A 57671-nucleotide genomic window follows, 5' to 3' on the forward strand; every position below is an offset into this window, starting at 1 on the left:
GCGTGACCCTGCCTAGAGCCGGATAGGACGGAACCCAGATAAAGCCTGCTTCAGCAAAGGAGCGGAACCACGGCGACGGATTATTCTGACCGAAATACAGCGGCGCATGGCAAGCTTCCGTAATTTTGAACATTACCTACGTTTCTGCCGTCGCGTTGCTCATGAGGTTGTTGTTGTTGCTGGTTCTGGCGTTAGGCTGGATTGAGCTGCATGCGCAGGACGCCTCGGAGCCCAACGTGTTTCGGGATGCGCAAGCCGGTTACCGACTGAGGTACCCCCGGGGTTGGCAGCTGGAGCGCAAGCCCGGCAATGCCACGGCCACCTTCTACACCGGTAATGCCGGGCGCGCGGCCGAGGTGCTGGCCTCGGTGCAAGCTGCCCCCCCTGCCTGTAAGCAGTTGCTCACCGACTCGGTGTGGTTAGGTATTCGGCAGCAGCCCCAGGCGCAGGTACTACGACTTTCCGAGCACGATAACGGAGCTTCTCACGAGGTGCGGTACGATTACACCTACTCGGCAGCCCCCGCGCCGGCTCTGCGCACTCACGTAGTAGGCCGCCGAATATGGCGCAACGGTTACGAGTACCGGCTCGAGTACCAGGCCGCCATCAGCGAAGACCACGACTACCTGCCCGAAGCCCGGCAGTTGCTCGAGTCGCTGGCGTTTGTGGCTCCGCTGCCATCGGCCCCACCGGCCGCGCCGAAGCCGCAAGTGGTGCAAAGCTGCGACGACAAAATGTATGGCATTGCCGCCCTCCGCAGCCGCAATGGCATTTGGGAGGATGACTGCCGTACCATCCACGAATTTTCGGTTTCTAACCCTTCGGCGCAGCCAACCATTCATAAGCTGGTGCTGCCGTTTCAGTCGTACGCCCTGGCCAAGGGCCTCGACAACTGCTTATACTCGGTAACCAAAGCTCCCACCGATGCGCCGGAGTTGGTGTATCGGTACAACCCGGCCACCCGCGAGGGAGCTTACACGCCTTGGCGGCTGCCGGCCCAGGGCGAGGAAAACGTGTGGATTTCGGCTGCCACCGATAAGCGTGGCGACTTGTACTTCATCACGTCCGATGGCAATAAGCTGGTGAAAGTGAGCCCCACCGACAGCACCGTAACGGTGGTGTGGGACAACGACCCCGTGCGCCGTGCGCCCTACTTCACGGCCATTGGGTTTTCGGGTGCCGGCACCCACGCCAACTTCTGCATCGATGACAACAACACCGTTTACCAGGTGTACAGTACCGATGGCTCGTTGCTGAAGATTGACCTGGGAACCCGGCAACCCTCCCCCGAGCTGATTCAGATAGATGGACTGCCCAAGCGCGGCGGCTACAGCGACGTATTGCTGCAGGAAGCAGCAAGTGGCAAGCGGGTGCTGTACCTAGCCGGCCCTAAAGCCCTGTACCGCGTCGATTTGGATAACCGGCAAGCTGAGTTGGTGCGCCGTGGCATTTACACCGATTTGGCGGGCTGCAACCTGTTTGATGTAGCAACGCCCCCGGTGCAAGCACCGCCCGCAATGGCCGCTGCTGCAGCTGCGCCGGCCCCGGCAACTCCCGAGGCACCTAGGGCTAACATGTGGCGCGGGCGCATACTCGATGCTGTTACGCTGCAGCCGCTGCCGCAAACCCAGTTTAAGTTGCGCAACAGCGTAGGCGAGGAAATCAATGTGCGCCTAGGTGCCGATGGCTCTTTTGCCATCGAAGTTGAGCCAGGACGCTCCTACGTGGGGCAGGCGAAACTAGATGGCTATGTAGCGGCAAACAGCTTCTACAGCGCCAATGCAGGCTCCTACGCCGAAGATATCTTGCTGCAGCCCCTGGCTGTGGGCGTGACCTTACCGCTCAACAACGTGCAGTTTCAGCAGGGCAAGGCCATCCTGCTGTCGTCTTCCCACTCTGCGCTCGATCAGCTCGTCGGCATTCTGAGCGCCAATCCGGGCGTCAGCATCGAGCTGCAGGGCCATACCGATAACGTAGGCGACCCGCAGAAGAACCTAGTGCTCAGTCAGAAGCGCGCCGCCGCCGTCAAAACGTACCTGGTTCATCATGGTATTGCTACGGAGCGCATCAGCAGTGTGGGCTTTGGGGGCACCAAGCCCAAGGCCAGCAACGCCCGTGAGTCCACGCGCAGGCTTAACCGGCGCGTCGAGTTCAAGATTCTGAGCGTGCAGTAGCAGCAGTGGCCTAATTGGGTGGTAGCTAGCCCAACCAAACAACCATAGCACCCCGCAAGCGCAGCGGAAAAGCGGACGCAAGCCGCGGACATTCGTAGTGCCTTAGCTAACATTACTGGCTCAGCGCACTTATTTCCCGTTTGCTTCTATGCCGCTTGCTTCCCTGCGTGTACCCGAACTCTCACTGATTTTGCTGGTAGGCACTACCGGCTCAGGCAAAAGCACCTTTGCCCGGCGGCTGTTCAAACCCACCGAAATCGTGTCGTCGGACCATTGCCGGGCGTTGGTGGCCGACGATGAGAACGACCAATCAGCAACGCCCGATGCCTTTGAACTGCTGCACTACTTGGTAGGTAAGCGGCTAAAGCGCGGTTTGCTGACGGTAGTAGATGCCACCAACGTGCAGCCCGAAGCGCGTAAATCGTTGGCAGAGCTGGCCCGGCAATACCACTGCCTGCCCGTAGCTGTGGTACTCGATGTGCCCGAAGCCGTAGCAGCCGAGCGAAACCGCCAACGCCCCGACCGCCAGCAAATGGGCGCGCACGTGCTGCCCATGCAGCGGCAGCAGCTGCGCAAAGGCCTGAAACGCTTACGCGAAGAAGGCTTTCGGCAGATTTACCACCTCAACGGGGTTGAGGAAATTGATGCGGTAGAGAACATCCGCCGCGACCCGCTCTACAGCAACCGCCGCGACGATCGTGGCCCATTCGATATTATCGGCGACGTGCACGGGTGCTACCTGGAGCTGGTGGAGCTGCTTGCCGAACTGGGCTACGCCGTTGAGGAAGAACCTCGCCTCGACGAGCGCGACCTAGGAGTGCGCGTAACCCCGCCTGCCGGTCGGCGGGCTTTGTTTTTGGGCGATTTAGTCGACCGCGGCACTGCCTCGCCGCAGGTGCTGCGGTTGGTCATGAGCATGGTGCAAAGCGGCGCGGCGCTGTGTGTGCCTGGCAACCACGACATAAAGTTGCTCCGCTACCTAGGAGGTAAAAACGTATCTGCCAAGCATGGCTTTGCCGAAACTCTCGAGCAGCTAGCGGCTGAGTCCGATACGTTCAAAAACCAAGTGCGTCAGTTTATCGACGGGCTTGTAAGCCATTACGTGCTCGACGACGGCCGCTTGGTGGTGGCCCATGCAGGCATGCGCGAAGAAATGCAGGGCCGGGGTTCGGGCGCAGTGCGCGCGTTTGCGTTGTTTGGCGAAACCACTGGCGAAATCGACGAGTTTGGCCTGCCGGTGCGCTACAACTGGGCCGCCGAGTACCGCGGCCGGGCCATGGTGGTGTATGGCCACACGCCAGTACCCCAGCCCGAGTGGCTCAACGGTACCATCGATATCGATACGGGTTGTGTTTTTGGCGGGCGGCTCACGGCCCTGCGCTACCCCGAGCGCGAACTCGTGAGCGTGGCGGCGCACCAGGTGTATAGCGAGCCAGTGCGACCCTTGCACCACGCCCAAATAGCTGCCGAAACTCAGCTTACCGCCCAGCAACGCCACGACGAAGTGCTCGACATTCGCGACGTTACGGGCAAGCAGCAGATCAGCACGCGGTTGGCGCACTCTGTCACCATCAGGGAAGAAAACGCTATAGCGGCACTTGAGGTAATGAGCCGCTTTGCCTTAAGCCCTAAGTGGTTGTTATACCTGCCGCCTACCATGTCGCCTTCCGAGACATCGGCCCTGCCTGGCTTGCTGGAGCACCCCGCCGAAGCGTTCGAATACTACAAGCGCCAGGGCGTAGAGCGCGTGGTGTGCGAAGAGAAGCACATGGGCTCACGCGCGGTGGTGGTGCTGGCCCGCGACGAGGAAGCGGTACGGCGGCACTTCGGAATTGTAGGCGAGGGGTTCGGCAAATGTTACACGCGTACCGGTCGCAATTTCTTCACCGATGCGAACCTAGAGCAAGCCTTTTTGGCGCGGCTGCGCGGTGCTTTCACGGCAGCAGGGTTTTGGGAGCAGTTCGGCACCGAGTGGGTTTGCCTCGATGCGGAGCTGTTGCCGTGGTCGGCGAAAGCGCAGGAGCTGATCAAAAACCAGTATGCCGCAGTGGCTGCAGCTGCAAATGGCGCTTTGCCGCAGGTGCAACACGTGCTGGAGCAAGCTACTACGCGCGGCCTCGATGGCTCCGAGGCGCTGCTAAGCCATTATACCGCCCGTCGCACCGCAGCCGAGCAATACACCGAGGCATACCGCCGCTACAGCTGGCCCGTGCACTCCATCGACGATTTGCGACTGGCTCCGTTTCATTTGCTGGCCACCGCGGGTCGTACTTACTTCGATAAGGACCATCAGTGGCACATGGAAACGCTCCGCACAATCTGCGCCGCCGACCCTAGCTTGTTACTGGCAACCAACTACCGGGTAGTAAGCCTGCAAGACCCTGCCGCGGTTGAGTCGGCTATTGCTTGGTGGAACAACCTAACCGAACAAGGCGGGGAGGGCATGGTCGTCAAGCCCTTCGACTACATCGCCCGCACCCGGCGCGGAGTAGTTCAGCCAGCGCTCAAGTGTCGCGGCCGCGAATATTTGCGCATCATCTACGGCCCCGACTATTTGTTGCCGCACAACCTCGAACGGCTGCGCGAACGGGGCATCAAAAGCAAACGTAGCCTTGCTTTGCGCGAGTTTGCCCTAGGTGTGGAGGGCTTGGAGCGCTTTGTGGCAGGTGCGCCGCTACGCGAGGTGCATCAATGCGTGTTTGGCGTGTTGGCGCTGGAGAGCGAAGCTGTCGATCCGCGTCTGTAGCCTCATGGTAATCAGGTTGTGGCATAATTTGCCACGACTGATGATTTGCTGCGTGAGGGCCACGAGTCAGTACATGCACTGAGCCGAAACCTTAAGCAAACAGCCTTTGAGCCGGAATAGGTATGCCAGGGCTAGATGAGCAGTTACAGGTAATTTGCTCCTCCGGCCCTGGCATACCTATTCCGGTTTATCCGTTACCCGCACCGCTTTAGGCCAAGCCATCCTAGGTGCTTGCAAGCGGTACAGAATATTGTAATCATGCTCCTAATTCCTGGTGCTTGCGTAGCGGCGGCTTAGCGAAACCACAGCAGGCGGGTGCAGTAAACGTTTCGGCCGTTGGCGGTGCAAGTTGGTCGTATCCGTCAGGGCATGCATAAAGGCGATTAGGTCGCGTTTGTCTCGGGCGCTGAGCGTAAGCTTATCGAACGGAAGGGTTTGGTTGGGTACCTCCAGGCCAAGCCCAGCGCCGCCGCCTCTTTCGTAAAACTCAACTACTTGCTCCAGCGTGCGATAGGCGCCGTTGTGCATGTAGGGGGCCGTAAGTGCCACATTGCGCAGCGTGGGCGTTTTAAAGGCGTGGCGTTGCCACTCGATGCCGAAAACCTGCTGCTTGCCGGGGTCGGCGTCGAGGGTGCGAGGGTGGAGGCTGGCTTGCGCCGGTACCCCTAGTACTTCGGTTTCGCTGCGCTCGAAAGCGGGGGGTACGGTGCCGTTGAATAAGGGCATAAAATGGCAGGTACCGCATTTGCCTTTGCCCATAAACACGTTGAAGCCACGTTTGGCGGAGGCCGAAAGCGCCGCAGTATCGCCGCGCACATACCGGTCGAAGGGGGCATTCAGGCGCACCAACGAGCGCACGTAGCCGGCCAATGCTGCCTTAATGTGCTGCTCACCTAGGGGCTCAGCGCGGCTATCGGGGAAGGCCGCGGCAAAAGCGCCCTGGTACGTAGGCTGGCTGTTCAGGAGTTTGGCTGCTTGCGCCAGGGAGCCGTGCAGCTCGTCGGGGTTGCTGATGACGGCCGCTGCTTGATCCTCTAAATACAGCACCCGTCCGTCGTAGAACTGGGTGCGTTGCAGGGCTGCATTTAGCAGGCTAGGCGAGTTGCGGGCTACCGTGCCCCGGCCATCAAACGTGGTGCTTTTCGCGAGGCCATCGGCAAAGGCACGCTCGGGTTGGTGGCAGGAGGCGCAGCTGCGTTGGCCGTTGCCCGAAAGCACCGGGTCGAAAAACAACTGCTGACCTAGGGCTACCTGCGCCGGAGTGGCTGCTTGGCCGGGCGTAGGGGCGTAGTAGCTGGCATCAAAGGCGGTGGCCTCGAAAAAAGTGGCCGCGTCCGGTCGCAAGGGCCGGGCTTCTTTGAAAAACGGAATTCCCAGTGCCAGTTGGGTCGCTTTCAATTCGCGCGTCAGCGGGTTGCCGTACTCCGTTATAAACGCAAGTCTATCGAAAGTAACAGCATTGGGGTCTTGCCTTAGGTACGCTTGGGCCGCTGCAAACCGCTGATTGAGAACGTGCAGTTTGGCTGGCTGCTTAGCTGCGTACAGGCGTACAACCGCTTGTACGGCTCTTAAACTAGCAGCCGCTTCGGTTACGGCATTGGGCGAGGCCGGCGTATCGAAACCCGATAGGCCTAGGGTGAGCACGCGGAACAATTGCAAGCGGGCCGCATCAAAGAGGTGTGCATCCGTAAGCTGGATGGTTGCGGCGGCTCGTTCCAAGCTCTTTACCGTGCTGCGCATCATGTCCAATTGGTCAAGAAGCTCTTGGCGCTGCGCCGTTGCGTAGGCTTGAGGATACAGGTAACTTTCTACCACCTGCAGGCCCTCCGGAGGGATTTGGCGTTGGGTTTGGTCGTATTCGGCTACCTCCATCAGGGCCGGCCCGTTCAGTAGCTTAGCTAACGAGGGACTGTAGTACTCGGCGAGGTACTCTAGCTTTTTGTATTGCAGCCGGGCCTGCGCAAACGCGGCTTGCTGTTGGGCTATGGGTTGGCCGGTGGCCACAGCCTTGCGCAGCTGCAGCAAGGCTGTATCGAATGCGGCAATGTGTCCTAGGTACTGCTGCAAGGCCTGCGTGGCCGGGGTTTGGGTGTGGGGGCGCAAGCTTGGGCGTTGGCAGGCGCTCCAGCCCACCACCAAGGCAAAAAACAGAGCTGCCACCGCCAGAGAAAATCGATGCATCGGGAGTCGGAAAAAAACGTGGGGCACTAAAAAGCCCCGGCCATTGCTGGTCGGGGCTAAGGGTAGGCAAAGGGATTAGCGGGCTAAGCCGCGCACCACCACGATTTGGCTGGCTTGGCTGTTGCCGTTGTTGGGGCGGGCGCCGCCGTTGCGGTACTTGGTGCCCGTCCAGGTATGGGGCTGAACGCACAGGGCAAAGGTGTTCGGCTCGCCAATCAGCTGCGAGATATCGAACATGGCCCCGTACTCCCACGAGCCGTTGGTGGAGGTGCGGCCCACGTTGTAGGTGGCCGCATCGGAGGCATTGCGGCGGTGGTCAAGCTCGAGCACGCGCTTCAGCTCGCCGGTGGCAATGTTGTATTGGTACACGTAGGCGTCGTGCGTTTCCTGGCCGTAGCCGTTGGAGTCTTCCTGGATATACACGTAGTTCTCCGTTGCGCAGAGGTTGTCGGGGTTCTGGAAATCGGCGGCTTTGTTGGCGACGGTGCGGTTGTCGCCGTCCAAAATCACCTCCAGGGTGCCGCGCAGCGGGTTTTGGGCATCGAGCACGAGGCGGTAGGTGCGCCCGAATTTGGTGCGCGAGCCATCGGCGTTGGCGCCGCTGCGGTCCTGGCCCGTTACGTTAAAGTAAAGTTCGCGGCTGCGGCCGCTGCCTTTGCGGTAGTCAATGTCCTCAACCCGGCCGAACTTAATGGCCTTCAGCGGATCGACTTGGGCTTGCAGCTGCGTGCCCGTGAGCGAACTGGCGTTCGGAATAGCCACAAATTCCACGTCGTAGCGTTGGCCCACCACCATGTCGGTTTCGCGCTGGTTCTGGTCGAGGCGGCGCATCAGGTACTGCTGGCCGCCATCCAGGTCGCCGGCCGCGTTGCTGCGGTACATCACCATTTGGCCGCCGGTGGCGTCGGAGGCGTCTTCGCCAATTAGTACCACTGTTTGGCCAGAATAGGCCGTTTTGGGCAGTGGCACGGCATTTTCGGCGCTCCAGTAACCTAGGCCCCTAATGCCGCGGGCAGTGCTTTGGCTGAGCGTATCCCCAAATGGGTTGATGAGGTGCGTTTGGGCATCTACGGAGCTTTCGCCAGCACTCAAAAAATACGGGCCAAATCCGTGCTCTTCGGGTGTAACCATGGTTGCCGAGCACAAGCGCCACCGGCCGCCATCGGAGTTGAGGAGGTACTCGCCGCGTACGGGCTTAAATTTTTCGTCGAGCCACACGCGCGAAATGCTCATGTTGTCTTCGTGGTTTGTAATCAGTACGTAGCCTTTGCCACCGGGAGCTTTTAGCAAACCCGCGCCATCGGCCGAGCCGCCGAACATAAACCGCGGGGAGGCGGGCAGAACGTCGTCGGAGCTAATGAGCGAGTAGATATTGAGATTTTCGAACCCGGGCAGGGCCTTTACCAAAGCCGGTGTTACCGAATGGTCTTTTAGCTCCACGGCCACGCTCTGCGGTTCCTCCTTGATGCGCTCTTTTTTGTCGCAGCTGATCAGCAGAGCCGGCGCCAGTAGGCAAGCGGCTACCCGAGCCGAAAGGGTATTGATGTTCATAACCCGTTGATTGGTTGGTTGAATTGGTGTCTTAGTTGGACGGGTCAAAACTATTTCGGCCTTGTTACGGGGGTGTAACCGGGCGTTTATCCTATCGTCATGGCTTGGTTAGGCCAACGTCAAGCCAGTATTAGCAAATGGTAAACCGGGGGCCTAGGTAACTTTGGCCCAATGCACAACCGAATTCAAGCTGAGCTCAGCCGCCTCGAGCAAAATCAGCACATCCGTATTCTGTACGCGTGCGAGTCGGGTAGCCGGGGCTGGGGCTTCGCGTCGTCCGACAGTGACTATGACGTGCGCTTTATCTACTGCCACCCTGCCTACTGGTACCTCCGCCTCGACGAAGAGCGCGACTCCCTGAACCTGCCCATCAGCGACGAGCTCGACCTAAGTGGGTGGGAGTTGCGCAAGGCCCTGAAATTGCTGCGTGGCTCAAATGCGGCGTTGCTGGAGTGGCTGCAGTCGCCGGTGATATACCAAGAAGCGCATGATTTTCGTACCCGGATCGAGGCCCTGCTGCCTGCTTGCTACAACCCGGCAGCTGCGCTGCACCATTACCTAGGGCTGGTGCGCCGCGGGGTGGAGGATGACCTCGTGGGCGAGCAGGTGCGGCTGAAGCGACTGTTTTATGCGCTGCGTTCGGCACTGGCGCTGCGTTGGGTGCGGCAGCAGCCCGGTCAAGTACCGCCCATGGCGTTTGGGCAGCTTCGGGCATTGCTGCCCCCCGAGCTTGCGCCGGAGGTAGATGAGCTGTTGCTCCGAAAAGCCGCGGCCAACGAGAAAACCACCGCTCCCACGCCCAAGTCGCTGGCCTACTTTATTGAGGGTGAGTATGAAGTTGCCCAAGCCGTGCGCACCACGCTGCGGCCTGAGCACCGCTCCGACGCCACTTCGCCGCTGAATGAGTTATTTCAGCACCTTATTCGTTCCGCGTTCTGATGCTACCTAGGGTGCGGGGAAGGTCAGCTGATGACCAACTATAACCACCCGTTCCGATTATGAATATCCCTGACCTGCGCCAGCACGGCCTTATTTTGTTTGAAGCTATCAGCGGTAGCCGGGCCTACGGTACCAACTTAGCTCACTCCGATACCGATCTGAAAGGTGTGTTTCTGCTGCCCGAGCGAGCCTTCCTAGGTCTGGACTACACCGCCCAGGTGGCCAACGCCTCCAACGACGAGGTGTTCTACGAGCTGCGCCGGTTTGTTGAACTCGCCCTCAAAAACAACCCCAACGTGCTGGAGCTGCTGGCCTCGCCGGCCGATTGCGTGGTAAGCCGTCATCCGCTGCTCGAGCCCTTGCTGCGCCCCGAGCTGTTCTTATCCAAGCTCTGCCGTCAAACCTTCGCCGATTACGCCGGGGCGCAGATTAAAAAGGCGAAGGGCCTCAACAAGAAGATCAACAACCCCGAGCCGCCCAGCCGCAAATCGGTGCTCGATTTCTGCTACGTTACGGCCGGGGCCGGCTCGGTGCCCGCCTTAAAGTGGCTGGAGCGCCAAGGCGTGCAAGCCAGCCAATGCGGTTTGGCCAACGTGCCGCATCTAAACGACTTGTACGCCCTCTTCGTCGACCGATCGGCCGACGGCCACCTAGGCTACCGCGGCCTCATTCGCGACGCCGAGCTCTCCAACGAGGTGCAGCTTTCGGCCGTGCCGAAAGGGGAGGTGCCGGTAGCGTATCTGTCGTTCAACCGCAACGGCTACAGCACCTACTGCCGCGTGTACCGCGAGTATTGGGAGTGGGTTGAAAAGCGCAACACCGAGCGCTACCAAAACACGGTGCAGCACGGCAAAAACTACGACGCCAAAAACATGCTGCACGTATTCCGGCTGCTGCAAATGGCCGAGGAAATTGCCATTGAGGGCCAACTGCAGGTACGCCGCCCCAACCGTGACTTCCTGCTTCAAATTCGCCGGGGCGAGTTCGAGTACACCGAGCTGGTGCAACGCGCCGAGGAGCTGGTAGCCCGCGTTGATGCCGCCTTTGCCGCCTCCGGCTTGCCCAACGAGCCCGACCGCAGCGCCGTAGAGCAGGCGCTAATAGATACTCGCCGTGCTTTATACGCTGCGGGGGTTGGCGCTTACCCGCGCACCTAGGGCAAACAAACCCCCCGCCAAGCACTAGGGCTTGGCGGGGGCGCATAAGTGCTCGTCACTTCACCTACTTGCACTTGTCGGCATACTGCCGGGAAAGGGTGTTAGCGGCGGGTGCTGTGGGTAGCGCGTACAAAGCGCGGAGCGGATTTGCTGGCCTTCAGCTTGCCGGCTTTGCTGCGGCGTTGGCGCTTCGAGAATTTCCAGCCTTTGTAACGTTTGTAGTTGGGGCGATGAACGTACACCCGGCCCTTCATTTTGGCCTTGGCATAAGCGCTGATGCGGCCGGCTTCGGCAGGTGCGGCGAGGCTGCTCACCAGCAGCGCAAAACACAATAGCAGGATCCTGATCATGGTACCGATGAAGGGGTTAGGTGTATCGTTCAAACTCGACTGCCCTACTGAAAAATGCGTGCCACAATCAGGCTCGCAAGCCTGCTGCTTTGTGCTGTTTAACCTGTATTTATAGAAGTACTTATATATAATATGTTGATTGTAAATAGTTTGACGATTGATAATGTGAGTTCAAAAAATGCGGAAAATATTTTTGAAGCCCAACCAAGCCTTGCTTTCGCGCTAGCCGCGCCATCGGTTTTTACCTTGCGCGCTACTATTTCAACCTATGCACGCAGCGCAATTTTCTACTGAAGCTCAAATCCGGGCCGCCTTGCTAGGCCTAGCCGTAGGCGACGCCCTAGGTGTACCCGTCGAATTTGAAAGCCGGGCCCACCGCAGGGTTGATCCGGTGGTTACAATGCGGGGCTTCGGCACGCACCACCAACCTGCCGGTACTTGGTCCGATGATGCCTCGCTAACCTTTTGCTTGGCCGAAGCCATAGTAGATGGTTTCACCGTAGGCCTGGTTGCTGAGTACAGCTGCCGATGGTACTTTGAAAACTTCTGGACGCCACATGGCTCGGTGTTCGATATCGGCATAACTACTCGCGAGGCCCTGCGGCGCCTCAAGGCAGACCCAGACCTCATCCTAGCCGGCGGCACCGACGAGTACAGCAATGGCAACGGTTCGTTGATGCGCATTTTGCCGCTGGTTTTCTACAAGCCAGAGAAATCGTTGCAATGTCGTTTTCAACTGATTGCCGATGTATCAGCCATTACGCACGGCCATATTCGCTCAGCGGTGGCGTGTTTTCTTTACTTGGAAATGGCTCACCACCTACGCGCGGGTTTAACACCACAGCAGGCTTATTCGCAACTCTGCGCTGCCGCTCCCGGTCAGCTAGCCCAACTCAATGTGCCTGCCAAAGAAGTAGCGCAGTTTGATTATCTGTTCACCGGGAACTTGGCTGATTTGCCCGAGTCAATAATCCGGAGTGGGGGCTACGTTATGCATACCCTTGAGGCGTCGCTTTGGTGCTTGTTGCGCTACAATACCTACGCCGAAACCGTGTTGGCTGCCGTGAACCTCGGCGACGATACCGACACCACTGGGGCCGTAACCGGTGGCCTAGCGGGCATTTACTACGGCGAAGCGGCCATTCCGCCCGAGTGGCTGCAAGTGCTGGCCCGCCGCTACAATATCGAAGATTTAGCTGCTCGTGTGGCCGCTGCCGTTGCCAGCTAACAACAAGGGGGCCGCACCTAGGTGCGGCCCCCTTGTTATATCACGCCTCAATCAGGCAGTAGTTCTTATTCTACCACCACACCCATGCGGCCGAACTTATCGATGCGCTGCGAAACGCGCTCATCGGAGGGAAGTGCCTCAAGTTCGTCAAGGGTTTTGACGAGGGTTTTCTTCAAGGTCTCAATCATGCGGGCCGTATCGGTGTGTGCACCACCTAGGGGCTCTTTCACAATACCATCTACCAATCCAGCCTTGAGCATGTCGGTAGCAGTTAGCTTAAGTGCTTCGGCCGCTTGCTCCTTGTAGTTCCAGGAGCGCCACAGAATGCTCGAGCAGGATTCCGGCGAAATCACCGAGTACCAGGTGTTTTCCAACATCAGTACCCGGTCGCCGATGGCAATGCCCAGCGCCCCGCCCGAAGCGCCCTCGCCGATGATGATGCAGATAACCGGCACCTTCAGCATGAACATCTCCTTCAGGTTGCGGGCAATAGCCTCGCCTTGGCCGCGCTCTTCGGCTTCGAGGCCGGGGAATGCGCCCGGCGTGTCGATCAGCGTGACGATGGGCTTACCAAACTTTTCGGCCAGTTTCATCAGGCGCAAGGCTTTGCGGTAGCCCTCGGGATTTGGCATACCGAAGTTGCGCAGCTGGCGCTGTTTGGTGTTGCGACCTTTCTGCTGCCCGATAAACATTACGGTGCGGCCCTCGAGCTCGGCAAAGCCGCCAACCATAGCTTTATCGTCGGCCACGGTACGGTCGCCGTGCAGCTCCACAAACTTCTGCGTCATGCCCTCGATGTAGTCGAGGGTGTAGGGGCGGTCGGGGTGGCGCGAAAGCTGTACCCGCTGCCAGCGCGTAAGGTTTGCGTAAGTCTCTTTCTTAAGGGCCTTGATCTTGGCCTCCAGCGCCTCTACGGCTTCCGATACATCAACCTGGCTTTCCTGGGCCAGTTTCTGCATTTCGCGGAGTTTGCCTTCGAGGGCGGCAATTGGTTGTTCGAAATCGAGCAGCATAGCCAAACGGGCGGAATGCGAACCGCCACGGAGGAAATCTTAAGGTGGAAAATGGGGGAGGGCAAAGGTAAGCGACGCGGCGCAAGCCTGCTGCGAACAAGGCCCGCAATCTGCGCTAAAAATTTTATGGCTCACAATCAGCTACAAAGCAACCCGAGGTAACATTTTCGTAAAAAACTTTGCACTAGGGCTTGCAATGAGGCAAAAACACCCCCTACCTTTGCAGCGCAATCGGGGGTAACGCCCCGGCCACTGCAAGTTGGTTCGGTAGTTCAGTCGGTTAGAATGCCGCCCTGTCACGGCGGAGGTCGCGGGTTCGAGTCCCGTCCGAACCGCACAACGCCCCGCAGCACCCCGCTGCGGGGCGTTTGCTTTTTGGCCGTATCATGGTTTGCCAATTTGCGCCCGCGCAACATCAAATGAGCACGCCCAAGTATAGATCTCGGGGAGAATGTGCCGAATGGGTTGAGCAATCAAGTTGCTAAATCCAGAGGCGAGCGTAGCCACCTGTACAGATAGCTGAGGAATAATGCCGGCCGATGAGCGGTAGCAAACGCCAATGGGGGAAGGGAGCCCGATTCCGAAGCAGGGCACTGAGGCTTGCCGAAGCAACCTACCTGCGTTGACCGTATTCAATTTGACCGCTATACACGTCTAAAACGATGAAATATCGAATGGTTGAGTATCGGTATTGTAAAATTTTCTTGTGCTGCTAATCAGGCTTTTGACGCTTGAAACGCATGATTTGAGCACATTCTTTTGCGGAGGGGTTGGCGTAATCCAAAATTGCCTCTACCTTTGCAACGCAATCGGGGGTAACGCCCCGGCCACTGCAAGTCGGTTCGGTAGTTCAGTCGGTTAGAATGCCGCCCTGTCACGGCGGAGGTCGCGGGTTCGAGTCCCGTCCGAACCGCACAACGCCCCGCAGCACCCGCTGCGGGGCGTTTGCTTTTTACCCCAGCTGCACCAGCGCCACCCAAAGCTTATACCCACTGCCTCTAAACGAGAAAGGCCTTAGCCAAAAGGCTAAGGCCCTCACCATTTGTTCCCTAGGTGCATAGGGCATGCACCAGTGCAAAAGTACCCAAGGCGACTGTTAGGGCGCTATCGCATGAAGATGTGATTGGCTCACACAACCAACTTCGACTGCTTGGCTGGTTGCTTGCTGTGTTTGCCTCCGTGTTTGCGGAAAAATAGGTCGATGGACGCTTGCAGGTTTTCCTGCTCGTTCGAGCTAAAGCCTGCTACTTGCCCACGCTTGGCGCGCGGAATGGAGATGTAGAGCCGAGCGCCGTCGCGGGCCGGCTCGGAGAAGACGTACATGGCTGTTTGCTGCGGGAAGTCACTTACCCACCGCTCAAAACCCAGCGCTAATAAATAAGAATCATCCATAACTGGCGCTGAAAATAGTAAGTACACGCCGCAGTGTAAAATAACGTAGCAGTTGAGCGGCTTGGTATCACATGATGATGTGATGCGGGAGAAGCGGCGGCTAAGCAGCCAAGCGCATGACTAGAGCTTTGAGCGGCGTTTGGGGTAGCTGCCGGGGTTTGCGCATCTTGCGACCATGAACGTCTACACCCTCGATACTGGCCTGTTTAAACTGGATGGCGGCGCCATGTTTGGCGTAGTGCCGAAATCTTTGTGGAGCCGGCAATACCCCGCCGACGAGAATAACATGTGCACTTGGGCCATGCGCTGCCTGCTGGTGCAGGATGATAACCGTTTGCTGCTCGTCGACAACGGAATCGGAAATAAGCAGGATGAGAAGTTCCGAGGACACTTCTACTTGCACGGCCACGCCACCCTGGAAGGTTCGTTACAGAAACTTGGGTTCACTTCCTCCGATATCACCGACGTGCTGCTCACGCACTTACACTTCGACCACTGCGGTGGCTCGGTGGTGCGCACTCCAGACGATAAGCTGGAGTTAGCCTTCCCAAATGCTACTTATTGGTCGAATGAGGGGCATTGGCAATGGGCTGTGCAACCGAATGCGCGCGAAAAGGCTTCTTTTTTAAAGGAAAACATCCTGCCCATTCAGGAAAGCGGGCACTTACGCTTTATTGATCCTGCTGTGGGAATACCGGATGAACTCTCGATGCTGCGGGAGATTGTATTCGCCGACGGCCACACCGAGAAGATGATGGTACCGGTGCTCGATTACAAAGGCCGCAAGCTGGCTTTTATGGCCGACCTGTTGCCCTCTACAGCACACCTGCCCATGCCGTGGGTAATGAGCTACGACGTGCGCCCGCTGCAAACGCTGGCGGAAAAAGAAACCACGTTGCAGCGCGCCGCCGACGAGCAATGGATACTGGTGCTCGAGCACGATGCCCACACCGAGGCCTGCACCGTACAACAAACCGACCGGGGCGTGCGCCTAAGCGAAACGCTGCGCATCGCCGATTTGTAACCAAACCCGCACGTACTTGGCGACGCGAAAAATAGGCCTGGCATTATCGGGCGGGGCAGCCCGCGGCATTGCGCACCTAGGTATGCTGCAGGCGCTGGCCGAAATGCAGCTGCCCATCGGGGCAATGTCGGGGGTGAGTTCGGGCGGGTTGGCAGCGGTGTTTTTTGCAGCTGGCATTCCGCCGCGGGAGGTGCTGCGCTTGCTCTCGGATACCCGTTTTCTGCGCCTGGTTCGGCCCGCCTACAAACGAGGTCTTGTAAGCTTAAACTTGCTCGAGATGCTGTTTGCAGCGCACTTGCCCGGCAACCAGACCTTTGCCGACCTAGGGCTACCCGTGACCCTTTCGGCCACCGATTTAGCCACTGGCAAAACAGTGTTCTTCAACGAAGGGCCGCTGATACCGCCGCTGTTGGCCACGGGGGCGGTGCCCGTACTGTGCCAGCCCATCGAGTACCTAGGGCACGTATTGGTTGACGGTGGCTTGCTCAACAACCTGCCCATCGAGCCGCTGCAGCATCGGCCCAAACTGGCACTGGTTGGCGCGCACACGAACATTGTTAATACCGAGGCGCCCATTACCTCAATCAGGCACGTGGCCGAGCGCACGTTTATGCTCGCTATTGGCACCAATACCGCCCCGCGCCTCAAGCAGTGCGAGCTAGTGCTGCAGCCGCCGGAGCTGCGCCGCTTTCGGGTTACCGATCTGCGATTCGCCAAAGAGCTATACGCCATTGGTTACGAATATACCCTTAGCCAAGCCGCTGAGCTAGAGGCTTTATTGAGCAAACCCGGCCCTGATTTAGATTTTGGCTAGCTTTGGCGTCCTTTTCTGCATTTCTTCACCTGCTCCTTTATGAACAGCTTTTGGCTGGCGTTTTCGAAGTTCTGGTTCAAGCTTGTTGGCTGGCGTTTGGCATCGAGTGTTCCGCTCGAAATCCGGCAAGCCATGATGATTGCCGCCCCGCACACCAGTAACTGGGACTTTTTGCATGCCCGAGCTGCGTTTTTTTTGATGCGCCGCAACGTGCGCTTCACGGTGAAAAAGGAGTGGACGGATATTCCGGTGTTGGGCAAGCTGATGATGAGCCTAGGTGCGCTGCCCATCGACCGCAGCAAGAACAACAGCATGGTAGAAGCCATGGCTGAGTTGTTCAAGCAATATCCCGATCTAATTATTCTCATCACGCCCGAGGGCACGCGCAAGTACCAGCCGCGCTGGCGCCGCGGCTATTACCATACCGCACAGGCTGCCAACGTACCCATATTGCTTGGCTACCTCGATTACAGCAAGAAGGAGGCGGGCGTAGGCCCCGCGGTGTACCCCACCGGCGACTACGAAGCCGACGAGGAGAAAATCAAAGCTTTTTACCGCACCAAGCAAGGCCGTTTTCCGGAGCAAGGCATCCGCTAGGTAGCGGAGCCAAGTCAGCAAGAAACGGGTTGAGAACCCTGCCGCGCAGACCTAGTTTTGTATGGTAACGCTAAATAGAAACTGCCATGCAAGTTGCCGTCAGCCATCCCGACTACCAGCGTATCGCACAGGCCATTCGCTTTCTGGAAGAGAATTTTCGGCGACAGCCCAGCCTCGATGAAGTGGCTGAGGCAGTAAGCCTTAGCCCGTTTCATTTCCAGCGCTTGTTTAGTGAGTGGGCAGGCATCAGCCCGAAGCGGTTTGTGCAGTACCTCACGGCCGATTTCCTGAAGACGCGGCTAGCTGAGGCTAGCAACCTTGCCGATGCGGCCGAAGCGGCCGGGTTGTCGGCGCCGTCGCGGCTGCACGATCTGTTCGTGACCTTGGAAGCCGTTACGCCGCACGAGTTTCGGAGGGGCGGAGCCGGCGTGCACATTGCGTATGGCGTACACCAAACACCCTTTGGGCCGGCCTTGCTGGCCGCAACACCTAGGGGCGTATGTGGGCTGCATTTGCTCGCACCCGACCAGCCTAAGACTTCCACCGCCTTAGCCGCTTTGCAAAAAAACTGGCCTGAGGCTACGTTCGAGCATAACGAAACTTTCACGGCGCCGCTGGTGGCGCAGGCATTCGCGCCGATGGCCGGGCAGCCGCTGCACTTGCTAGTGCGCGGTACCAATTTTCAGCTGAAAGTTTGGGAAGCTTTGCTGCGTGTGCCTGCCGGGCAATTGGTAAGCTACCAGCACATTGCGCAAGCTATTGGGCAACCGAAATCCCTGCAAGCAGTAGGCTCGGCAGTAGGTGCCAACCCCGTAGCGGTACTGATTCCTTGCCACCGGGTAATTCGGAAGGAAGGGGTATTGGGTGAATACCGATGGGGTTCGGCAACCAAAAAAGCCATTATTGGCTACGAAATGGCCCAAGCCGAGCGCCAAGCCGCCCAAGTTGTGTAGATTGAGGCGCCACCGCATCGCAATTCAAGCGCCCTGCCATGTTCGAAAAACTGCAAACGCTGCTGTTAATCCTGTTCGGGCTGATTGTGTTTGTGGTGAGCATGTGGCGTAAGGCGCAGGAAGCCATGCGGCGCGAAGCACAGGAACGCAAGCTGCCACAGCCCGATAGTCGATCTACTGCGCGACCAGTGGTGCGTCCGCCGGGTGCTCCTTCGTTTGAAGAGCTGTTGCAGCAAATGAAACAGCAAAACCAGCAAGGCAACTCAAAGCCGCAACAGGGCTCGACTCCTACGCCTGCCTCAAGGAATGAGCAACGTGCACCGGCACCCCGTACCCTGGAGGTGCCACAACCCTCGGTGCGCAATTTGGAGGAGGCTGCAACCACCCGCACCGCCCGCAGCCTCGAGGAGCCGACCACGGCGCCACGCAGAGCCGCTTCGTTACCCAGAGCAGCCGCGTCCCTGGCCGACAATTATTGGGCCCGCGAAGCCCGGCCGAGCCAACGGCCAACAGCAGCAGCCGACATTGCCGCTCGATTGCGTAACCCTGCGGATTTACGGGCCGCGTTTATCATGGCCGAGGTGTTGCAGCGCCGCTTCGAGTAATCAGCCATAAGCACAAAAGCACGGCGCCGCTCCCGAACTCGGGAGCGGCGCCGTGCTTTTACCGGTAACCTGACCAAGGCTACTCCTGCGTGATGGCGTAAGCCATGAGGTTAGCTCCCATGCGCAAAGCGGCTTCGTGTTTCTCCACGGGGTCTTTGTACACTTCGGGGTCTTCCCAGCCGTTGCCTAGGTCGCACTCGTAACTATAGAAGCACACCAAGCGGCCTTTGTAGATCAGGCCAAAGCCTTGCGGACGCTTGCCGTCATGTTCGTGTACCTTGGGCAGGCCTTTCGAAAATGGAAATTTCTGGTGGTAAATGGGATGCGAGTAGGGCAGCTCTATAAATTCCAACTCCGGAAATACTTTCTTCATTTCGGGGCGGATGTACTTGTCGAGGCCGTAGTTGTCGTCGATGTGCAGGAAGCCGCCACTGGTTAGGTAACGGCGCAGGTTTTTGGCCTCGGCATCGGTGAAGGTAACATTGCCGTGGCCCGTCATGTGCACGAAGGGGTACTGCAGCAGCTCGCGCGAGCCGGGCTCCACGGTAGCTTCTTCGGGCGCGATGTTGGTTTTGAGGACCTGGTTGCAGTAGCGAATTAGGTTGGGCAACGAGGTTTTGTTGCCGTACCAGTCGCCACCGCCGCCGTATTGCAGGCGGGCAATCTGGAAGCTGTACGACGGCCCGGCTGCCGTAACGGGCAGCAGCAGTACCAGCGCAAGCACAAGGCGGAAGATCAGTTTCATACGGCAGGCAGAAATACCTAAGGGAGCAGGGATAATAAACGAAGGAAACCAGCCCCAGGATTGTTCCCCGCGGTACGCTACCTAGGCTAACTCCTGCGCCACGTGTACGGTGTGGCAAGCGGCCAAGGCTGCTGTTTCGGTGCGCAGGCGCGTGTGCCCCAGTGTTACCGGCCGAATACCTAGCCCTAGGGCCAGCTGAATTTCCTCTGGCGTAAAGTCGCCTTCGGGACCGATAAGGATGCAGCACCCGTTGCCGGCGGCGGCTACTTGCGCCAACGAAACCCGCTCGCCCTCGGCTAGGTGCGCAATAAACGTGGTAGCGGGCTCGAGCGTGCGCACAAAGGCCGCGAAGTCAGTCAGCTCATCCATTTGCGGCAGCCACGCCTGGCCCGACTGCTTCAGGGCGCTTATGGCAATGCGTTCCAAGCGCTCCAGCTTCAACTCGCGCCGCTCGGAGCGTGCACAACGCAAAAACGACAGCCGATCGATGCCCATTTCCGTGGCCTTTTCTACCAGCCACTCCATGCGGTCGAGGTTTTTGGTAGGGGCCACGGCTATGTGCACGAAGTAGGGGCGGCGGGGTACTTGCTGCTGCTCCACAATGCGCAGTTGGCAACGTTTGGCCTCCGCATCGGCCACCGCCGCCTGGTAAATGCTGCCAGCCCCATCAATCAGCTCCACGGCGTCGCCTTCGCGGAGGCGCAACACACGCACGGCGTGCTTGCTTTCGTCTTCGGGGAGGGTGTAGGTGTTGCCGCTGAGGCCGGGCGCAAAGAAAGTATGGGGCATAAGGCAAAAGTAGGGCTGCTACCTAGGAGCTGTGTAGGCTAGTCAAGCGCCTTGTTCAGTATTTCGGCCAGCCGAATACCGGCTTGGCTGAGGCGCAGGCGTACGTCCTCGATGTGGGTGTTGTAGTACTGCTCGTCGAGCACTGTACCGGGCTGGGCTTCGGCGTACAGCTTGGTGCTGAGTTGGTACGACTGGAAAAACCACTGCTCCATAGGGTCTTGGCGCCAGATTTTAGCCTGCTTTTTATCGGGGTGGTCGAGGTTGGCGGCCATTTGCTGGTACGACAGGCCTTGCACGTTGATCAGGCCGCTGTCCCAGAGGCGGTGCAGGTTGGTGCCTTCGCCCCGAAACTGCAGCTGAATTTCGTTGCCGCCTTTGTCTTCGGCGCGGCTGATGTGCATGGGCTGGTGCAGGTCGCCCACAATGTGCACTACAAACTTGAGGGCGATAAAGCGCTTGTCCTGGGACTGCTTTTTGTCGGAAAGCACCCGCAGGTTTTCGTTCAGCGCCTGGTACGCGTTGGGCTCCGTTTTGGCCTTGAGCTCCTGGCTGAAAGCTGGAAACTCCAACCCTAGGGGCAGGTTAACGAAGTGCCACGGCGCGGTGCTCTTGTATTCGGGCGTATTGCGTACCTCGTCGGCCCACGTCGAAACGTCAACCAGCGTTTGCGTGCCCAACAGCTGCTTCACCTGGCGCTCCGCCTTGCGGGACAGGTAGCGTTCGGCAATTTTCCCGACGGTGCGGTGGCCTTCGCCGCCCCAAGCCAGCAACTGGAGTGGGCTGAATAGTAAACACAATGCAATGGCGGGCAGGCGACGCATAACCGGGATTGTTGGGATGGGAGGTGCAGGAAACGAATGAACTCACAAAGCACGCATAATTCGGGCGCATTCAATAGCAACTAGGCAAGCCCTAGGTGCGGTTAGATGCTACCGGCCGGCGAACAGGAGCAGTGCCGCAGGCTAAATGGTACATCCTCTGTATGGTTAGAATGTATCGAACCCGGAGCGCGTGCGTACAGGAAAGCTTGTGTATCATTCCTAACACCACACCCAATGACACCAAAACTCAAGAAACTTAAGAACCAAGTAATCGTCATCACCGGTGCATCGTCGGGCATCGGGCTGGTAACGGCCCGCATGGCCGCGAAAAAAGGTGCCAAACTGGTGCTGGCAGCCCGTAGCGAAGAAGCCCTGCGCCGCTTGGTAGAAGAAATCAGGCAGGAGGGCGGCGAAGCAACTTACCTGGCTATTGACGTGAGCGAGCCAACGGCGGCCCGCACGATTGCCGAAAAAGCCCAAGCAACCTACGGCGGCTTCGATACCTGGATTAACAATGCCGGTGTCAGCATTTATGGGAAAGTGGAGGAGGTGCCCCTGGAAGATATGCGCCAGCTCTTCGAGGTAAACTTTTGGGGATTGGTGCACGGCTCGCTCGAAGCCGCCAAACACCTGAAGCAAAAGGGCGGGGCTATCATCAACGTCGGCAGCATTTTGTCCGACATTACCGCTATTCTGCAAACCATTTACTCGGCCAGCAAGCACGCTGTAAAAGGCTTTACCGATGGCCTGCGCATGGAGCTGGAAATGGATGGCGCACCCATTTCGGTAACGCTTATTCAGCCAGCGGCTATTGATACGCCCTACACGGTGCACGCCAAAAACTACATGGAGCGCGAAGCCAAGCACGCGCCACCCGCATACGCACCCGAAACGGTAGCCCAGGCTATTTTGCACGCCTGCGTCAAGCCCGAGCGCAGCATTGTGGTGGGCGGCGGTGGCCGTGCGTTCATCAGCATGGAGCAGTGGACGCCGCGCTTGCTCGATAAGTTTATGGAAACCTCGTTTGTAAAGCAGGAGAAGGCCGACTACGCGCCGCGTCCCCTGCATCAAAACGCCCTCGATAAGCCCATGGGCGCCCTCGAGGAACGTGGCAACTACCCCGGCCACACCCGCGAAACGAGCTTCTACACGCAGGCGGTTACCAGCAAGGGCCCCGTATTGAAGGCCGCCTTGGCGGTGGGTGCTGGTCTGGCTTTAGCAACCTGGATCAGCAAACAACGGCAACACAGCGGCAACGGCTACCGCACCGTGTACCCCGATGACTACGACCGCAGCCGCTCTGCCAACCGCAGCCAGCTAGGCTCGGCCGCAACGGCCAGCAGCAGCCACGATTACGACCCGGCTGGCCACGACCACCGCTACTCCGAAGTACACCGCGACGATTTGCCCTAGGTGCTTATTAGCACTTCAGCGAAAAGGCCACCTGCTGCACAGCCAGCAGGTGGCCTTTTTTGTGAATTGTTCTTTGCTGAGTGCAGCTTTATTGATCTGATCATCACATAATTGGGTGATTGATGTTGGTTGGCGCATCCGATACTTTCGCCTCGGCTTAGGCCCTATCCCACACCATCACATACAGCGCATTGCTGCGCCTTATTGCCCATGTCAGACAAAAAGATCATTGCTGTATTTGGCGCTACCGGTGCCCAGGGCGGCGGCTTGGCTCGTGCCATCCTCAACAATCCGCAGGGAGAGTTTACGGTGCGTGCCATTACCCGAAACCCCGATTCCGACAAGGCCCGCGAACTGGCTCGCCTAGGTGCCGAGTTGGCTGCTGCCGATATCGACAACCCGCAGAGCCTGGGCAGAGCATTGGCCGGGGCCTACGGAGCGTTTTGCGTCACCAACTTCTGGGAGCATTTCTCGCCTGAGCGCGAGCTGCAGCAAGCGCGCAACATGGCCGAAGCCGCCAAAGCCGCTGGGTTGCAGCACGTCATCTGGTCGACGCTGGAAGACACGCGCCATTGGGTACCGCTTTCCGACAACCGCATGCCCACGTTGCAGGGCCATTACAAAGTGCCGCATTTCGATGCCAAAGGCGAGGCCAATCGTTACTTCAGCGACCTAGGCGTGCCCACCACCTTTATGCTCACCGCCTTTTACTGGGAAAACTTCATCTACTTCGGCATGGGGGTGCAGCGCAACAACGAGGGCAAACTCGTGCTGTCGTTGCCGCTGGACGACAAAAAGATGGCCTGTATTGCTTCGGAAGATATTGGCCGCTGCGCGCACGGCATCTTTAATAAAGGCGCCGCTGCCATCGGGCAAACCATTGGCATAACCGGCGGGCTGCTCACGGGCACCGATATGGCCCAGAGCTTCAGCAAAGCCCTGGGGCAGGAGGTGGTTTACCAACCCGTGCCGCCCGAGGTGTACCGCGGCTTGGGATTTCCGGGCGCCGACGACCTAGGCAATATGTTCCAATTCTATCAGGAGTTTGAAGAACATTTTGTCGAAACGCGCCGCGAAGAAGTTGCCCGAGAGCTTAACCCGGCCTTGCAAAACTTTGATCAGTGGTTGGCGCAAAATGCGCAACGTTTGCCGGCACTAAACCAAGTAGCCGAACACGTTTAACGGGTACTGACCCTAACAAAAAAGCCCCGCGAGCAGCTGCTCGCGGGGCTTTTGAATAAACTAACCTAGGGTTAGGCGTTGGCTACGGCCTCTACTTTCGGCGCGCCAGCCAGGATTTCTTCGTTGGCGAAGTCGGCAAACTTCTGGAAGTTGGCTACGAACTTCTCGGCCAGCGAAGCAGCCGTTTTGTCGTAAGCTTCTTTGTCCGACCAGGTGTTGCGCGGGTCGAGGATTTCGGTGGGCACGTTCGGTACCGAGGCGGGCACCTCTACGCCGAAGATGGGGTGCTTCACGAATTCCACATCGTTTAGCTCGCCGTTCAGGGCAGCCGTAATCATGGCGCGGGTGTAGCTCAGCTTCATGCGCGAGCCCACGCCATACGAACCACCCGACCAGCCGGTGTTCACCAGCCACACGTTCACGTTGGGGTGCTCTTCCATTTTCTGGCCCAGCATCTCGGCGTACTTGGTGGGGTGCAGCGGCAGGAACACCTGGCCGAAGCAAGCCGAGAACGTGGTTTGCGGCTCGGTTACGCCCACCTCAGTGCCCGCTACCTTGGCAGTGTAGCCCGACATGAAGTGGTACATGGCGTGCGACTTATCGAGCTTGCTGATGGGCGGGATTACGCCGAAAGCGTCGGCCGTCAGGAAGAAGATGTTCTTCGGAACGCCGGCAATCGAGGGCTCTACCGCGTTGTTGATGTAGTGGATGGGATAGGCGGTACGGGTGTTCTCCGTAACGGACTTGTTGGCGTAATCCACGGTGTGCGTGCCGGGGATGAAGCGCGTGTTCTCTACGATAGAGCCAAACTTGATGGCATCCCAAATTTCGGGCTCTTTCTCGCGGCTCAGGTCGATAACCTTGGCATAGCAGCCACCTTCGAAGTTGAAGATGCCAGCGCTGCCGGGCATCCAGCCGTGCTCGTCGTCGCCAATCAGGCCACGGTTCGGATCGGCCGACAGGGTGGTTTTGCCCGTGCCCGAAAGGCCGAAGAAGATGGCGGTATCGCCTTCTTTGCCCACGTTGGCCGAGCAGTGCATGGCCAGCGTGTTCTTTTCGTGGGGCAGCAGGTAGTTCAGTACCCCGAAAATGCCCTTCTTCATCTCGCCGGCATAGCCCGTGCCGCCGATCAGGATCATCTTCTTGCTGAAGTTGAGGATGGCGAAGTTGCTCTGGCGGGTGCCGTCAACCGCGGGGTCAGCCTCAAAGCCGGGGGCGCAGATGATGCTGAAGTCGGGAGCCCAGCTGGTGTCGGCGCCTTGCTCGGGGCGCAAGAACATGTTGTAGCAGAACAGGTTGTGCCAAGCCAGCTCGTTTACCACGCGCAGCTTCAGCTGGTAGTCGGGGTGAGCACCGGCGTAGGCATCGCGCACGTAAATCTTCTTGTCGGCCAGGTAGGCCACCATTTTCTCGTGCAGCTGATCGAACTTCTGCGGATCAAACGGAATGTTGATGTCGCCCCACCACACCGACTCGGCGGTGCTCTCGTCCTTCACCACAAAACGGTCTTTGGGCGAGCGGCCGGTAAACTTGCCCGTGTCGGCCATCAGCGCGCCCGTGTCGGTCAGGGTGCCTTCGCCGTTTTTCAGGGCTTCTTCCACCAATTCGGCGGGGGTAAGGTTCAGGCACACCTCTTTGGCCTGGCTGATACCGAGCGGCTGGAGGCGGTTCATTGCGGCGGTGGAAGCAGAGGTTTCCATCATAAACGCAGAGAAAAAAGGTAAAAAGAAGGTGGGAATGGGAGAATATGGAGCAAAAATAGGCGAAAATCCGAAGCACCCGCGCTGTGTTTGCGTATTAGCTGCAACGGCCTCTGGAGGCCGCTTTTACGCTGGTTGGCACTGTTCAGTTGGGAAATTTTGTTAGATTTACCCGTAAGCCCCCAGCTCCGTACGGCTGCTGCCGGGCTTTTTTGCTTTCCCTACCATTCCTCACCAACCTTCTTCCCTCACGCTATCATGCAAGTAGCAACCGCTCAGGCGCCGCCGCCAACCCCGACGAGCTCCAAGCACCCACCCGGCCTGTATCTGCTGTTCTTCACCGAAATGTGGGAACGGTTCAGCTACTATGGCATGCGTGGTTTGCTGGTGCTTTACCTCACCAAAACCGTTGTGCAGGGCGGCTTGGGCATTTCCGAGGCCAGTGCCACGCTTATCTACGGCTACTTCACCGGTTTCGTGTACTTCACGCCCATCATCGGTGGCTACATTGCCGATAAATACATAGGCCAGCGCCGCGCCATTCTGATTGGCGGCGTAACCATGGCCATTGCCCAACTCTGCCTGTTCATGCAGCCGGCCTTGTCTACCGAGGCGGCCATTTTTGGCATGCCTTGGCCCACCGCCCTAGGTTTGCTGCTGCTGATTTTAGGCAACGGCTTCTTTAAGCCGAATATCTCGACCATCGTGGGCAAGCTCTACCAGCAGGGCGACCCAAAGCGCGACGCGGCCTTCACCATCTTCTACATGGGCATCAACGTAGGCGCTTTCTTTGCTCCGCTGGTGTGCGGCTACTTGGCCGAAGACCTGTTCGCCACCAAAACCGTGGTAAACGGCGTGACGGAAGTAAGCAACTACGGTTTCCGCTACGGCTTCCTGGCCGCCGGTATTGGCATGATGCTGGGCCAGCTGGCCTTTAACCTGCTCGGCAAAAAGTATCTAGGCGACGTGGGCTTGTACCCCGAGGGCAAAGGTGCCGACAACAAAACCGTTGAGAAAACCCCGCTGACGAAGGAAGAAACCGACCGCATGGCCGTGATTTTCATCATCACTCTGTTCGTGGTGTTCTTCTGGGCCGGCTTCGAGCAGGCCGGTTCCTCGCTTACACTCTACACCGATAAGTACATCAACCGCGAGGTGTTCGGTTTCCTGATCCCAACTTCGTGGTTCCAATCGGTTAATCCGCTGTTTATCGTGGCTTTCGCACCCGTAACGGCTGGCGTATGGCTGGCGCTGGGCCGCAAGGGCCGCGACCTGAGCATCCCCGTTAAAATGGGCCTCGGCATGATCCTGCTCGGTGCGGGCTTCCTGTTCATGGTGGGTGCGGTGCTCGAGCGCGGCGGCGACGTGCAAGACACCACCGTCAAAGCCAGCATCCTCTGGCTGCTCGCTACCTACTTCTTCCACACCATCGGCGAACTGTGCCTGTCGCCCATCGGGCTTTCGATGGTATCGCGCCTGTCGCCGGTGTCGCTCACGTCTATGCTCATGGGCGTGTGGTTCCTAGCGCCTTTCGTGGCCCAGATTGCTGGCGGTTACATCGCTAAGTACGTCGAAGAGCTCGGCGCCCTCACGGTGTTCGGTCTGATTGCGGGCTTTGTTATCGCGGCCGGTTTGCTGCTCATTATTATTGCCAAGAAGCTGTTCCACATGATGCACGGCCGCGGCTAAGTGCCCGCGCTCATCATGGTCTCAGCTCGATAAAAAGCCCCGTCGAAGCAATTCGGCGGGGCTTTTTTATGGGCCCTGGTTAGGGGCGCTCAGCGAGCAACCCCAGCAACAGGGGCACGCTGTGCAACACCGTGCCGATAAATAAGCCAACGGTAAGCCAATGCACCACACGGTTTTGCACCCGCAAGAACACAAACTGCTCGATCAGGCGGCCCAGCCAAAAAACAATGATGCTGCCTAATACAAAACGACCTAGGGATGAAGAAAGGAGTTCGTGGGGAAAGCCAAAGCACAGCGCCGCAAACACGGCGAAAACGTACATCAGCTGCACGTTCATGATCTGCATTACGCCCCGGTTGATGCGGTCGAGCTTTTTCAGTTGCTTACGCCAGCGTAGCAAGCGCCAAAACCTGGCGTGTAGCATCACAAACAGCAGGTTGTATACGCCGCAGACGTATAGCAGAGCTTCGGGCATAATCAGCAAAGGGTAGCGCCATCGTATCTACGCAAAACGGTGCGTTGTTGTAGAAAGAGTACCAACCTAGGCGCCTTGGTCGCCCTACAAAGCAACAAGCCCCGCCGACCTAGGTCAGCGGGGCTTGTTGTTATCAGAGCTTGGTGCTCGGGAGGCCGATTACATCATGCCGCCCATGCCACCCATACCGCCCATGCCAGCAGCGCCGGCACCGGCTTTCTCTTCTTCGGCTTCTTCCGAAATTACGCACTCAGTCGTCAGCAGCAGGCCGGCGATAGAAGCAGCGTTTTCGAGAGCCAAGCGAGTAACCTTGGTCGGGTCGAGGATACCAGCAGCCATCAGGTTCTCGTAGCGGTCTTCGCGGGCGTTGTAGCCGAAGTCGCCTTGGCCGTCGCGTACTTTCTGCACTACTACCGAGCCTTCGCCACCGGCGTTGGCCACGATGGTGCGCAGGGGAGCTTCCAGAGCCGTGCGAATGATGTTTACGCCGGTGCGCTCGTCGCTGTTGATGGTATCAACGGCTTCCAACGAATCCAGAGCGCGCACCAGAGCTACACCGCCGCCGGGCACCACGCCTTCCTCAACGGCGGCGCGGGTAGCGTGCAGGGCATCGTCAACGCGGTCTTTCTTCTCTTTCATCTCAACCTCCGTCGAAGCACCGATGTAGAGGATAGCTACACCGCCCGACAGCTTGGCCAGACGCTCTTGCAGCTTCTCCTTGTCGTAATCCGAGGTGGTAGTTTCGATCTGGGCTTTGATCTGACCTACGCGAGCCTGAATCTCTTCCTTGCCACCACGGCCGTTAACGATGGTCGTGTTGTCTTTGTCAACGATGATTTTCTCGGCTTGGCCGAGGTAATCGAGGGTAGCGTTGTCGAGCTTGTAGCCGCGCTCTTCGGAGATAACCGTACCGCCGGTGAGGGCAGCAATGTCCTCGAGCATAGCCTTACGACGGTCGCCGAAGCCAGGAGCCTTAACGGCAGCAATCTTCAGCGAGCCACGCAGCTTGTTCACCACCAGCGTAGCCAGCGCCTCACCGTCAACGTCTTCCGCGATGATCAGCAAGGGCTTGCCAGTTTGCACCACTTGCTCCAGCACGGGCAGGAGCTCCTTCATGGTGCTTACTTTTTTGTCGTAGATCAGGATGAAGGGCGAGTCGAGCTCGGCTTCCATCTTCTCGGCGTTGGTTACGAAATAGGGCGACAGGTAGCCGCGGTCGAACTGCATGCCTTCAACCGTTTTTACTTCGGTTTCGGTGCCGCGAGCTTCTTCTACCGTGATTACGCCTTCTTTGCCAACCTTGTCCATGGCGTTGGCAATCATCTGGCCGATTTCGATGTCGTTGTTGGCCGAAATGGTGCCTACTTGGGCAATTTCCGAAGAGTTTTCAATCTTCTTCGACTGCTGCTTCAGGTTAGCTACAACAGCTTGCACCGCCTTGTCGATGCCTCGCTTCAGGTCCATTGGGTTGGCACCAGCGGCCACGTTTTTCAGGCCAGCGCGGTAGATGGCTTGGGCTAGTACGGTTGCGGTGGTGGTGCCGTCGCCGGCTTGGTCAGCGGTTTTCGAGGCAACCTCTTTTACCAGCTGAGCACCCATGTTTTCGATTGGGTCTTTCAGCTCGATTTCCTTAGCTACGGTTACACCGTCCTTAGTAATGCTAGGAGCGCCGAACTTCTTGTCGATAACCACATTACGGCCTTTCGGTCCAAGGGTTACTTTAACGGCGTTAGCCAGTTTATCTACGCCGGCCACCAGCTTGTTGCGGCCTTCGATGTCAAATTGAACGAGTTTAGCTGCCATGGGGCTTTGCTACGATTTTGGGCTGAAAGGGGAAACTTACAGGATGGCGAAAATGTCCGATTCGCGCATGATCAGGTAGTCCTGACCATCAACGGTAATCTCGGTGCCGGCATACTTGCCGTACAATACTTGGTCGCCTACCGATACCGAGGGCTTCACCAAGGTGCCATTGTCGGCCACTTTGCCTTCGCCTACGGCCACCACTTCGCCGCGCTGCGGCTTCTCTTTGGCCGTATCGGGAATGATGATGCCCGATTTGGTTTTTTCTTCGGCGGCGGCCGGTGCGATGATCACGCGGTCGGCCAGCGGTTTGATGCTAACAGCCATACTGCTGGTTTTGGTTGAACGGTATAATGAATGGGAAAAGACTTCAAGGGAGTCGGCAGCGGCTGGGCAGTTCTTGTGCCAGCCTGCTAAAAACTGACAGATTGAACGACCTAGGGAACTTTTCGCCGGATTTCTGCCGCCCAGCCTGACAAACCTGACAGGATGGTGGCAGATTGGGCGGCCGCAAGTATAGTCAACTAAACCGGGTAAAAAACAACCGGCGGCTTTTCGCTGCTGCGAAAAGCCGCCGGTGTAATGGCCTGGGTTGTCAAGATTACTGAGCGGGAGCCGGAGCAGGTTGCTGAGCCGGAGCCGGCGTTTGCTGCTGGGCTGGGGCCGCTGGGCCAGCTGCACCCGGTACCGGGGTAGCCGGTGCGGTGGGCGGGGTTGCAGGAAGGCGGGCTTCCATGGCTTTTTGCTGGTTGATGCTGCGCACAGGACCCGTTGATTGGTTGCTGAGCAGCATGTGAGAGCCGAGCGACAAAATAATTAAGGCAATGGCAAAGCCCCAAGTGAGGCGCTCCAGCAAGTCGCCGGTGCGCTTAACACCCATCAGTTGGGCTGTGCCACCGGCCGAAAAGCCGCCGGCCAAACCACCGCCCTTCGAGTTTTGGGCTAGCACCACTAGGGCCAGCAACACGCATACAATAAGGGCAAGTACGATAATAGCGGTGTACATCTACTCCGTCTGTTGGTTCAGTAAGTCAATTTGAGCGGCAAAATACGCCTTTTTTTCGGGTTGGCGCTGCATCAGTTGCTCGTAAATCTCAATCGCGCGTGCAATTTTACCTTGCTTCACCATGATTTTGGCTAAGCTTTCCGACGCCAAGCTGGGCGGAGCGCTGGTGCTGCGCACCGATAGGTCGGTTTGAGGCTCGTCGGTAGGAGAAGGCCGAACAGTGGCTGTTTTGATGCGCGGCTGACTGCGCAAGAACCGTTCGATAAGCACCAACGAAGATGGCAAAGCGGCTACCGAAGGTCGGTGGGCCGAAAGGTGAGCCTGATGCGCCGCATCGGGGTGCCAGCTATCGGCTAAAGGCAAATTGAATGTCAGTTCTGCATCGCGGAGCGTCAGGGCATAGCCAAAGCGGCTGCCCGCTGCGACAGCATACGCTAGGTGCTCATCGGCTCGGAAGGCCGGTATAGCGCCTGGTTTAGGTTCCTCTTCCTCTTCGAACTCCGGTAACTGGTACAAAGGAGCCTGCTCGGCTGCCTCGGCCAAGCCAAACTCGAACCGCGAACTGCCAGCCTCTACAGGCGGGCGAATGGGCGGTGCAAGCGGCGGCAGTTCGCCCGCTACCAACCCCTCTGACGCCGAGAAGGTAGGAGTTAGACCTAATTCTGATCCATCTTCAGGCTCAGAAGCTTCGGCTACATCAACTGGCTCCGACGTGAGGAGCAACTCCAGTGTCGCTGCCTCAACAACAGACTCTGGTTGCGACTCAGCATCCGTATCAACCGAGGTAAGCTCGGTTACTGACTCATCATTCGGCGAGTCAGCAGCAGCAACCTCTTCTAAATGGGAAGCAGGTTGTTCTTCCTCAACCAACGCAGGCTCCTCTACGGTGTTTTCGATAAGGACACCTAGGAACTGTTCAGTTGGCTCTGTTGCGGTAGCAGGTGCCTCTTCGGCTGCAGGCTCAGCAATCAGCTCGTCATCAGCAGCTTCAACTGACAAATCAGCTGTGGAAGCTACGCTTTCAGCAACGGGGTATGCTTCGGCTTCTGTGAGCTCCGGATCGAATGCAGGTGCCTGAAAAGGCTCGACCTGCCCAGGAGCCACTGCCGCTGGTTCGGGTTCTGCGAAAGGCAGTGCTTCGGTAGATTGAAGTTCTGCTTCTACCCGTTGCGGTTCGCTAACCTCGGGCATAGCAACGGAGCTGCTTACCTGCGCAGCTGGCTCGGAACTGGGCAGCAGGGTGCCAGCAGGAGTCTCGATCAGCAAACGCAGAAGTTCGCGGTCGGCGGCGTAGGTGGCAGCGCGGCGAAGACGCTGGCCGGCCAGCATGCTGCCGCGGTCGTGGGCCGCTTTCGCCAGCAGCAAGTGCGCTGTTTGGCAATATGGGAAAGCGGTAGCCAACTGCTCCAACTCACGAACTTCGGCTTCGGTAATGCCGGTTACGTTGTCCAGAATGTGCAGCAGCGAGGCGCGGTTCATCGATTGATGCTAGGTGCAGAGTAGGAGGTAAGTGGCTACAGATCAGGCTTGATAACAATTAAGCCATGGCGGGCTCAGGCCCCGCACAATCATCCGAACCACAACATTACAGCAATTTGAGCACTAAAGCACAACCAGTGGCAGTAGTTACCAGTTGGCAACCGACTTATTAAACACGTCGGTGATAATGCGGTCGGTAATGCGGCGGTTGGCCGTTGGGTCGTTTACAATGTTCGTCACGTTTTCAGTGGCCGTAAAGTCAGCATTGCTCTGAAACGTTTGCTCAAAGTCCTGCTTAGGGTCTTTGGTATTGGTGAACTTCACCCGAATTTGAATAGTGAGGCGGTTAATACCCGCACGGTCCTGCCCATCGGTGCTCTGAATGGCCGCCGGCGCAAAATCGTAGGCAACTATCTGGCCTTCAAACTGCAAATCTCCATCGCGAGGTACGAGCTTCAGCGTGGTGTTGCGTTGGAAGTAGTCCTTAAAATCCTCGGTGAGGCGCTGCGAAAGAAAGGACGGACCGTTGGCAGCGTTGTTTTGCAGCGTACCCACCGAAAAAGTTTTAACGGAAGGGTCGATGTTGGTACCGGTGAAGGAGTAAACGCCGCAGCCCGCAAGGGGCAGCAAGCAAAGCAATATTGCTACTACAAAGCCTAGGTGGCGGATGCCGGCCTGCTTAATCCAGATCATACTGCTTGAGTTTGCGGTACAAGGTGCGCTCCGAAATACCCAAATCCTGTGCGGCATACTTGCGCTTGTTGTGGTGCTTCTTCAACGCCTTGATGATCATTTCCTTTTCCTTGGCTTCGAGCGATAAGCTTTCTTCCTCGGTTTCGTGCGTGATGTCTTCAACGCGCTGAATCTCGTCCTCATCGTCGAAGTCGGCAGCAGGTTGGGCGTTGATGATAAACGACTCATTGGGCTCGGCGGGCCTAGCTAAGCGCGGCCCACTTTCGTAGGGGGCAACGCTTAAATTGGTGAAAAGGTGGCTGTTCTGGCGAACCAACTCCTGCGCCTGCCCGGCTTCGCCGCGGGCCGAGCCGGCGGCCATTTCGAGCACCAAACGCTTGAGGTCGGTCATGTCGCGGCGCATATCGAACAGCACCTTGTACAGCAGTTCGCGCTCCGATACGCCTTGCGGAGCCGTGCCGTCGGCCGTGGCACCTAGGAGCATGGGCAGGTTAGAGGTTTGGTCCTGCGGCAGGTACTGACGCAAGCGTCGGGCATCTACCTCCCGGTCGGTTTCCAACACCGATATCTGTTCGGCTATGTTCTTGAGCTGGCGAATGTTACCAGGGAAACGGAAGCGCTGCAGCTCCTGTACCGCATCGGGCAGCAGGGTAATGGGCTTCACGCGGTAGCGCTCGGCAAAATCGGTAGCGAACTTGCGGAACAGCAGGTAAATATCGTCGCCTCTTTCGCGCAAGGGCGGCACCGTAATGGGTACGGTGTTCAGACGGTAGTAGAGGTCTTCGCGGAAGCGGCCCTCGCTCACGGCGTTGAGCAGGTTCACGTTGGTAGCCGCAACCACGCGCACATCGGTCTTCTGCACCTTCGACGAGCCCACCCGAATAAACTCCCCATTCTCCAGCACGCGCAGTAGGCGGGCCTGGGTACCTAGGGGCATCTCGCCAATCTCGTCGAGGAAAATGGTGCCGCCGTTGGTTACCTCGAAGTAGCCTTTGCGCGCTTCAGTAGCGCCCGTAAACGAGCCTTTTTCGTGGCCAAACAGCTCCGAATCAATCGTGCCTTCCGGAATAGCACCGCAGTTTACGGCAATAAACTGCCCGTGCTTACGTGGCGAAAGGGCATGGATGATCTTCGAAAACGACTCCTTGCCCGAGCCGCTCTCGCCGGTGATGAGTACGGTCATGTCGGTAGGCGCTACTTGAGCGGCTACCTGGATGGCGTAGTTCAGCGTTGGGGCGTTGCCAATGATGCCGAAGCGCTGCTTGATACTTTGTATTTCGGAAGGGGTCAAGTGCTAGGTTGGTTTTCGGAGAGTAGACGAAAAGGGGCCGAGATTATTTTACGCCGACAAGAAAAAGGCACCCCTGAAAACAAGCTGTCATCCTAGGCAAGGTAGAGTTCCTCCCCAGAGCAACTAACAGCCAATGAGGCCGTTCGGATGGGAGAGGCGCTTTTCCGCGCTCAGGATGACAGTAAAAATTATTCTACTGCGTCGCCCAGCAAGGTAGTGCTGGTGCACTCCCGGACAAACACGTTCACGTAGTCGCCTTTTTTGTAGTGCTTGCGGGGGAAGATGACCACTTTGTTTTGGTCGTTGCGGCCGCTTAGGTGCTCAGTGCTGCGCTTCGAGACGCCTTCCACCAACACCCGGTGCACCTTGCCCACGGCCATCTGGCTGCGGATAAGCGAGTGTTTCTGCTGACGCTCAATGATTTCAGCGAGTCGGCGTTTTTTTACTTCCAGCGGTACGTCGTCTTCGAGCTTGCGCGCCGCTAGTGTGCCGGGGCGCTCCGAGTAGTAGAACATATAGGCCATGTCGTACTTCACGTGCTCCATCAGGCTCAGTGTTTCCTGGTGTTCCTCCTCGGTTTCTGAGCAGAAGCCGGCAATCATGTCGGTTGAAATGCCGCAATCTTCACCTAGGATGCGGCGAATCGCGGCCACGCGGTCGAGGTACCATTCGCGGTCGTAGGTGCGATTCATCAGCTTCAGCACGCGCGAGTTACCGCTCTGGGCCGGCAGGTGAATGTAATTGCACACGTTGTCGTACTTGGCCATGGTGTGCAGCACCTCGTCGGTAATGTCTTTGGGGTGCGAGGTAGAGAAGCGCACGCGCAACTCGGGGCTTACCAAGGCTACGCGCTCGAGCAGGCCAGCGAAGTTCACGAACTCCGTGCCGTCCTCTGATTGCCACTTATAACTGTCTACATTCTGGCCCAGTAGCGTTACTTCTTTGAAGCCTTTGTTGAATAAGTCTTGGGCTTCCTGTACTATACTGTGCGCATCGCGACTCCGCTCGCGGCCGCGGGTAAACGGCACCACGCAGAACGAGCACATGTTGTCGCAACCGCGCATGATGCTGATAAAGGCCGACACGCCGTTGGAGTTCAGGCGCACGGGCGTAATGTCGGCGTAGGTCTCCTCGCGCGAGAGCAGCACGTTCACGGCGCGTTGGCCGGCATCAACCTCCTTAATCAGACGGGGCAGGTCGCGGTAAGCATCGGGGCCTACAACCAGGTCCACAATCTGCTCTTCCTCCAAAAACTTGCTTTTGAGGCGCTCGGCCATGCAGCCTAATACGCCCACTAGCAAGCCCGGGCGCTTACGCTTGTGGGCGTTGATCTGCTGCAGGCGCTGGCGCACCGTGATTTCGGCCTTTTCGCGGATGGAGCAAGTGTTGAGCAGTACCAAATCGGCCTCGGCCAGCTCCGAAGTAGTATCAAAGCCCTCGTCGTAGAGGATGCTCGATACGATTTCAGAGTCAGAGTAATTCATCTGGCAGCCGTAGCTCTCGATGTAGAGCCGGCGCTGACGACCCGTGTGCGTCGGCTCGCTCACGCGTACGTCGGCGGGTAACTGCTCAGCGGCTGGGGCAGCAGCCTTGTCCAGAAAATCAAGCGTAAGGATGGGTTGAGACATGGCCTCGAAAAATCAGCTGAAGGAGGGCAAAGGTACGGCTTACCCAGCAGAAATGACAGTTTGGCAGAACAATGAATAACTGAATTGCTAAGCTTCTGAGCCGGTGCTGGTTCTTGCTCATGGCACAAACCAGTGCGCGGTTAGCTCTAAGCTAAATCAATGATTGTAGTGCCCAGTACTTCTAACAGAGCTCGGGCTTTCAACAGGCACTCCTGGTATTCGCGTTCCGGCTGCGAATCGTAGGTGATGGCCGAACCCACCTGAAAGCTGAGGTAGCCGGTATCGGTGCGGTACTGCAACGAGCGAATTACCACGTTGAAATCGAAGTCGCCATTGGGCCACACGTAGCCAATGCTCCCGCTGTATAGTCCTCGGCGAGCCTTTTCGTATTGCTCGATCAGCTGCATGGCGCGCACTTTAGGTGCGCCCGTCATGGAGCCCATCGGAAAGGTGGCGCGAAGTATCTCGCTCAAGGTGGTACTCGGCTGCAGCTGACTTTTCACGGTTGATATCATTTGCCACACGTGCCGGAAGGGATATAGCCCGAATAGCTCAGGCACTTGCACACTGCCGGGCTTACTAATGCGGGCCAAGTCGTTGCGCACCAAGTCAACGATCATCAGGTTTTCGGCCCGTTCCTTCTCGTCGTTAAGTAGTTGCTGCCGCTGTGCTTCGTCTTCGGGGGGCGTAATGCCACGCCGGATGGTGCCTTTAATGGGTTGCGAAAGCAACGAGTCAGCATCACGGCGAATAAACCGCTCGGGCGAAGCGCAGAGCAAATGCCGATCGTGCCACTTGTAGAAACCGGCAAAAGGCGTTGGCGACGCTTGCTGCAGCCGCAAAAAGGTATCGACAGGAGAAAGAGTTACCCCTTCGGCGTAGAACTCCTGGCAAAGGTTGAGCTCATAAACTTCGCCGTTCAATATGTCTTCGCGCACGGCTTCAACGGCCCCTAGGTAGTCGGCCTTGCTGAGGCGTGGGTGCAGCTGCGGCACGACACCTAGCGGCAAAACGTCCGAGGGCTGGGCAGCTATTTCCCCTAGGTCGGCGGGGGTTAGGCCATGCAGCTCAACGGTGCCATCGGCCAACCAGCGGAGCCACTTGCTCGGGCGAAAAAAATGCAAGTCGGGCCATTCTAAGCCATCGGGGTGTTGGCTATGTAGCAGTGGCTCAAACGCGTTCTTTACATCATAGGTCAGCAAACCGCAGCGTGGAGCATTGGCCAGGTTCTGGCTAAACCAATCATCCAGGTTTGCCAGCGAAGCAATAGCTGAAGCACCTTCGTCAGCGACAGCCAGCATATGCACGAATGGTCCGCCAGCGCAGGCACTATCGGCGGCTGGTACAAAGTAGGCGCAATACTGGTGCTGGGCTGCCCAGCGCAGGGCTTGGGCAGGAGAGATGGTAGGAGCAGCCATGCAGCAAACGTTGGCTATTTCATGCTAGCTAAGGCTACTTTGGCCTTGGCGTCGGTGCTGGTTTTGTATTCGTGCTTGTTGTAGCTCAGGGCCTTCTGAAAATACGCTTTGGCTTTCGCAAGTTGGCCAGCCTCCCGGCAGATGTACCCCATTTGCAGGGCGGCTTGCGGGGCAAAGTAATAAGGCGCATTGCCACTAAGCGCAATGGTGTGCGTGTAAAACAGGCGGGCCGAATCGAGGCGGCCCAAGCCGTGGTAAGCCCGGGCACGGCGGTACGGCTCTTCGAGCTTATCGCGCAGAGGAGTAGAAGAAGCTGCGCGGAAAGCACCTAGAGTGGCTAGAGCAGGCCGGTAATAGCCGCCATCGAGTTGTAGGCGAGCTTTGGTTAGCAAAGGATTAAGGGGTAAACGGTCATCGACAAACCGTTGCGCGTAGCGGTCCTCCTCCACAACGGTTTCGCCGCTTTTACTGATTTGCTGGCGGCATTGCTCGGCTGCTTGGTTGTTGCCGCTGAGCCAGTGGGCCAAGTACATCTTAAACCAAGCGTCCTTGCGGTAGTGCACGCCTAGGTACTCTTTAGCAAACTGCTGATTGGCACGTAGCGAGGCGGCATACTGACCTTGGTAGAGCAGCAAGTCGGCGGCCATGTGATGCAGATAGGGTGCCGGTAAGTAAGCGTTGCCTACTGGTCGGGCTCGGTAAGCAGCCAGAGCTTCGTCGGCGCGGTGCAGCTTTTTTTGTACCGAAACAGCTAAGTAGCTGAACAGTAAATTGTCGGGCTGGGCGCGCGTTAAGCGAGTGGTTAGGGCGGCCGCTTCCTCGTCGGCGCCATAGTAAGTCTGCCGGATCAGGGCCAGCAGGATTTCTGCTTCCGTCTGAAAATCGTGTGGGCGTATGGCGGCGTTACGCAGGTGCCGTAGGCCAGCTGTGGTATTGCCGGGTAGGCCTAAGAGGTTCAAGAACCAACGGTAGCCCTCCGGCACCGACCCGATCAGGAACTGGCACAAGCCCATTGTTTTTTGGGTGGGCAAGTGATGAGGCCAGCGTTTGGCATTTTGCTGTACCTGCAAGTACGCCTGCCGCAAGCTCCAGGCACCCTGCAGCTCGTGCTCGAACATGACCTGAGTAGCCGCTTGGTGCAGGCGCACTTCGGCGCGGGCATAATCGCGCAGGGCAGTGCGTGGCAGCCGATCAAGCGCTTCGAGGCAACGGTTTTGCGCTTCTATCAAGGCATCGTAGCGGCCGGCATCCTGGCTGACCACTAGTTCGGTGAAGCTGATGCCTTCATCAACGAGCAACGCGCCGGGGCTGTGTGGTTGTTGGCGCAGCTCTGCTTTTATGATGTTGCGGGCCGCAGTGGTGCGCAGCTTCAACAACTCGGCATAAGCACGGCGACTGGTGGCAGAAAGCTGATCGGGGCTGCTGGTGATTTCCGCCCGGGCGGCATTTTCGCCGGCAGTATCCTGTTTTGGTACTGAAGGACGTTGTTGCTGCTTGCCGTGGGCGAAGCTACCTGGGGCTTTCGCGGTGGTGGCAAGGGCACAAAGCAGCAGGCACAGCACGGCAAGAACACGCCTGCGCAAACTTCTGCTTACCTCAGCAACCTTCAGCATCAGATCAACAAAAAAGGAACGACACTGTGGCCGTTCCTTTTCTATAAAAATGCGGAAAAAACCTAGGCGTTGCGGCTTTCAACGTCGGCCAAGATACGGCCGCAGTGCTCGCACACAATAATTTTCTTGTGGGCAATGATGTCGGCCTGGCGCTGGGGCGGTACCGTGTTGAAGCAGCCACCGCAAGCGTCGCGCTTTACCATTACTACAGCCAAGCCGTTGCGGGCGTTGCCGCGGATGCGGCTGTAAGCCGACAGCAATCGGTCCTCTACAGGCTGAGAAGCAGTTTCGCGCTCGGTCATCAGCTTTTGCTCATCGGCCTCGCTTTCGCCTACAATCACCTGCAGTTCGGCTTGCTTGTTCACCAAGTCCTTGCGGCGCTCTTCGAGGCGCTGCTTGGTGCCACCAATTTCGATGTTCTTCTGATCGATCTGGTATTGAGCTTCGCGAACCTTTTTCTCCGAAATCTGGATTTCCAGCTTCTGCAGCTCGATTTCCTTGGCAATAGCTTCGTACTCGCGGTTGTTGCGGACGTTCTGCTGCTGGTCTTCGTAGCGGCGGATCAGGGCTTCGGCATCTTTAGCGGCTTGCTTGCGGGCTTTGATCTGCTCGTTCAGAGCAGCGACTTCTTCGTCGAATTTGGCCACGCGCACCTCATAACCGGCAATCTCATCTTCCAGGTCGCGCACTTCTTCGGGCAGGTCGCCGCGCACGCGCCGAATCTCATCGAGTTGCGAATCGATGCGCTGCAGGTTAAGAAGGGCTTCCAGTTTGCTGGCTACGGTAATATCCGAAGCGGAGTTAGAAATCATAGCGAACAGGGTTCGTGGGGGTCTCTGCTAACAAGACCGCAAAAGTACGTGCAAATTTTTCCGTAAGCAATTCCCGGAACAGTTCGTTAGTATACTGCTCGCTTTCGTAGTGGCCAACATCGCACAACATGAGCTTGCCTTCGGGAGCAAAAAACTCATGGTATTTTATGTCGCCAGTTACGTAGGCATCGGCTCCGGCGGCTACGGCTTTCTTGGTTAGGAAGGAGCCCGCACCGCCACACAGGGCCACTTTCCGGATGACGGCGTGGTGCTCGGTGTGCTTAACCACCGGCACGTGCAGCCGCTCGCGCAGTAGCCGCAAAAACTCCTTGGCCGAAAGCGCCTCGGGCAACTCGCCAACCATGCCGGAGCCCACGTCTTGATGCACGTTTTCCAGCTTTACCACCTCGTAGGCCACTTCCTCGTAGGGGTGCGCCTGCCGCAGAGCGCCTAGGGCTTTGTGTTGCAGGTGCAGGGGCAGCAATACCTCTACGCGCTGCTCAGGAGCAGTTTGCGGTTTGCCAACAGTGCCTTCGTACGGGTTGGTGCCTGGGCCAGGCGTAAAAGTGCCGGTGCCATCGAGGCGGAAGCTGCAGTCGTGGTAGTCGCCAATTTGGCCAGCGCCGGCTGCGTAGAGGGCCTGCAACACGGCATCGGTGTGAGCAGCAGGCACGTAGGTAATCAGCTTGGCCAACAAGCCGGGCTTCGGGTCGAGCACGCGCAGGTTCTGCAAGCCAAGCTTTTCGCCCAGCTTGCGGCTGACGCCGTGACGCACGTTGTCGAGGTTGGTGTGGGCGGCGTACACGGCCACATCGAGGCGCAACGCACGCATTATGGTGCGCTCTACCTCGGTGCTGCCGGTGAGACGCTTGAGGGGCTGAAAAATTACGGGGTGGTGTACTACCACCATATTGCAGCCCCGGCGTACCGCCTCGTCGATGATAGCCGGCGTACAATCGAGGGCAATAAGCACGCCTTTAACCAGCATCTGCGGATCGCCACACTGCAGGCCGGCGTTGTCGTAGCTTTCCTGAAAAGGCAGCGGGGCCCACGCCTCCAAAGCGCGGGTAAGGTCTTGAACGGTGACGGACATGAGGCGAAAGTAAGAGCTGGTTTTGGTTGCTGGCAGCAGGCAAAATGGGTTTCGCAAGCACGAGTCGTACGCCAAGCAGCCAAACCCACGTTGAGTTACAGCAACTCGGCAAGTATAGCAGTGTATTGCTGCACAAAGTCGGGTACGAGGTGGCGCTTGTATTGCATGAGGTAGCGCGGATGATCGAACACCAGCACCTGTTCGAAAAGCTGCAGCTCCTGATTAAGCGCCTGAAAGTACTCGCCATTGCGCCGGCCTAAGCTGATGGCTACATCGCGCCGCAGCCCTAGGTCGGCTTGCTGCCTAATTGACTGCTGCATGTGCGGCCACAAGGCTTTGCTGACGGCGGCTGCATCGTAGTAGTTGTAGTTTTTGCCATTGCGCAGCAACACCAGCGGGTAAAGCGAGCCTAGGTAAAAATGCTGATAAAAGATTTGAGGACCACCCAGGGCATCAACTAGCTGGTACACAAACTGGCTCGAGAGTTCGGGGCGCTGCGGCAATTGATTGGGTATGCCGCAATGGCGCTGCAGCGCTGCCGGATCGGTAAAGGCCACGCCGGTGGTGCCGGCCCCAAAACGCCCGGGGTTTATGCCTAGCAACGCCACCCTGGGTTGGTTGTCGGCATAAAATTGTTGAGCAAACTGGTGGAGTAGCTCACCAGCGGGCGACGTTTGGTACGGATTGTAGGCCGTAACCTCGCCTGGCAATGGTGGGGCAGCCGGAAAGCCATTCAGGAAAGTCGTTAGCCGTGTGCCAAAAGTATCAAGGGTAGTCATCAACGAAATCCATACGCAGTTGCACGTACAACGGACGCCCGGCCTGCATTTCGCGTATTTTTGCCGCCCGTGCTAGCCCGCTGCGCTGCACACTAATCTCCCAGATGACCCAACTTCTCACCTTGTTGTTGCTTCCGTTCAGCTGGTTGTACGCCAGCGTAGCGGCCGTGCGCAACTGGCTCTACGACACCGGCCGTTGGCGTAGTGCCGCCGCTGAGGTGCCGCTCATCAACGTTGGCAACCTGCGGGTAGGAGGCACTGGCAAAACGCCCCACGTGGCATGGGTAGTTGAGCAGTTGCTGAGTACCGGGCACAAACCAGCCATTCTGAGCCGGGGCTACGGCCGCCATACCAAAGGATACCGCCTGGCTACGGCGGCCGATACCGCCGCCACCATTGGCGATGAGCCCTGGCAGCACTACCATGCCTTCGGGCAACAGGTGCCCGTGGTGGTGGATGAAGACCGGCGCCACGGCCTTGCCAAGATGCGGCGGCAACTGCCCGACCGTACGGTGGTAGTGCTCGACGATGCCTATCAGCACCGCCGCGTGCAGCCCAGCCTCAACATTCTGCTTACGGAACAAGCACGGCCTTTTTGGGACGACCATGTGCTGCCCGCCGGCCGGCTGCGCGAAAGCCGCCTAGGTGCCCGCCGTGCCGATGTTATTATTATAACCAAGTGCCCGCCTGAGTGGCCTGAGCACGAGCAGCAAGCCGCACTGGCGCGCATCAGGCGGTATGCCCAGCCCGGAGTGCCGGTGCTTTTCTCTACCTATAACTATGATGCGCCCATTGCGGTAGTGGCTGAGGATGCCAGCGCAACGCTAGAGCCGTTGCAACCGGTGGTGGTGCTCACAGGCATTGCGCAGCCCGAGCCATTGCTGAGCGAGCTGCGACGACGTGGGCACCCGGTATTGGCCCATCACCAGTTTCCCGACCACCATGCGTTTAGCGCCGCCGAATTGCAGCGTATTGCTGCCGCGCTGCCGCGTGGGGCAGCCATTATTACCACCGAAAAAGATGCCGCGCGCCTGCGCGAGTCGGCCTTACGTACCATCGTAGCATCTTTGCCGTTATTCTACGTTCCTATTCGCGTAGCATTCCTGTCCGACGGCGCCCAGCGCCTGCAGGCCTTGCTCGCGCCGCCCCAGCTTACGCCCCGTGTCGTTGCCTGACGTATTTGCCTTCTGCCAACCTTTGCGGCTCGGCCGCTTGCGTTTGCCACTGTTGTGGCTACTGCTGCTATTGCCGCTTTTGAGCCGGGCCCAAATCGTCGACGACTCAACGCGGGTGCTGTACGGGCCGCGTACTACATTGGTAGTACGCGAGGGCAACGTACTGCGCAACCTGCCCGAGGGTACTGTTCTTGATACAACCCTTTCGGGTATTCAAAACAGCCGCAACTGGTACTACGACAGTACTTTTCAGCAGGACCTCGGCAATGTGGGCACGGCCTCGCGGCGCCTGCTTTGGGAAACGAACACCAATATTGGCATCCGGTACGGCCGCACGGTATTCGATAAGTATTTTCGTAACTCGGCCAACATTCCGTACTACGATACTCGCTCGCCCTACACCTACTTCCGTTTTGTGCAAGGCTCGCAGGGCGAACAGGTGTTCGAAGGCAGCTACAGCCGCAGCATCAAAAAGGCCGTGAACCTAGGCATTGCCTACGAACGGTTCAGTGCCAACAAGCAGCTCGGGGCGGTGAGCACCCGCGAAGGGCAGGTAACGCACACCGGGGTGCTGGTATTTGCCCGGTACCAAACCAAAAACGACCGTTACCACCTGCTTACTAACTACTACACGGCTAAGCACCGGGTAGCGGAGCAGGGCGGCATCAGGCCCGGGGTAGCCGCCGGCGTACAAGACTCGCTAGAGCAATTATTTGATTACGAGCGAGAGACTGTGTTGCTGACGCAGGCCATCAACAAGGACCACCGCGACCGTTTTCACTTGGCGCACACCTACAATTTGGTGGGGCGGGGGCTGACGGCTTTCCACGTATTCGACTGGAGCCGGCAGTACAACCGCTTCACCGACGACCGTCTTACTTTTGAAGAAGGGCGCCTGTTGTTCTACCCCGAAGCCCTCCGCGACTCGGCCCGCACCGATGACGTGGGCCTGTATCGGCAGCTCGAAAACACTTTTGGTTTCCTAGGTCGCACTAAGCTGCTGGAGTACCGTGTGTACGGGCGCCAACGCACCGGGCGCTACTCCATGGAAAGCCTCACGGCGCGGCCTGCTCCTGAGCGCAAAGTGCCTACTGTGCAGGTCGATACCACGCAGATATTTGTGGGCGGCAGCGCAGCTTTCCGCTGGAAGATTTTTCAGGTGTTGCTAGATGGCGAGTATAAGTTTATCAACGAGGCTTGGGCGCGTGGCTCGTTGCGCCTAGGTCCGCTTTCGGGCGAGCTGCTGTACTCGTCGTTTGCACCCACGCTTACGCAGCAACGCTATTCGGGCAACCACCACCAGTGGTCTACCGACTTCGACAATACCAACGTAACGCAGCTCACCGTAGCGTTCGATCAGCGAATTGGCAGCAAAACAGCCCGGCTGCAGCAGCGGGTACTGGCCTCGGGCCAAGTAATCAACATCAACAGCTTGGTGTACTATGGCCTCGATCCGCTCGCCGTCAACCGCCAAGACCTCGCCCCGCAGCAGCTAACCGGTGCCAATGCCAACCAACGCCTGCTTATCGGCACGCTGCGCCACCAGCTGCGCTACGGCGTGCTGCGCCTCGATAACATGGTGACGTTTACGGAAGGCGGCGACCAAGAAGGCCTGAGTATTCCGCAAGTGGTTGGCAACTCGCGCATCCTGGCCGAGGGCTTCCTGTTCCAAAAAGCATTGTTCAGCCAAGTAGGAGTAGAGGCCTATTATCAATCGAGCTACAAACCCTACAACTACTCGCCGGCTACGCAACAGTTCTTCGTGCAGAATTACTTTACCTCGCGCAGCTACCCGGTGGTTGATGTGTTTGTAACGGCCGACATCAAAACCGTTTCAGTGTTCCTGAAAATGGCCTACATCAACCAAGGCCTCGATGGCAATGCGGGCTACTTCCCAACGCCGTACTTCACCGGCACGCCCCGCAGCTTTCAACTTGGCCTGAAGTGGAACTTCTTTGATTAAGTAACCTGCAATGCAATAGCGGTATTAAGTGATAAGCTTAAACTGCTTCTTTAACAGAATATGAGCGACCATCCTTTCGCCCAGCCCTCGGCCGATGAGGCTGAAAAACGCGAAAAAACCATACTTAAGCTGAAGCTGAACACCGACCCGCGGTGGGTTGATATTGCCTCGAAGAATATTGGCGACATCCTCGTCGACCACGCTTACTGCGAACAGAAGGCGGCCTCCACGGGCATATCGCTGATCGTGAGCTACCCCGAGAAGACGCGCTTGGTTGATGAGCTAACCGAGCTGGTGGCCGAGGAGTGGAGCCACTTCGAGCGGGTGCTGCAGGAGTTACGCAAGCGCAATTTGCCCCTGGGTAGGCCGCGGCGCGATGAGTACGTGGTAGAGCTGATGAAGCACGTGCGCCGCGGCGGAGCGCGCGAGCGGCAGCTCATGGATCAGCTGCTGGTTTCGGCCCTGATCGAGGCCCGCTCATGCGAGCGGTTTAAGCTGCTCTGGAAGCACATTCCCGACCCCGAGCTGAGCAAATTCTACTATGAACTTATGGTGTCGGAAGCCGGGCACTTTGTCGCCTACGTTGATCTGGCTAAAGAGTATTGCAACCCGCAGGAGGTAGATGCCCGCTTGCAAGAGCTCTTGAAGATCGAAGGCGAGATTGTGACCAGCCTGCCGGTGCGCGACGACCGCATGCACTAAGCTGGATTTAACCAGGCTCTGCGTTGGCCATTGGTATTGTTCATTCAGTACAGCATAATGCAAATCGGTGCCGCAGATGCCGCGCTTAGTGCGCATCTTTGCGGCTCGAAATGCTGATAAAGAGAACATACGCCAACGGCTGCCGCTACGGTTGGCGCTTGCTAATGTGGGGAATATGGCTGCTGCTAGCGCCTGCGGTTCGGGCCCTAGGTCAGGAGGCAGTAGTTGGCCCGCCGCCTCCCGATACCCTGGTTACTTCCATCACGGCGCGCCACGTGCGGGTGCCGGGCTCCACGTTTTACGTGCGCAAAACGCCGGATTACGTGGCCGAGGAGTCGCTCAATGGCTTGGTTAAACCAAACGGCGCTTTGTTGGAGGTGCTCCGCATACCCCAAACGAACTTCCTCAACGTCAAGGATATGCTGGTGCAGCAGTACCTGGCCAAGGCCGGGCGCATTGATGAGCAGCGCCAACTGCTCTTTAATGGCTACCCAGCGGTGTTTGGCGAGGGCGAAAGCATTGAGCCGGGCAAAAGCCTGATGGTGCTTGGCTTTGGCGATACTACCTCCATCATGTTGGTGTTTGGCCTCTACGAAAACAACGACAAGCAATCGGAGGCCGAGCTGAAAAAGATGCTCCTTACGGGGTGGTATGATCCCAAGGGCACCATTCCGCCTCTGGAGCTGGCCCCGTTTGTGGTAGAGCTGGCCGGTACGCCTTTTGGGCTGCAGCAGGTTCGCAACGATGGGAAAGAGTACGTGTTTGGGCTCAATGCACCAACCAAAGGCAAAACCGACGCGCTGCCTCCACAGTTTACCATTCGGGTGCTGCCACCCACGGGGTTGGACGACCTCCGGTATGATCTGCAACGCCTTGCGCAGCAACGAAATACGGCTGGGTCAGTCCTCAAAACAGAAGAGCGGCAAATAAGTTCTCAGCCGGTGTTCGTTTATGAAATCAGCGGCACGGGTAATTTCAAAAGCCGGAAAAGCACATTCCATCAGGTCATAAAAACCGATGGCGAAGCTACGCTCGTATTCGATGGGGCGGTGTTTGCGCCAGCCGTACCAGCGCAGGCTACTACCTCCAAAAAATCAAAGACGACTACCTCGGCAAGCAAAACGGCAACGCCTGATTACGCCGCCGCCCTCAAGAAGATAGCCGCGAGCCTGCGTATGAAACGCTAGCCTACACGCTCCGTTTCAGCCTTCGGCCAAGCGAAAGCCCCTAGGTGGTTGCAGTAGTGGCAACCACCTAGGGGCTTTCGCTTGGCCAAGAGCAACGGCTAAATGCCCGAGCCTTCTTCTTCCTGCTCCCGTTCGAAGCTGTTGGAGTCGAGCAGGCCCGCTGGCACATCAAGCGCGCCGGTATGTGGGTCGATCAGGCCGTTGCGTTCGTCTTCGATATTGGTGGCCTGGGTGTACACGTCGCCGGCAATGGAGCGCTTGCGCAGCTCGCGTTTGAAGTCGCGGATGCGTGTGGCACGGTCTTCGGCATCGGCTGGGCCGCCATAGTCGACAAAGCCAAAGCCGCCCCATTCACTTACAATCAGGGGTTTTTGGCGGCGGTAGTAAAACGGGTCGCCTACTACCAAGGGATTAACGGCTACGCCTTCCATTGCGCCTTGTACCATACGGTCGAGCAGCTCGCGCCACCGTTCTAGCTCGGGCGTGTACAGGTGGGCCGTGAGCAAATCCGATTTCAGCCGTCCTTCTTGCGAAATGTGGTGCCAACCGTCGTTATCAACCACCAAAAACTGCGGGTGATGAATCTGCATGTAGTGGTACATCTCGATGATGTACTCGCGTGTGGCCGGGTTGGTGGCAATATCTTGGCAGCCCCAGTCTTCGTTGTACAAGCTCCAGATAACCACCGAGGGGTGCGACTCTATTAGGGCCAGCATGCGCAGCAGCTCGGCGCGGTGGTTTTCGCGGCTGCGCGGGGTAGAGCTGTGCGGGCTAGGTACCTCCACCCACAGCAGCAAACCCAGCTCGTCGGCAAGGTTGTAGATGCGCGGATCGACGCCGGCAATGTGCACGCGCACTAGGTTGCAGCCCAGCTCTTTCATGGCGTGCATGTGGCGCTGCATCTCCTCGTAAGTGGCCGTACCGGGTTGGTACAGAATACCGTCGATGTAAATGGGCTCGTTGTTGAGGTACACGTTGCGGCCGCGCGATTCAATTTTACGCAGGCCGAAATGGGTTTCTATTTCGGCCGTGTAGCCATCGGCATCAATTAGCTGCGCCACCAAACGGTACAGGTTGGGCGAGGCGTTCGACCACAGTTTGGCGCCGGCCAGCTCCATCACCACACGTTGCTTGCGCTGGCCTGCCTCGAGCTTCATTTCGTACTCGGCCGTGGCCAGCGGCTGCGGCGACTTGGCAAACCGCTCGAACACTTGCAGGCGCAGGGTATAGGGGCCTGGGTCGTGAATGCGGGTGGACAGGTTAAAGCGCACCAGTTGGTCTTCGATCACGCTATCGACCCCTACGCGCGAGCGGAGGCGGTTGCGCTCCACCATTTCGAGCCACACCGAGCGCACAGCCCCGGTGTAGGTTTGGTACCAAATGCCGCCGCGCTTGTACACGTGCGACTCCTGTTTGCCCCTAGGTGTTTCGGCATCCATGGTATCCATGATGCGCACCGTGAGGCGGTTGACGGGCCGGAGATGGGCTTCCTGGAGCTCAAATGAAAACGAGGTGTACTCGCCGTAGTGCACAGTTTCGCCCTCAATGGTGGTGAGCAAGTGCCCGTTCAGCCACACGCGGGTTTCGTACCCGCAGGCACCGAACGTGAGCTGAAACATGGAATGCGTACCAGCATCGCCGCGCTCGGGTAAGGTAAAGTCGCGTTCGTACCAAGCTACAATGCGGTCGTGCCACGCCGTGGCAGTGTTCTGCGCCATTTTAGCCTCCCGAATATGCGACTCCACTGAGCCGGGCCAATTAGCGGTGTGCTCGTACTTGTGCGATAGGTACCAACCGTCGCGCAGGCCACTATCGTCGGGGTCGATAGCGAAGCGCCATTCACCATCAAGGAGCAAAAAGTTGTTGGAGCGAAGCACTGCTCGGGGCAAAGGGTTTGCCGTGCGCACATCGCCGTTGGCGGTCGAAAAGCCGTAGTTCGTTTGCTCAGAATCCATAGGAGCACAGTGGTTGAGCACCTTCAAACGTGTTTTTGATTAAACCGGATACTCCTGCCAGACTAAAAACAAAATACCCGGCTACTAGCTAAGCAGTAGCCGGGTATTTGTTGAAGCAGTGCTTGAACTGACAGGCAGGGGCCCGTATCAGGTTTTCTGCTTTTTCTTTTTGGCCGCCGGAAACAAAATGTTGTTGAGAATGAGGCGGTAGCCCGGCGAGTTGGGATGCAACGACATTTCGGTGGGTTCTTCCTCCACCAAGTGCTGGTAGTCCTCGGGGTCGTGGCCGCCGTAAAACGTCCAGGTGCCTTTGCCCAGTTCGCCGTGCATGTAGCGCACCTCGCCCGAGGTTTTGTTTTCGCCCATCACAAGCACGTCGGGCTTCACGAGTGTTTTGCGGAAGGCTGTGGTTTGTCCCATAAATCCTTTCACCGTGCGGGTGTGGTTTTGGGTGAGCATGGTGGGTACCGGGTCGTTTTTGGCCGAAAACGTGAACAGCTGAAAGTAGTCGTTTTCTTCGCCTACGCCGCGCTCGTAGGGCTGCATGTCGATGTTGGAGTACTCGTACTGGTAGGGGTTGCGTTCGAGAGTGAAATTGCGAAAGGCGAGGGTGCGGTTGAAGTTCAGCTTTTGCTGCGCCTGCGGGTCGGGAGCGTCGCCGTCGTACATCACATCCACCATGTCTAGCCCGAGGCCGGCCAAAGCAATGTCGTAGGTATCGGTGGCTGAGCACATGGCAAACAAAAAGCCCCCGCCGGCCACAAACTCTTGCATTCTGGTTACGACAGCGGCCTTCATCTGCGACACTTTGCCGAAGCCGTGGCGCTTGGCTGCCGCCTCGGCGTCGCGCTGCTGCTGCTGGTACCACGGGCGGTTGCGGGACGTGGCGTAAAACTTGCCGTACTGGCCCGTAAAGTCCTCGTGGTGCAGGTGCAGCCAGTCGTATTTGGTAAGCCTGCCGTCGAGCACTTCGTCGTCGTACAACTCGGTGTAAGGAATTTCGGCGTAGTTGAGCACCAAAGTCACGGCGTCATCCCAAGGCTGCTTGCCTTTGGGCGTGTACACGGCAATTTTCGGCGGCTTCTCCAGCTTCATCAGATCCATGTTGGCGCTCGGATCGGAGAGCTGGCTAAGAATGGCGCTGTACTGCGCATCCGACACCACTTGGTACGTAACGCCCCGCACGGCAAGCTCCTGCTCGGTGCCTTGCACTGCCGGAAATGCAAAGGAGCCGCCGCGGTAATTCAGTAGCCAATCAACTTCTATTTCCTTGGTTAGCAGCCAGTAGGCGGCACCGTAGGCTTTCAGGTGTTCGCGCTGCGCCTCATCCATAGGGATGAGAATTTGGCTGGCGCGCCCAACTGCCGGCCAGAGATAGGCAAGCAGCAGCAGCCCAAAAGCAAGCAAACGACGGATAGGGAGCATGGCAGTCACGATGCAAAAGAGAGAGAAAAGCGCCGGGGCGTTGCACTACAACGGCGGTAAGCTACCAGGCGTTCCGCTTCAAGCCGAGCTTCGGCTTGCACGTTAAGTACCTTCCAACCACACGCCGGCCAATACCTTGCCCACTACCGAGTCGCCTTTGGCGGCGGCAGCGGCATCAAAACAAATGTAGTAAAAGCCCCTGCAGGTTTGTGGCAAAGCCTTACCTTTCGGCTGGTTGGTAGCAGCTAAGAAGGAAGTACGAGCAGGTAGAAGAAATTTTAGATTTGATTGTCGTCGGGCATGCACTTACTTGAAAATATCCGCGAGGCATTTCGTTCTATCCAAAGCAACCTGCTGCGTACCGTACTCACGGCTCTGATTGTGAGCATTGGCATCATGTCGTTGGTAGGAATCCTAACGGCCATTGATGCGATGAAGTACTCGCTCAATCAGACTTTTTCGAGCCTAGGTGCCAACTCCTTCGATATCCAGGCCAAGGGATATAGCAACCGCTTCCGTAGAGGCGGGGTGCGCGGTAAAACGTACCCGCCAGTAACTTACCTGCAAGCCCAGCAATACAAAAGCCAACTCGCCGACGAAGGCCGCGTGGGCATATCAGCGTTTATTGCCGGCGCCGCTAAGGTGAAGGCAGGCAGCGAGGAAACAAACCCCAATACACAAGTGGTGGCAGGTGACGAAAACTACCTGCTGAACCAAAACTATAACCTGGCCTCGGGCCGGGGATTTTCGCAGCAAGAGCTCGAAAACGGCGTAAGCGTCGCCATTGTTGGCGCAGAAGTGCGCGAGAAGTTGTTTGGCAGCAGCTCTAACACAGCCGCTTTGGGCAAGTACATCTACATGCTCGGGCGGCGGTTTTTGGTGGTAGGTACCCTCGACCGGAGCGGTAGCTCGATGGGGGGCGGAGGCGCCGATCGGATCGTGCTGATTCCGTTGGAAACCGGCAACCAGATGCCCCGACAGCAGGCGCTTACCTACGACATAAAAACGGCGGTATTGCTGCCCGAAAACTTGCCTTTTGCCATGGACCAGGCCCGGGGTATCATGCGCGCCGTGCGCCACGACCGCCTAGGGCAGGAGGATAGCTTTGAGATGGAAAGCAGCGATTCGCTGGCCAGCAAACTCGATGAGCTTTCGGGTTCCCTCAAGATTGGCGGCTTCTTGGTGGGTTTTATTACGCTTCTCGGCGCCAGCATCGCCCTCATGAACATCATGATGGTGTCGGTGACGGAGCGCACGCGCGAAATCGGTATTCGAAAAGCCTTGGGTGCTACGGCCCTGCAAATCCGGCAGCAGTTCCTTATTGAGGCCATTGTAATCTGCGTGATGGGCGGCGCCCTAGGTATTGTGTTGGGCGTAAGCATGGGCAACGCCGTTTCGCTGTTCGTGGGCGAGGGTGCGTTTTTGGTGCCATGGCTTTGGATGATGTTGGGCCTGCTGATCTGCGTAACTGTGGGGCTAGCGTCGGGGTATTACCCGGCCAGCAAAGCCGCCAAGCTCGATCCGATTGAGTCGCTGCGATACGAATAAACATCCGTGCATTTTGCATTGACCAGCTTGCCTTGCCGTGGCATCCGTACCAGGCAGGTCAGTCCTGCTGCCCAGAATGCATAGCATTTCTGCGCAGCCATGTCTTGGCTTTGTGGGAGGAGTGAAAGTCCGCAGCGTTTATTGCGAAACACGATTTGCTGTGTCAGGAGCTCGGCAATAGGGCATAGCTTGATAACGCCTAAGTGGTAAACGCAACTGATGGCTAGGTGCTGCACGGATGCAATTATCCAGCTTTGTACCACCTAGGGAAATGACGAAGCAGACCGGACCTAGGGCAAGCAAATTCAATTAAATGCGCATAATTGAGCCCTTGTCTCAACGGGCGGGAACCGAGTCAGAGAAGGAGCAAGGTGATGGGCAACTTGGATAAATGCTGCCGAAGAAAAGCTTTGCGTGTAGCTTGCTTGGCTATTGGCGGTAGGGAAGCGGTTGCAAGATGGTGGGGATAAAAGGGAAGACTTCTTTCGGCTTGATCGACAGGCTTGATTTCTTCTCTAAGGCTGTTCCCTCTACATCTTGCTAGGGGAGCAATAAATTGGACGCGGCTTTGCCAAGGTGAATCGTTAGTTAAACCTCAGTGCATCAATCAACCAAGTATACGCAACGTTGCTGTGATTCAGCTTCGACTCGGGTGTTTTGCGGCGCTACATCAGGCGTTACTCGCGCGAGCATTGTTAATCTCACTCATATATCAGCAGTGTTGTTGTTATTACCCAATTGTGTATATTTGTTCAGTTTGGTTAATCTTACACAAATGAATATATGGCAAAAGTTGAGACGGTAGGGCAGCGCTTTAGCCAACTAATACAAACCTTAGGAATGTCGAAAAACGCTTTCGCGTTATCGCTCGACAAAACGGCCACCGTAATTCAACACATTGTAGAAGAGCGAAATAAGCCCGGATTTGATCTTTTGTGCAAGGTTTTCGATGTTTACCCAAATGTATCAAAAGACTGGTTGATGCAGGGCTCTGGCCAAATGTTTAATGATGAAACTGACGTCTCTGATCAGCATCTCGATGAGGCATCGGCGACTCAAAGGATAAGCAGTGCCGAAACCAAACAGTCCAGTGCAGCACCAATCGCTACGCCTATTGCACAGGCGAACATGAATGCCCAAACCCCAACCTCTGCTGCTGGCATTCCGGGGTCAGTTGCCCAGTCATTACAAACCCAGGTGGTGGCCGAGCCCACTGTGCAAGCAGCCTCAATTGCTGCACCGATAGCGTCGCCTGCTCCTACACCTGTTGTCGCATCCGCTGCTCAGGTTGTTTCACTGGAGTCGGCACTGTATGCGCAACAACTGCAGCACCAGTTGGCTTTGGCTGAAATGCGAAATCAACACTTGCAAGAGCAACAAAAGATGTTGCAACAAATGGTTGAGCTGATGAGCAAGCAGCTGAGCCGCTAATAAGTCGTACGCACTAACGCAAAGCGCCCGCTACCTCCGGCAGCGGGCGCTTTGCGTTAATTCAGTCAGTGTTAATGATGAAACACGGGTAGTTCCGACTCCTCTACTTCCATCAGCCCAGCAGCATTTGCCTCTACCAGGCGTAGCTTCTTCAACTCGCCCACCAGCAGTGGGTCGTACTTGGCGGCTACCCGGATGTAGTTGGGCGTGTAGCCCTCAATGCGCCCGTCGGGACCTAGGTCGTCTTCAAACAGCACCTCGGTTTCGGTACCTACGTGCTGCTCGTAGAAGTAGCGCTTCTTCTTCTCCGATAAACTACGTAGCTGGGTGGTGCGCTCGTGCCGAATCCGATCCTGCACGCGGCCGGGCAGGGTTGGCGCCAAGGTGTTTTCGCGCTCCGAGTAAGGAAACACGTGCAGGTACGAAACGGGTAGCCCGTTCAAAAACTGATAGGTCTCGATAAAATCGGCTTCTGTCTCACCCGGGAAACCCACAATCACATCCACACCAATGCTGGCATGTGGCATTAGCTCCTTGATGAGCGCTACGCGGTCGGAGTACAGTTCGCGGCGGTAGCGGCGGCGCATCAGGCCCAAGATTTTGTTTGAGCCCGACTGCAGCGGGATGTGGAAGTGGGGCATGAAGCGCTTGGATTGCGCTACGGTGCGGATGATGTCGTCGGTGAGCAGGTTAGGCTCGCAGCTGCTGATGCGGAACCGCTGTATGCCCTCTACTGCATCGAGTGCATGTACCAGATCGGTAAACGTTTCGAGGCGGAGCCGGTCTTCGCCCTGCAAACCAAAGTCGCCTAGGTTAACGCCGGTCAGCACAATTTCCTTTACGCCCGTTTCGGCCAGTTTCTGCACGCGCTCAACTACGCTCTGCACCGAGCCCGAACGGCTTTTGCCGCGCGCTAGCGGAATGGTGCAGAACGAACAGGAATAGTCGCAGCCGTCTTGCACTTTTAGGAAAGTGCGCGTACGGTCGCCGAAAGAGTGGGCATCGTGAAACTCTACGGCCTCTGAAATGGGCGAGGCAAATACTTGGCCGGGTTGGCCGGCTGCCGGCTTGTGGTAAGCGGTTTCGTCGAGGATTTCGGCCAGGCGAAATTTTTCGGCAGCACCCAATACAGCGTGTACGCCCGGTATTTGGGCTATTTCCTGGGGCTTAAGCTGCGCGTAGCAACCCACAATGGTTACGTAGGCCTCGGGGTTGTGCTTAAGCGCCTGCTGTACCACCTTCCGGCATTTGCGGTCGGCGTGGTCGGTTACGGAGCAAGTATTGATGACGTAAATATCAGCCCCTTGCTCGAAAGCTACTTTTTGAAAACCCCGCTCTTCGAATTGACGGCCGAGGGCCGACGTTTCAGAAAAGTTGAGCTTGCAGCCCAGCGTATAAAAGGCAACGGTGCGCGTGTCCATAAGTGTGCAAAGATACAACACGATGCCCGGCTCAGGTTCCGGCACTTGCCATGCACTTGCTCTCTTTTGCGTAACCTAGGCGCGCAAAGCTGCTACAACCTCGCTACGCAGCCCTCTGTGGGGTGGTGTACTTCACGTGTTGTTAATTGCCTTAACCCAATGCCAATGCTATGTCGCTTCGTACGGTTCTTCAGCTGATACCCGCTACACCCACCCGTGCCGAATACCTCACTCTGTATCAGGCATTGCCTGCGGCAGGGGTAGAGCAGCTCGATCCGTTTTTGCTGCTGCACCACATCGGGCCAGTTTCTTTTCCGCCCCACAACCAAGGGCTGCCATTTGGGCCGCACCCGCATCGCGGCTTTGCAACCGTTACGATTGTGCTTCGAGGCGAAGTGCTGCACCACGATAGCCGCGGCAACCGGCAAGTTGTTGGGGCTGGCGGTGTTCAGTGGATGACGGCCGCTCGCGGCATCATTCACGCCGAAAACGTGCCGCGCCACTTTCAGGATCAAGGCGGCGAATTGGAGCTGCTGCAGCTTTGGATAAACCTGCCGGCTCGGCTTAAAATGGAGCAGCCTGTTTACCAAGGCTTAGCTGCCGAGGAACTGCCGCCGCAGCCAGTGGCGGAAGGTATGGGGCAGCTTACCACTATTGCAGGCAAGTGGCAGGATGTTGCTGGTCCCGCCCGGCCGCTGGTGCCGGTTCGGCTGGCTACTTTGCGCATGCAACCTAAGGCGAATTTCAGCTGGGAGGTGCCAGCCAGCCACAGCGCGTTGTTGTATGTGGTTGAGGGAGAGGTGCTGGTAAACGGGCAGGCGGGGGGAAGCCGCACACCAGTACAGGTCGCCTCCGATGGCGACCAAATAGTGTTACAAGCCCAAACCGCTGCATTGCTGCTCCTAGGTGCCGCCGAGCCCCTCAACGAGCCGGTAGCGCAGCAGGGTCCCTTCGTGATGAACAATGCCACCCAACTAATGGAGGCCATGCGCGACTACCAAATGGGCCGGATGGGTATGCTGCTCGAAAGCGAAACCCGATAACCTACTTAGGCGCCGAGCAAACGGGTGGGGTTAGGAGTGAGGTATGGAGGGTATTTATCAAGCCATTGAGCGTCAGATTGGCCAATGCTTCTGCTGACACCACCACCTCATATTCGTCGTGTGCCGATAAGCTGAACACGGCCGGTAGCTTGTGCGCAAGCAACTGCGGGTAGCGTTGGCTCAACTGATTGCGGTACAGAAACTTTACGGGTACAGGCAAGTTTCGCAAAAACTGCTTCCACTCGGGGCGCATGCGGGTAGCACCATACGTAACGCTGCACAAAGAGCAGGGGTAGGTGCCAGGTGAAACCAGCTTATGCACCGCATCAAACAACGCGTTGTGCAAGCCGGAGTCGGCGTTGTAAACGAACAGAAGCTGAAGGGGAGCGATATGATTTGCGTGCATTGGAGCTTACATACGGCATTCCCAGCTCAGCAGGATTCAGCGCCGCAAAAAGTCGTCGAATGATTGTTGCTGATAGGCCTTGCCTAGCTGCAACTGCTGCGGGGTGGCGGTGCTGTCGCGCTCGATGATGCGGCGGGCGTCGTTGTCGATGGTTACGGCGCCGGTGGCTTGCACCATGCCAAACCCATCGTTGAAGCAGTAGAATGCAAAGCCTGCAGGCGCGGCTGCCGGTGCGGCGGCTAGTAAGTTGCGGCCCCAGCGGTACTCTTGGGTGGGCAAGCCGAGCTGAGCGAGCAGGGTAGAGGCTACATCGGTTTGGCTGCCGTACGTGGCAATGCTGCGGCCGGCCGCGTTGGCGCGCAAAGCACCACCGGTTACTACCAACGGAATGCGAAACTTCTCAGGCTCGTGGCCACCCGAGTTACCAGGCAGATGGTGGCCGTGGTCGGCGGCAATTACCACCACGGTATTCGCCCACCACGCTTCTTGGCGGGCCGCCCTCAAAAACTGACCTAGGGCGTGGTCGGTGTAGGCAACGGAGTTGCGGAACAGAGCGGTTTCGGAAGTCCCTCGGAAGCGCGGTTGCATGGGCACCTCAAAGGGCTCGTGGCTGCTCAGGGTAAACGCTGTAGCGAAAAACGGCGCCGGTGGTTGCCGCAAGTCCTGCAGCAAGCGCGCGAATAACACGTGGTCGTGCGCGCCCCATTTGGAGTTTTGGTCGCGACGCCGGAAATCCTGCCGCTCTATCAAGCGCTTGTACCCGCCCGCCAACAGGTACGATTTCATGTTCGCAAAGGCCAGTTCGCCGCCGTAGTAAAACGACGACGCGTAACCAACCGCCCCAAGCGAACGGGCTAGGTTGGGCAGGCCCTCGGTTTTGCGCGGAAACTTGATGATGCTGGTGGTAGGCTGGTTGGGGTAGCCACTCAAGAGCGCCACAATTCCCTTCTGGCTACGGTCGCCGCTGGCGTAGATGTTGCGGAACGATAACCCCGTGCGCGCAAGGCTGTCGAGCGTGGGCGTAACGCCTTGTTCGCCGCCCAGGTGGCCCACTAGCTTAGCCGTAAAGCTCTCCAGGATTATGAACAGCACGTTGGGCCGTTGCGTACGCAGCACCCTAGGTGCAGTGGCGCTATCGGGGGCCGGGAGGTAGAGCTGCGTTACTAGGCGGCGGGCCGTGGTATCGGGTAGGTATTGATAGGGGTTTTGCTTTAGCTCCCCGAGTGGTAGCGACTGTACCACGTTCCAGGGCACGTTTATGGCCGCATGGTTGGCAAAGGGCAGCGTGGTCGAAAAGTATACGTCGCTCTGGTTTACCGGAATTTGCTGCACTCCGCCCCGTAGTGGCACTATTAATAATAAGGAGTATAGGAACGCAATGGCAACTGCCCTTAGCTTGCCAAACAGCGGTGGTTGAGCTTGCAATGGGCTCAGCAGGCGCCGATACAACGCATAGCCAAGCAGCAGCAAGCCAACGAAAATCAGCGTGAGCAGACTTAGGGGGGAGGAGCCCGCCGAGGCCGCCATTTCGGCCGGTGAGTTGAGGTATTGCAGCGGGGTGTTATCGAGCCGGAACCCCCAAGCGCGGTACAACTCCAGGTCGGCAACCGTTAGCAGGGTTACTACTGTACCAATAATACCAGTGTATATGCCAATGATGCGCCCAGCACGTAGGCGCGGAAACCAGCCCGCAGCTATCAGCAACAAAAACGGTGGCAAGCACAAGTAAGCCGCTGCCGAGCCATCGAGGCGCACACCATATATAAAGGTGCGCACGATGCTGCTGACATCAAGCTCCGCGGTGCGCGACAAATGGTAGAGCAGGAATGTTGCCCGACCTAGGGCAAACACAAGCAGCCAGTACAGGAAGTACTTCGGCTGAAAATAGAAGCGGTTTCTCACAGGTGAAGTGCGAAGCCGCAAAGGTATGCGTAAGCGTGGGGTATGTGTAGAGCACTTACTACTATGGAAGATCGGTGCGATAGATTCTTTTGAAATAGTATCTTTCTTGTGATAGGGGTATGATGAACAAAACATGTAGTTTTGAGAAAATGCCCCTAAAAATTTAGGGGGTGCTTTGTTGAAATAGTATTCGCTTCTACCTTTGGGGTATCAAAAGCAAACCTGCTTATTTCCACTAACCTTTTCTCTGTGGCAACGCTTCGCTTTAGAGCCCTGAACCTTGTTGATCAGCGCAAACCCGTGCCGGTCGCGTCTTCTGAGCGTCGCTCAGAAATCTTTGGTCGCAACGTATTTGGCCTG

The 57671-nt window shown here is 57.6% G+C and carries 48 protein-coding genes and 2 tRNA genes (1 of these 50 only partly in view); 24 read left to right on the top strand and 26 right to left on the bottom strand.

Annotated features, from left to right (window positions below):
- The first annotated feature begins 161 nt into the window (after window positions 1–161).
- Together ASU33_RS09715 and ASU33_RS09720 are read left to right on the top strand one after the other, a co-directional pair.
- The gene (locus tag ASU33_RS09715; protein WP_078063014.1) at window positions 162–2174 is read left to right on the top strand and encodes an OmpA family protein; all 2013 of its coding nucleotides are present in this window, start codon (window positions 162–164) and stop codon (window positions 2172–2174) included.
- A gap of 148 nt (window positions 2175–2322) precedes the next feature.
- A complete protein-coding gene (locus ASU33_RS09720) occupies window positions 2323–4920 on the top strand; it encodes a polynucleotide kinase-phosphatase (RefSeq protein WP_078063015.1) in 2598 nt (865 codons plus the stop codon).
- A gap of 264 nt (window positions 4921–5184) precedes the next feature.
- Here the strand turns inward: ASU33_RS09720 and ASU33_RS09725 are convergent, their stop codons facing one another.
- Window positions 5185–7101 (bottom strand): cytochrome-c peroxidase, encoded by a 1917-nt coding sequence (locus ASU33_RS09725; protein ID WP_078063016.1) that lies wholly within the window; start codon window positions 7099–7101, stop codon window positions 5185–5187.
- A 75-nt stretch (window positions 7102–7176) separates the two neighbouring features.
- The gene (locus tag ASU33_RS09730; protein WP_059070598.1) at window positions 7177–8652 is read right to left on the bottom strand and encodes an alkaline phosphatase PhoX; all 1476 of its coding nucleotides are present in this window, start codon (window positions 8650–8652) and stop codon (window positions 7177–7179) included.
- Between the two features lie 171 nt (window positions 8653–8823).
- Between ASU33_RS09730 and ASU33_RS09735 the strand changes: the two genes are divergently transcribed.
- Window positions 8824–9591: a nucleotidyltransferase domain-containing protein gene (locus tag ASU33_RS09735; RefSeq protein ID WP_059070599.1), complete on the top strand. Its 768-nt coding sequence runs from the start codon at window positions 8824–8826 to the stop codon at window positions 9589–9591.
- Window positions 9592–9650: 59 nt separating this feature from the next.
- Window positions 9651–10748, top strand: coding sequence for a DNA polymerase beta superfamily protein (locus ASU33_RS09740; RefSeq protein ID WP_059070600.1), 1098 nt, complete (start codon window positions 9651–9653; stop codon window positions 10746–10748).
- A 101-nt stretch (window positions 10749–10849) separates the two neighbouring features.
- Here the strand turns inward: ASU33_RS09740 and ASU33_RS09745 are convergent, their stop codons facing one another.
- Complete coding sequence (locus ASU33_RS09745; RefSeq protein WP_059070601.1) at window positions 10850–11131, bottom strand: hypothetical protein; 282 nt, start codon at window positions 11129–11131, stop codon at window positions 10850–10852.
- Window positions 11132–11366: 235 nt separating this feature from the next.
- Here ASU33_RS09745 and ASU33_RS09750 point away from each other — a divergent pair, with 235 nt between their 5' ends.
- Window positions 11367–12326, top strand: a complete 960-nt coding sequence (locus tag ASU33_RS09750; protein WP_059070602.1) for an ADP-ribosylglycohydrolase family protein — start codon at window positions 11367–11369, stop codon at window positions 12324–12326.
- A 65-nt stretch (window positions 12327–12391) separates the two neighbouring features.
- Here the strand turns inward: ASU33_RS09750 and ASU33_RS09755 are convergent, their stop codons facing one another.
- Entirely contained in the window at window positions 12392–13339 is a 948-nt protein-coding gene (locus ASU33_RS09755) for an acetyl-CoA carboxylase carboxyltransferase subunit alpha (protein ID WP_059070603.1), read from the bottom strand.
- Window positions 13340–13600: 261 nt separating this feature from the next.
- On the opposite strand from ASU33_RS09755, the gene ASU33_RS09760 reads away from it, so the two are divergent.
- Window positions 13601–13674: transfer RNA gene (locus ASU33_RS09760), tRNA-Asp, on the top strand.
- Window positions 13675–14178: 504 nt separating this feature from the next.
- A tRNA-Asp gene (locus ASU33_RS09765) sits at window positions 14179–14252 on the top strand.
- A 215-nt stretch (window positions 14253–14467) separates the two neighbouring features.
- Here ASU33_RS09765 and ASU33_RS09770 read toward each other — a convergent pair.
- Complete coding sequence (locus ASU33_RS09770) at window positions 14468–14731, bottom strand: hypothetical protein (RefSeq protein WP_059070604.1); 264 nt, start codon at window positions 14729–14731, stop codon at window positions 14468–14470.
- Window positions 14732–14906: 175 nt separating this feature from the next.
- Here ASU33_RS09770 and ASU33_RS09775 point away from each other — a divergent pair, with 175 nt between their 5' ends.
- The 5 genes from ASU33_RS09775 to ASU33_RS09795 all read left to right on the top strand — a co-directional run bounded on the left by ASU33_RS09775 (window position 14907) and on the right by ASU33_RS09795 (window position 18724).
- Window positions 14907–15755 (top strand): MBL fold metallo-hydrolase, encoded by an 849-nt coding sequence (locus ASU33_RS09775; protein ID WP_059070605.1) that lies wholly within the window; start codon window positions 14907–14909, stop codon window positions 15753–15755.
- A gap of 16 nt (window positions 15756–15771) precedes the next feature.
- Window positions 15772–16569 (top strand): patatin-like phospholipase family protein, encoded by a 798-nt coding sequence (locus ASU33_RS09780; RefSeq protein WP_059070606.1) that lies wholly within the window; start codon window positions 15772–15774, stop codon window positions 16567–16569.
- Between the two features lie 39 nt (window positions 16570–16608).
- Complete coding sequence (locus tag ASU33_RS09785) at window positions 16609–17166, top strand: 1-acyl-sn-glycerol-3-phosphate acyltransferase (protein WP_059070607.1); 558 nt, start codon at window positions 16609–16611, stop codon at window positions 17164–17166.
- Between the two features lie 86 nt (window positions 17167–17252).
- Window positions 17253–18119, top strand: a complete 867-nt coding sequence (locus ASU33_RS09790; RefSeq protein ID WP_059070608.1) for a bifunctional transcriptional activator/DNA repair enzyme AdaA — start codon at window positions 17253–17255, stop codon at window positions 18117–18119.
- Window positions 18120–18157: 38 nt separating this feature from the next.
- Window positions 18158–18724, top strand: coding sequence for a hypothetical protein (locus ASU33_RS09795; protein WP_059070609.1), 567 nt, complete (start codon window positions 18158–18160; stop codon window positions 18722–18724).
- A gap of 79 nt (window positions 18725–18803) precedes the next feature.
- On the opposite strand, the gene ASU33_RS09800 is transcribed toward ASU33_RS09795, so the two are convergent.
- The 3 genes from ASU33_RS09800 to ASU33_RS09810 all read right to left on the bottom strand — a co-directional run bounded on the left by ASU33_RS09800 (window position 18804) and on the right by ASU33_RS09810 (window position 21079).
- Window positions 18804–19469 (bottom strand): DUF4159 domain-containing protein, encoded by a 666-nt coding sequence (locus ASU33_RS09800; RefSeq protein ID WP_059070610.1) that lies wholly within the window; start codon window positions 19467–19469, stop codon window positions 18804–18806.
- Between the two features lie 81 nt (window positions 19470–19550).
- On the bottom strand, window positions 19551–20258 hold the full coding sequence (locus ASU33_RS09805; protein WP_059070611.1) for a 16S rRNA (uracil(1498)-N(3))-methyltransferase: 708 nt from the start codon (window positions 20256–20258) through the stop codon (window positions 19551–19553).
- 38 nt (window positions 20259–20296) lie between these two features.
- Window positions 20297–21079: a S1/P1 nuclease gene (locus tag ASU33_RS09810; protein ID WP_078063018.1), complete on the bottom strand. Its 783-nt coding sequence runs from the start codon at window positions 21077–21079 to the stop codon at window positions 20297–20299.
- Window positions 21080–21313: 234 nt separating this feature from the next.
- Between ASU33_RS09810 and ASU33_RS09815 the strand changes: the two genes are divergently transcribed.
- Together ASU33_RS09815 and ASU33_RS09820 are read left to right on the top strand one after the other, a co-directional pair.
- Complete coding sequence (locus tag ASU33_RS09815; RefSeq protein WP_078063019.1) at window positions 21314–22492, top strand: SDR family oxidoreductase; 1179 nt, start codon at window positions 21314–21316, stop codon at window positions 22490–22492.
- Between the two features lie 210 nt (window positions 22493–22702).
- Window positions 22703–23674, top strand: a complete 972-nt coding sequence (locus ASU33_RS09820; RefSeq protein ID WP_059070613.1) for an NmrA/HSCARG family protein — start codon at window positions 22703–22705, stop codon at window positions 23672–23674.
- Between the two features lie 71 nt (window positions 23675–23745).
- On the opposite strand, the gene pckA is transcribed toward ASU33_RS09820, so the two are convergent.
- Entirely contained in the window at window positions 23746–25347 is a 1602-nt protein-coding gene (gene pckA, locus ASU33_RS09825) for a phosphoenolpyruvate carboxykinase (ATP) (protein WP_286130463.1), read from the bottom strand.
- Between the two features lie 285 nt (window positions 25348–25632).
- Between pckA and ASU33_RS09830 the strand changes: the two genes are divergently transcribed.
- Window positions 25633–27063: a peptide MFS transporter gene (locus ASU33_RS09830; RefSeq protein ID WP_059070614.1), complete on the top strand. Its 1431-nt coding sequence runs from the start codon at window positions 25633–25635 to the stop codon at window positions 27061–27063.
- Between the two features lie 79 nt (window positions 27064–27142).
- On the opposite strand, the gene ASU33_RS09835 is transcribed toward ASU33_RS09830, so the two are convergent.
- The 10 genes from ASU33_RS09835 to ASU33_RS09880 form a co-directional block, all read right to left on the bottom strand.
- Complete coding sequence (locus ASU33_RS09835) at window positions 27143–27538, bottom strand: hypothetical protein (protein ID WP_059070615.1); 396 nt, start codon at window positions 27536–27538, stop codon at window positions 27143–27145.
- Between the two features lie 159 nt (window positions 27539–27697).
- A complete protein-coding gene (gene groL, locus ASU33_RS09840) occupies window positions 27698–29341 on the bottom strand; it encodes a chaperonin GroEL (RefSeq protein WP_059070616.1) in 1644 nt (547 codons plus the stop codon).
- A gap of 36 nt (window positions 29342–29377) precedes the next feature.
- Window positions 29378–29668: a co-chaperone GroES gene (gene groES, locus ASU33_RS09845; protein WP_059070617.1), complete on the bottom strand. Its 291-nt coding sequence runs from the start codon at window positions 29666–29668 to the stop codon at window positions 29378–29380.
- A 274-nt stretch (window positions 29669–29942) separates the two neighbouring features.
- Complete coding sequence (gene secG / locus ASU33_RS09850) at window positions 29943–30347, bottom strand: preprotein translocase subunit SecG (RefSeq protein ID WP_059070618.1); 405 nt, start codon at window positions 30345–30347, stop codon at window positions 29943–29945.
- Window positions 30348–31826, bottom strand: a complete 1479-nt coding sequence (locus tag ASU33_RS09855; RefSeq protein WP_059070619.1) for a DUF8458 domain-containing protein — start codon at window positions 31824–31826, stop codon at window positions 30348–30350.
- 147 nt (window positions 31827–31973) lie between these two features.
- On the bottom strand, window positions 31974–32519 hold the full coding sequence (gene lptE / locus ASU33_RS09860) for an LPS assembly lipoprotein LptE (RefSeq protein ID WP_078063020.1): 546 nt from the start codon (window positions 32517–32519) through the stop codon (window positions 31974–31976).
- Window positions 32506–33810: a sigma-54 interaction domain-containing protein gene (locus ASU33_RS09865; RefSeq protein ID WP_059070620.1), complete on the bottom strand. Its 1305-nt coding sequence runs from the start codon at window positions 33808–33810 to the stop codon at window positions 32506–32508. Before ASU33_RS09865 ends, lptE begins: the two co-directional genes overlap by 14 nt.
- 188 nt (window positions 33811–33998) lie before the next feature.
- On the bottom strand, window positions 33999–35438 hold the full coding sequence (miaB, locus tag ASU33_RS09870) for a tRNA (N6-isopentenyl adenosine(37)-C2)-methylthiotransferase MiaB (RefSeq protein ID WP_059070621.1): 1440 nt from the start codon (window positions 35436–35438) through the stop codon (window positions 33999–34001).
- A 146-nt stretch (window positions 35439–35584) separates the two neighbouring features.
- Window positions 35585–36856, bottom strand: a complete 1272-nt coding sequence (pabB, locus tag ASU33_RS09875) for an aminodeoxychorismate synthase component I (protein WP_059070622.1) — start codon at window positions 36854–36856, stop codon at window positions 35585–35587.
- A gap of 14 nt (window positions 36857–36870) precedes the next feature.
- Window positions 36871–38232: a tetratricopeptide repeat protein gene (locus ASU33_RS09880; RefSeq protein ID WP_059070623.1), complete on the bottom strand. Its 1362-nt coding sequence runs from the start codon at window positions 38230–38232 to the stop codon at window positions 36871–36873.
- Between the two features lie 123 nt (window positions 38233–38355).
- Between ASU33_RS09880 and ASU33_RS09885 the strand changes: the two genes are divergently transcribed.
- Complete coding sequence (locus ASU33_RS09885; protein ID WP_149867135.1) at window positions 38356–38535, top strand: hypothetical protein; 180 nt, start codon at window positions 38356–38358, stop codon at window positions 38533–38535.
- On the opposite strand, the gene ASU33_RS09890 is transcribed toward ASU33_RS09885, so the two are convergent.
- From ASU33_RS09890 to ASU33_RS09900, 3 genes are all read right to left on the bottom strand, one after another.
- Window positions 38532–39281, bottom strand: coding sequence for a zinc ribbon domain-containing protein (locus ASU33_RS09890; RefSeq protein ID WP_059070625.1), 750 nt, complete (start codon window positions 39279–39281; stop codon window positions 38532–38534). The genes ASU33_RS09885 and ASU33_RS09890 overlap by 4 nt on opposite strands.
- Window positions 39271–40374 carry a Nif3-like dinuclear metal center hexameric protein gene (locus ASU33_RS09895; protein WP_059070789.1) on the bottom strand — a complete coding sequence of 368 codons (1104 nt, stop codon included), beginning with the start codon at window positions 40372–40374 and terminating at the stop codon, window positions 39271–39273. Before ASU33_RS09895 ends, ASU33_RS09890 begins: the two co-directional genes overlap by 11 nt.
- Window positions 40375–40469: 95 nt before the next feature.
- Entirely contained in the window at window positions 40470–41153 is a 684-nt protein-coding gene (locus ASU33_RS09900; protein ID WP_078063021.1) for a uracil-DNA glycosylase family protein, read from the bottom strand.
- A 104-nt stretch (window positions 41154–41257) separates the two neighbouring features.
- Between ASU33_RS09900 and lpxK the strand changes: the two genes are divergently transcribed.
- From lpxK to ASU33_RS09920, 4 genes are all read left to right on the top strand, one after another.
- Window positions 41258–42328, top strand: a complete 1071-nt coding sequence (gene lpxK / locus ASU33_RS09905) for a tetraacyldisaccharide 4'-kinase (RefSeq protein ID WP_059070626.1) — start codon at window positions 41258–41260, stop codon at window positions 42326–42328.
- 79 nt (window positions 42329–42407) lie between these two features.
- The gene (locus ASU33_RS09910; protein WP_160328171.1) at window positions 42408–44291 is read left to right on the top strand and encodes a putative porin; all 1884 of its coding nucleotides are present in this window, start codon (window positions 42408–42410) and stop codon (window positions 44289–44291) included.
- Window positions 44292–44351: 60 nt separating this feature from the next.
- On the top strand, window positions 44352–44993 hold the full coding sequence (locus ASU33_RS09915; RefSeq protein WP_059070628.1) for a MiaE family protein: 642 nt from the start codon (window positions 44352–44354) through the stop codon (window positions 44991–44993).
- 110 nt (window positions 44994–45103) lie between these two features.
- Window positions 45104–46180 (top strand): hypothetical protein, encoded by a 1077-nt coding sequence (locus ASU33_RS09920; protein ID WP_149867136.1) that lies wholly within the window; start codon window positions 45104–45106, stop codon window positions 46178–46180.
- Between the two features lie 98 nt (window positions 46181–46278).
- On the opposite strand, the gene ASU33_RS09925 is transcribed toward ASU33_RS09920, so the two are convergent.
- Together ASU33_RS09925 and ASU33_RS09930 are read right to left on the bottom strand one after the other, a co-directional pair.
- Entirely contained in the window at window positions 46279–48135 is a 1857-nt protein-coding gene (locus ASU33_RS09925; protein WP_059070630.1) for a glycoside hydrolase family 2 protein, read from the bottom strand.
- Between the two features lie 147 nt (window positions 48136–48282).
- Window positions 48283–49560: a hypothetical protein gene (locus ASU33_RS09930; protein ID WP_059070631.1), complete on the bottom strand. Its 1278-nt coding sequence runs from the start codon at window positions 49558–49560 to the stop codon at window positions 48283–48285.
- A 300-nt stretch (window positions 49561–49860) separates the two neighbouring features.
- On the opposite strand from ASU33_RS09930, the gene ASU33_RS09935 reads away from it, so the two are divergent.
- Together ASU33_RS09935 and ASU33_RS09940 are read left to right on the top strand one after the other, a co-directional pair.
- Window positions 49861–51108 (top strand): ABC transporter permease, encoded by a 1248-nt coding sequence (locus ASU33_RS09935; protein WP_059070632.1) that lies wholly within the window; start codon window positions 49861–49863, stop codon window positions 51106–51108.
- A 783-nt stretch (window positions 51109–51891) separates the two neighbouring features.
- Entirely contained in the window at window positions 51892–52539 is a 648-nt protein-coding gene (locus ASU33_RS09940; RefSeq protein WP_149867137.1) for a helix-turn-helix transcriptional regulator, read from the top strand.
- A 71-nt stretch (window positions 52540–52610) separates the two neighbouring features.
- Here ASU33_RS09940 and mtaB read toward each other — a convergent pair whose 3' ends face one another.
- Entirely contained in the window at window positions 52611–53960 is a 1350-nt protein-coding gene (gene mtaB, locus ASU33_RS09945) for a tRNA (N(6)-L-threonylcarbamoyladenosine(37)-C(2))-methylthiotransferase MtaB (RefSeq protein WP_059070634.1), read from the bottom strand.
- Window positions 53961–54130: 170 nt separating this feature from the next.
- On the opposite strand from mtaB, the gene ASU33_RS09950 reads away from it, so the two are divergent.
- Window positions 54131–55003 carry a pirin family protein gene (locus tag ASU33_RS09950; RefSeq protein ID WP_059070635.1) on the top strand — a complete coding sequence of 291 codons (873 nt, stop codon included), beginning with the start codon at window positions 54131–54133 and terminating at the stop codon, window positions 55001–55003.
- A gap of 442 nt (window positions 55004–55445) precedes the next feature.
- On the opposite strand, the gene ASU33_RS09960 is transcribed toward ASU33_RS09950, so the two are convergent.
- A complete protein-coding gene (locus ASU33_RS09960) occupies window positions 55446–57311 on the bottom strand; it encodes an LTA synthase family protein (protein WP_059070637.1) in 1866 nt (621 codons plus the stop codon).
- A gap of 249 nt (window positions 57312–57560) precedes the next feature.
- Here ASU33_RS09960 and ASU33_RS09965 point away from each other — a divergent pair, with 249 nt between their 5' ends.
- Window positions 57561–57671, top strand: the start of a protein-coding gene (locus tag ASU33_RS09965) for a glutamine synthetase III family protein (RefSeq protein WP_059070638.1). 2076 nt of this gene lie beyond the right edge of the window; 111 of the gene's 2187 nt are visible here — the first part of the coding sequence; the start codon lies at window positions 57561–57563; its stop codon lies beyond the right edge, outside the window.

The organism is Solirubrum puertoriconensis, assembly GCF_001483135.1.
In the GTDB taxonomy this organism is placed as follows: domain Bacteria; phylum Bacteroidota; class Bacteroidia; order Cytophagales; family Hymenobacteraceae; genus Solirubrum; species Solirubrum puertoriconensis.

Bases quoted from the DNA above. Each gene is read 5' to 3' on its own strand.
- ASU33_RS09730 (WP_059070598.1), bottom strand. From the start codon at position 8,652: ATGAACATCAATACCCTTTCGGCTCGGGTAGCCGCTTGCCTACTGGCG.
- ASU33_RS09740 (WP_059070600.1), top strand. From the start codon at position 9,651: ATGAATATCCCTGACCTGCGCCAGCACGGCCTTATTTTGTTTGAAGCT.
- pckA (WP_286130463.1), bottom strand. From the start codon at position 25,347: ATGAACCGCCTCCAGCCGCTCGGTATCAGCCAGGCCAAAGAGGTGTGC.
- ASU33_RS09935 (WP_059070632.1), top strand. From the start codon at position 49,861: ATGCACTTACTTGAAAATATCCGCGAGGCATTTCGTTCTATCCAAAGC.
- ASU33_RS09715 (WP_078063014.1), top strand. From the start codon at position 162: ATGAGGTTGTTGTTGTTGCTGGTTCTGGCGTTAGGCTGGATTGAGCTG.
- mtaB (WP_059070634.1), bottom strand. From the start codon at position 53,960: ATGGACACGCGCACCGTTGCCTTTTATACGCTGGGCTGCAAGCTCAAC.
- ASU33_RS09915 (WP_059070628.1), top strand. From the start codon at position 44,352: ATGAGCGACCATCCTTTCGCCCAGCCCTCGGCCGATGAGGCTGAAAAA.
- lpxK (WP_059070626.1), top strand. From the start codon at position 41,258: ATGACCCAACTTCTCACCTTGTTGTTGCTTCCGTTCAGCTGGTTGTAC.
- ASU33_RS09855 (WP_059070619.1), bottom strand. From the start codon at position 31,826: ATGAACCGCGCCTCGCTGCTGCACATTCTGGACAACGTAACCGGCATT.
- ASU33_RS09940 (WP_149867137.1), top strand. From the start codon at position 51,892: ATGGCAAAAGTTGAGACGGTAGGGCAGCGCTTTAGCCAACTAATACAA.
- groES (WP_059070617.1), bottom strand. From the start codon at position 29,668: ATGGCTGTTAGCATCAAACCGCTGGCCGACCGCGTGATCATCGCACCG.
- ASU33_RS09725 (WP_078063016.1), bottom strand. From the start codon at position 7,101: ATGCATCGATTTTCTCTGGCGGTGGCAGCTCTGTTTTTTGCCTTGGTG.
- ASU33_RS09800 (WP_059070610.1), bottom strand. From the start codon at position 19,469: ATGAAACTGATCTTCCGCCTTGTGCTTGCGCTGGTACTGCTGCTGCCC.
- ASU33_RS09830 (WP_059070614.1), top strand. From the start codon at position 25,633: ATGCAAGTAGCAACCGCTCAGGCGCCGCCGCCAACCCCGACGAGCTCC.
- ASU33_RS09835 (WP_059070615.1), bottom strand. From the start codon at position 27,538: ATGCCCGAAGCTCTGCTATACGTCTGCGGCGTATACAACCTGCTGTTT.
- ASU33_RS09805 (WP_059070611.1), bottom strand. From the start codon at position 20,258: ATGCCCCATACTTTCTTTGCGCCCGGCCTCAGCGGCAACACCTACACC.
- ASU33_RS09950 (WP_059070635.1), top strand. From the start codon at position 54,131: ATGTCGCTTCGTACGGTTCTTCAGCTGATACCCGCTACACCCACCCGT.
- ASU33_RS09750 (WP_059070602.1), top strand. From the start codon at position 11,367: ATGCACGCAGCGCAATTTTCTACTGAAGCTCAAATCCGGGCCGCCTTG.
- lptE (WP_078063020.1), bottom strand. From the start codon at position 32,519: ATGATCTGGATTAAGCAGGCCGGCATCCGCCACCTAGGCTTTGTAGTA.
- ASU33_RS09735 (WP_059070599.1), top strand. From the start codon at position 8,824: ATGCACAACCGAATTCAAGCTGAGCTCAGCCGCCTCGAGCAAAATCAG.
- secG (WP_059070618.1), bottom strand. From the start codon at position 30,347: ATGTACACCGCTATTATCGTACTTGCCCTTATTGTATGCGTGTTGCTG.
- ASU33_RS09925 (WP_059070630.1), bottom strand. From the start codon at position 48,135: ATGGATTCTGAGCAAACGAACTACGGCTTTTCGACCGCCAACGGCGAT.
- ASU33_RS09755 (WP_059070603.1), bottom strand. From the start codon at position 13,339: ATGCTGCTCGATTTCGAACAACCAATTGCCGCCCTCGAAGGCAAACTC.
- ASU33_RS09815 (WP_078063019.1), top strand. From the start codon at position 21,314: ATGACACCAAAACTCAAGAAACTTAAGAACCAAGTAATCGTCATCACC.
- ASU33_RS09790 (WP_059070608.1), top strand. From the start codon at position 17,253: ATGCAAGTTGCCGTCAGCCATCCCGACTACCAGCGTATCGCACAGGCC.
- ASU33_RS09720 (WP_078063015.1), top strand. From the start codon at position 2,323: ATGCCGCTTGCTTCCCTGCGTGTACCCGAACTCTCACTGATTTTGCTG.
- ASU33_RS09795 (WP_059070609.1), top strand. From the start codon at position 18,158: ATGTTCGAAAAACTGCAAACGCTGCTGTTAATCCTGTTCGGGCTGATT.
- ASU33_RS09930 (WP_059070631.1), bottom strand. From the start codon at position 49,560: ATGCTCCCTATCCGTCGTTTGCTTGCTTTTGGGCTGCTGCTGCTTGCC.
- miaB (WP_059070621.1), bottom strand. From the start codon at position 35,438: ATGTCTCAACCCATCCTTACGCTTGATTTTCTGGACAAGGCTGCTGCC.
- ASU33_RS09900 (WP_078063021.1), bottom strand. From the start codon at position 41,153: ATGACTACCCTTGATACTTTTGGCACACGGCTAACGACTTTCCTGAAT.
- ASU33_RS09895 (WP_059070789.1), bottom strand. From the start codon at position 40,374: ATGTCCGTCACCGTTCAAGACCTTACCCGCGCTTTGGAGGCGTGGGCC.
- ASU33_RS09775 (WP_059070605.1), top strand. From the start codon at position 14,907: ATGAACGTCTACACCCTCGATACTGGCCTGTTTAAACTGGATGGCGGC.
- pabB (WP_059070622.1), bottom strand. From the start codon at position 36,856: ATGGCTGCTCCTACCATCTCTCCTGCCCAAGCCCTGCGCTGGGCAGCC.
- groL (WP_059070616.1), bottom strand. From the start codon at position 29,341: ATGGCAGCTAAACTCGTTCAATTTGACATCGAAGGCCGCAACAAGCTG.
- ASU33_RS09785 (WP_059070607.1), top strand. From the start codon at position 16,609: ATGAACAGCTTTTGGCTGGCGTTTTCGAAGTTCTGGTTCAAGCTTGTT.
- ASU33_RS09770 (WP_059070604.1), bottom strand. From the start codon at position 14,731: ATGGATGATTCTTATTTATTAGCGCTGGGTTTTGAGCGGTGGGTAAGT.
- ASU33_RS09810 (WP_078063018.1), bottom strand. From the start codon at position 21,079: ATGCGTCGCCTGCCCGCCATTGCATTGTGTTTACTATTCAGCCCACTC.
- ASU33_RS09890 (WP_059070625.1), bottom strand. From the start codon at position 39,281: ATGATTTCTAACTCCGCTTCGGATATTACCGTAGCCAGCAAACTGGAA.
- ASU33_RS09820 (WP_059070613.1), top strand. From the start codon at position 22,703: ATGTCAGACAAAAAGATCATTGCTGTATTTGGCGCTACCGGTGCCCAG.
- ASU33_RS09920 (WP_149867136.1), top strand. From the start codon at position 45,104: ATGCTGATAAAGAGAACATACGCCAACGGCTGCCGCTACGGTTGGCGC.